The 42,170-nt window shown below is 50.9% G+C and carries 40 protein-coding genes, 1 tRNA gene and 1 riboswitch; of the genes, 2 read left to right on the top strand and 39 right to left on the bottom strand.

What is annotated here, in order from left to right:
* Positions 1 to 94 precede the first annotated feature (94 nt).
* From QMD53_04265 to murJ, 38 genes are all read right to left on the bottom strand, one after another.
* Entirely contained in the window at positions 95 to 991 is an 897-nt protein-coding gene (locus QMD53_04265; GenBank protein ID MDI6799872.1) for an ATP-binding cassette domain-containing protein, read from the bottom strand.
* Entirely contained in the window at positions 988 to 1,773 is a 786-nt protein-coding gene (gene cbiQ, locus QMD53_04270) for a cobalt ECF transporter T component CbiQ (GenBank protein ID MDI6799873.1), read from the bottom strand. Before cbiQ ends, QMD53_04265 begins: the two co-directional genes overlap by 4 nt.
* Positions 1,770 to 2,051, bottom strand: a complete 282-nt coding sequence (locus QMD53_04275; protein MDI6799874.1) for a cobalt transporter — start codon at positions 2,049 to 2,051, stop codon at positions 1,770 to 1,772. The genes cbiQ and QMD53_04275 overlap by 4 nt, the downstream gene beginning before the upstream one ends.
* Complete coding sequence (locus QMD53_04280) at positions 2,048 to 2,821, bottom strand: energy-coupling factor ABC transporter permease (GenBank protein MDI6799875.1); 774 nt, start codon at positions 2,819 to 2,821, stop codon at positions 2,048 to 2,050. Before QMD53_04280 ends, QMD53_04275 begins: the two co-directional genes overlap by 4 nt.
* The gene (locus QMD53_04285) at positions 2,796 to 3,374 is read right to left on the bottom strand and encodes a CbiX/SirB N-terminal domain-containing protein (protein MDI6799876.1); all 579 of its coding nucleotides are present in this window, start codon (positions 3,372 to 3,374) and stop codon (positions 2,796 to 2,798) included. The genes QMD53_04280 and QMD53_04285 overlap by 26 nt, the downstream gene beginning before the upstream one ends.
* Positions 3,367 to 4,107, bottom strand: coding sequence for a precorrin-8X methylmutase (locus QMD53_04290; protein ID MDI6799877.1), 741 nt, complete (start codon positions 4,105 to 4,107; stop codon positions 3,367 to 3,369). Before QMD53_04290 ends, QMD53_04285 begins: the two co-directional genes overlap by 8 nt.
* A gap of 25 nt (positions 4,108 to 4,132) precedes the next feature.
* Positions 4,133 to 5,578 (bottom strand): cobyrinate a,c-diamide synthase, encoded by a 1,446-nt coding sequence (locus QMD53_04295; protein ID MDI6799878.1) that lies wholly within the window; start codon positions 5,576 to 5,578, stop codon positions 4,133 to 4,135.
* A gap of 119 nt (positions 5,579 to 5,697) precedes the next feature.
* Positions 5,698 to 5,881, bottom strand: a riboswitch (cobalamin riboswitch).
* Positions 5,882 to 5,941: 60 nt separating this feature from the next.
* A tRNA-Asn gene (locus tag QMD53_04300) sits at positions 5,942 to 6,017 on the bottom strand.
* A gap of 178 nt (positions 6,018 to 6,195) precedes the next feature.
* A complete protein-coding gene (gene rpoD / locus QMD53_04305; protein ID MDI6799879.1) occupies positions 6,196 to 7,401 on the bottom strand; it encodes an RNA polymerase sigma factor RpoD in 1,206 nt (401 codons plus the stop codon).
* A gap of 22 nt (positions 7,402 to 7,423) precedes the next feature.
* Positions 7,424 to 9,199, bottom strand: a complete 1,776-nt coding sequence (gene dnaG / locus QMD53_04310; GenBank protein ID MDI6799880.1) for a DNA primase — start codon at positions 9,197 to 9,199, stop codon at positions 7,424 to 7,426.
* Between the two features lie 170 nt (positions 9,200 to 9,369).
* Positions 9,370 to 11,388 (bottom strand): sodium-translocating pyrophosphatase, encoded by a 2,019-nt coding sequence (locus QMD53_04315; protein MDI6799881.1) that lies wholly within the window; start codon positions 11,386 to 11,388, stop codon positions 9,370 to 9,372.
* A 76-nt stretch (positions 11,389 to 11,464) separates the two neighbouring features.
* Positions 11,465 to 12,493, bottom strand: a complete 1,029-nt coding sequence (locus QMD53_04320; protein MDI6799882.1) for a deoxyguanosinetriphosphate triphosphohydrolase — start codon at positions 12,491 to 12,493, stop codon at positions 11,465 to 11,467.
* Between the two features lie 22 nt (positions 12,494 to 12,515).
* Positions 12,516 to 13,103 (bottom strand): flavodoxin family protein, encoded by a 588-nt coding sequence (locus QMD53_04325; GenBank protein ID MDI6799883.1) that lies wholly within the window; start codon positions 13,101 to 13,103, stop codon positions 12,516 to 12,518.
* A 16-nt stretch (positions 13,104 to 13,119) separates the two neighbouring features.
* Positions 13,120 to 15,777, bottom strand: coding sequence for a pyruvate, phosphate dikinase (gene ppdK, locus QMD53_04330; GenBank protein ID MDI6799884.1), 2,658 nt, complete (start codon positions 15,775 to 15,777; stop codon positions 13,120 to 13,122).
* The gene (locus tag QMD53_04335) at positions 15,770 to 16,594 is read right to left on the bottom strand and encodes a pyruvate, water dikinase regulatory protein (protein ID MDI6799885.1); all 825 of its coding nucleotides are present in this window, start codon (positions 16,592 to 16,594) and stop codon (positions 15,770 to 15,772) included. Before QMD53_04335 ends, ppdK begins: the two co-directional genes overlap by 8 nt.
* A gap of 52 nt (positions 16,595 to 16,646) precedes the next feature.
* Positions 16,647 to 18,737 carry a glycine--tRNA ligase subunit beta gene (glyS, locus tag QMD53_04340; protein MDI6799886.1) on the bottom strand — a complete coding sequence of 697 codons (2,091 nt, stop codon included), beginning with the start codon at positions 18,735 to 18,737 and terminating at the stop codon, positions 16,647 to 16,649.
* Positions 18,738 to 18,781: 44 nt separating this feature from the next.
* Positions 18,782 to 19,648: a glycine--tRNA ligase subunit alpha gene (gene glyQ / locus QMD53_04345; protein ID MDI6799887.1), complete on the bottom strand. Its 867-nt coding sequence runs from the start codon at positions 19,646 to 19,648 to the stop codon at positions 18,782 to 18,784.
* 240 nt (positions 19,649 to 19,888) lie between these two features.
* Positions 19,889 to 20,692, bottom strand: coding sequence for a DNA repair protein RecO (gene recO, locus QMD53_04350; GenBank protein MDI6799888.1), 804 nt, complete (start codon positions 20,690 to 20,692; stop codon positions 19,889 to 19,891).
* 27 nt (positions 20,693 to 20,719) lie between these two features.
* A complete protein-coding gene (gene deoC, locus QMD53_04355; protein ID MDI6799889.1) occupies positions 20,720 to 21,427 on the bottom strand; it encodes a deoxyribose-phosphate aldolase in 708 nt (235 codons plus the stop codon).
* A gap of 28 nt (positions 21,428 to 21,455) precedes the next feature.
* Positions 21,456 to 22,817, bottom strand: a complete 1,362-nt coding sequence (mgtE, locus tag QMD53_04360) for a magnesium transporter (GenBank protein MDI6799890.1) — start codon at positions 22,815 to 22,817, stop codon at positions 21,456 to 21,458.
* Positions 22,818 to 22,833: 16 nt separating this feature from the next.
* The gene (era, locus tag QMD53_04365) at positions 22,834 to 23,724 is read right to left on the bottom strand and encodes a GTPase Era (protein MDI6799891.1); all 891 of its coding nucleotides are present in this window, start codon (positions 23,722 to 23,724) and stop codon (positions 22,834 to 22,836) included.
* A 1-nt stretch (position 23,725) separates the two neighbouring features.
* Positions 23,726 to 24,181: a GNAT family N-acetyltransferase gene (locus QMD53_04370; protein MDI6799892.1), complete on the bottom strand. Its 456-nt coding sequence runs from the start codon at positions 24,179 to 24,181 to the stop codon at positions 23,726 to 23,728.
* A gap of 19 nt (positions 24,182 to 24,200) precedes the next feature.
* On the bottom strand, positions 24,201 to 24,572 hold the full coding sequence (gene cdd, locus QMD53_04375; protein ID MDI6799893.1) for a cytidine deaminase: 372 nt from the start codon (positions 24,570 to 24,572) through the stop codon (positions 24,201 to 24,203).
* Positions 24,573 to 24,583: 11 nt separating this feature from the next.
* On the bottom strand, positions 24,584 to 25,876 hold the full coding sequence (locus QMD53_04380) for a hemolysin family protein (GenBank protein ID MDI6799894.1): 1,293 nt from the start codon (positions 25,874 to 25,876) through the stop codon (positions 24,584 to 24,586).
* A 15-nt stretch (positions 25,877 to 25,891) separates the two neighbouring features.
* Positions 25,892 to 26,593 (bottom strand): diacylglycerol kinase, encoded by a 702-nt coding sequence (locus tag QMD53_04385; GenBank protein ID MDI6799895.1) that lies wholly within the window; start codon positions 26,591 to 26,593, stop codon positions 25,892 to 25,894.
* Positions 26,593 to 27,051 (bottom strand): rRNA maturation RNase YbeY, encoded by a 459-nt coding sequence (gene ybeY / locus QMD53_04390; GenBank protein MDI6799896.1) that lies wholly within the window; start codon positions 27,049 to 27,051, stop codon positions 26,593 to 26,595. The genes QMD53_04385 and ybeY overlap by 1 nt, the downstream gene beginning before the upstream one ends.
* On the bottom strand, positions 27,029 to 29,146 hold the full coding sequence (locus QMD53_04395) for an HDIG domain-containing protein (protein ID MDI6799897.1): 2,118 nt from the start codon (positions 29,144 to 29,146) through the stop codon (positions 27,029 to 27,031). Before QMD53_04395 ends, ybeY begins: the two co-directional genes overlap by 23 nt.
* A gap of 5 nt (positions 29,147 to 29,151) precedes the next feature.
* Positions 29,152 to 30,159 (bottom strand): PhoH family protein, encoded by a 1,008-nt coding sequence (locus QMD53_04400; protein MDI6799898.1) that lies wholly within the window; start codon positions 30,157 to 30,159, stop codon positions 29,152 to 29,154.
* A 68-nt stretch (positions 30,160 to 30,227) separates the two neighbouring features.
* Positions 30,228 to 30,695 carry a GatB/YqeY domain-containing protein gene (locus tag QMD53_04405; GenBank protein ID MDI6799899.1) on the bottom strand — a complete coding sequence of 156 codons (468 nt, stop codon included), beginning with the start codon at positions 30,693 to 30,695 and terminating at the stop codon, positions 30,228 to 30,230.
* Between the two features lie 15 nt (positions 30,696 to 30,710).
* A complete protein-coding gene (locus QMD53_04410; GenBank protein MDI6799900.1) occupies positions 30,711 to 31,052 on the bottom strand; it encodes a histidine triad nucleotide-binding protein in 342 nt (113 codons plus the stop codon).
* 30 nt (positions 31,053 to 31,082) lie between these two features.
* Positions 31,083 to 32,363, bottom strand: coding sequence for a tRNA (N(6)-L-threonylcarbamoyladenosine(37)-C(2))-methylthiotransferase MtaB (gene mtaB / locus QMD53_04415; GenBank protein MDI6799901.1), 1,281 nt, complete (start codon positions 32,361 to 32,363; stop codon positions 31,083 to 31,085).
* Positions 32,360 to 33,106, bottom strand: coding sequence for an RsmE family RNA methyltransferase (locus QMD53_04420; protein MDI6799902.1), 747 nt, complete (start codon positions 33,104 to 33,106; stop codon positions 32,360 to 32,362). The genes mtaB and QMD53_04420 overlap by 4 nt, the downstream gene beginning before the upstream one ends.
* Positions 33,093 to 33,284, bottom strand: a complete 192-nt coding sequence (locus QMD53_04425) for a hypothetical protein (GenBank protein ID MDI6799903.1) — start codon at positions 33,282 to 33,284, stop codon at positions 33,093 to 33,095. The genes QMD53_04420 and QMD53_04425 overlap by 14 nt, the downstream gene beginning before the upstream one ends.
* A gap of 138 nt (positions 33,285 to 33,422) precedes the next feature.
* On the bottom strand, positions 33,423 to 34,493 hold the full coding sequence (locus QMD53_04430) for a J domain-containing protein (protein MDI6799904.1): 1,071 nt from the start codon (positions 34,491 to 34,493) through the stop codon (positions 33,423 to 33,425).
* The gene (gene hrcA, locus QMD53_04435; GenBank protein MDI6799905.1) at positions 34,493 to 35,539 is read right to left on the bottom strand and encodes a heat-inducible transcriptional repressor HrcA; all 1,047 of its coding nucleotides are present in this window, start codon (positions 35,537 to 35,539) and stop codon (positions 34,493 to 34,495) included. Before hrcA ends, QMD53_04430 begins: the two co-directional genes overlap by 1 nt.
* Before the next feature lie 63 nt (positions 35,540 to 35,602).
* Entirely contained in the window at positions 35,603 to 36,748 is a 1,146-nt protein-coding gene (gene hemW / locus QMD53_04440; GenBank protein ID MDI6799906.1) for a radical SAM family heme chaperone HemW, read from the bottom strand.
* A gap of 17 nt (positions 36,749 to 36,765) precedes the next feature.
* Positions 36,766 to 38,574 carry a translation elongation factor 4 gene (lepA, locus tag QMD53_04445; GenBank protein ID MDI6799907.1) on the bottom strand — a complete coding sequence of 603 codons (1,809 nt, stop codon included), beginning with the start codon at positions 38,572 to 38,574 and terminating at the stop codon, positions 36,766 to 36,768.
* 12 nt (positions 38,575 to 38,586) lie between these two features.
* Complete coding sequence (murJ, locus tag QMD53_04450) at positions 38,587 to 40,209, bottom strand: murein biosynthesis integral membrane protein MurJ (protein MDI6799908.1); 1,623 nt, start codon at positions 40,207 to 40,209, stop codon at positions 38,587 to 38,589.
* A 118-nt stretch (positions 40,210 to 40,327) separates the two neighbouring features.
* Between murJ and QMD53_04455 the strand changes: the two genes are divergently transcribed.
* Both QMD53_04455 and QMD53_04460 read left to right on the top strand, forming a co-directional pair.
* Positions 40,328 to 41,074 (top strand): hypothetical protein, encoded by a 747-nt coding sequence (locus QMD53_04455; GenBank protein ID MDI6799909.1) that lies wholly within the window; start codon positions 40,328 to 40,330, stop codon positions 41,072 to 41,074.
* 132 nt (positions 41,075 to 41,206) lie between these two features.
* Positions 41,207 to 41,605, top strand: coding sequence for a diguanylate cyclase (locus QMD53_04460; GenBank protein MDI6799910.1), 399 nt, complete (start codon positions 41,207 to 41,209; stop codon positions 41,603 to 41,605).
* 306 nt (positions 41,606 to 41,911) lie between these two features.
* Here the strand turns inward: QMD53_04460 and QMD53_04465 are convergent.
* Positions 41,912 to 42,170: integrase core domain-containing protein (locus QMD53_04465; protein MDI6799911.1), on the bottom strand; the 259-nt coding region annotated here is incomplete at its 5' end.

Genomic DNA, 42,170 nt, shown 5'->3' on the forward strand with positions numbered 1-42,170 from the left:
GGCGGCCGCAGCCGATGCCCCGGTGGTAAATCCGAGGCGTCCGAATTCGTGGGCCTCCCCCAAGCCTTTGCTGATATCACCCTCACCAAACCTTCTAAACTTTTGCGACATCGCCCTCTTTCCCCCCCAATTCGAATGCTTCCTTGGGTATCATCTCCAGCAGACTCTCTCTCGCCGCTTTGACCGTCATCGGAAGTCCGTCGATGGCGAGTCCATCTAGGGTCTTAAGTTGGTGAAATAGTATAGATATGTAAGGCAAGCGAAGGCCAGCTTGCATAAGGACCCTTGGCTCGCTAAATGCCTCCTTGCAAGAATCAGAGCTCAATATCTTTCCATTCTTTAAGATGAAGACCCTGTCGGAAAAGAGAGGTAATGGGTCGATAGAGTGAGTGGCAAATATGATCGTCGTTCCATAATTACGGTTTAGCCCCTTCAAGAGAGCAATCATTTCCGCCTCGCCGCTTGGATCTAGCCCGGCCGTAACCTCATCTAAGAGTAAGATGTCTGGCTCCATGGCGAGTACTCCGGCCAGAGAGATCCGTTTCTGCTCACCAAAGCTTAGGTGATGAATCGCCCGCTCTTTTAGGTGGAGGCCGCCGACAGCGCTCAGAGCCTCATTCACCCTGACCTGCGCCTCTTTTTCGCTAAGCCCCTGATTGCGCGGACCGAATGAGACGTCTTCCTTGACGGTTGTGCAGAATAACTGGTCCTTTGGGTTTTGCATAACCAGGCCGACCCGCGAATATATCTCGCTCCTCTTCATGCTGGCCATATCTCTTCCGCCAAGAAAGACTGAACCGCTCTTCGGTTCAAGAAGACCCGCAATAACCTTAAGCAAGGTCGTCTTGCCAGAGCCATTGGCGGCCAAAAGGGCTATAAATTCTCCCCCCTTAGCAGAGAAATCGATATCGAGCAGAGCATGGAGACCATTATCATAAAAATAGTTTAGACGGCTGCAATTTATTATGGGTCCTTTGCTTGTCGGACTCACTGGAGATTGCCCTCCAAGAATTTAAAAATGGATAAGATCAGGATTGAAGAGCCAACAAGAAGGGCAAAGCTCTTTGGGGAGAGCTTGCCAAGGGGCTCAAAGTGATATTCGCCCGAGTATCCGCGGGCCATCATGGCCTCGTGCGTCCTTAGGCTCTGCTCAAAAGAATTGACAAAGACGATGCCAATCAGCCGACTCGTCGAAGAGAGAGCATTTTTATAGCCCACATAACCGAGGCGAAGGCTTTGGGCGGCTCGTGTATCCTTGGCCTCCTCAAAGAGGACAAATACGTATCGATATAGGAGCATAGCGATCTCGGTAAAGATCTTGGGCAAGCGGCACCAGTCGAGAAGGGAGAATAGTTCGTAGGCCGGAGTCATCAGGCTAAATGCGATAAGTACTGCCGTTGCGCCAAGGGTTCGGCTCCCGATCAAAAGCCCGATAAGCAGCCCCTCCCTCTTGAAAACCACGCCAAGACCGCCTATCTTAAAAGCAAGGATCGGAGTCTTTCCGATCAAAAGCGCTTGTAAAATGATAATCATCATAACGAGGACAAGCGATGCGGAAAGCCGCTCAAAAATGAGTCTTCTTCGATGGCCTAAGGCGCTTATCACGGTAACGCTTAAAGCCCAAAGTAACACGGGCAGGACTGGCCTGTTCGAATTTAAGATGGTCAAGAATAGAACGAAGGCAACCCCTGCCTTTAAGCGGACGTCCAAACCGCCAAGCCTGCTTCCCGCTGCAACGGAATCATCGGAAATCTGCTCGAAGGAGCCCTTCATGATCGGGTCGATCCCAAGCTTTTAACTAAGAGGACCCGATATGAGTAGCCCGCCACAAATCCGCCAAGGGTTCCGGCAAGAAGAAAGACTAAAAGAAGGAGATCACCCTGATCCGTATTTATATAGGGGTCTCTGGGCGGACGGCCAGCAATTTCTGCATAGTGCTCCACAACCGTCTCGTCGACTCCGCTCCACTCTCCCTTGGTCTTCATGAGTCCAAACCAGAACGCGGCAAGGAGAAGGGTTGTGGTCACAAGAATTAAGATGGTCCTTTTCATGATATACCTCCTTGGGCGGGGCTTCTGGTCAAAAGAAGAGGCATCCGCTCGCCAATGAAGCGGTAGGCCCCGGCTGTAAAAAAACCTTCCAAGATACCTAGTGGAAGCTGGGTGGGAACGAAGGCCACAAGTATGGTAAGAAACATCGTTAAAAGAGAGCCGTCAACTTTCAGGGCTGAAGCAAGGATGAATGAGGTAGCCGTGTAGGTAGCCCAGTCTGAAAAGAGCCCCGCCAAGAAAGCCGCTCCAATAGGCGAAAGACCCAGACGTCCTGAGAGCCTAAATGCTCCATAGCCGGTGAAGGCTCCAATAACGCCCATGGCTACGATATTGGCTCCAAGAGTCGTCAGACCGCCGTGGGCCAGAAAGAGCGCCTGCAGGCCAAGGGCGATGGCCGCCAAGACGACGGTCGGGGCCGGGCCGATCAAGATGGCGGCAAGTCCGGTTCCGCAAGGATGAGAGCAAGTTCCAGCAATGGGAACAGGGATTGGCATGCAGGAGATGATAAAAACGGCGGCTCCTGTCAGGGCTACAAATGATTTGTATTCCGCCTTGGCCTCACTTTTAACCTTTATCTCCCTGATACCAAGGTAGATGAAGGGTATGGCTATAACGTACCAGAGTCCTGCCCAGCGGGCCGGCAGAATCCCTTCGGAGATATGCATGGCAAAAGCCTGGCTGGCTGAAGCGTTCATGAGTATACTCAAGGCTGCAAATATCATCCCCCCTTTAAGTAATCTTCTCTTAAAACTTTGTATCCGCTTGATCATTCTTCTCCTCCTTTTTTGTATTAGACCCTAAATCGTGCGAAGTATTGCGCCCTTTCCATTTGGCCGCCTCCTCGGGGAGCATGGGCACAAACTCCAGCTCTCCCTGCCCCAAGGGATACTCTTCCTCGCCGGCAAGTTCTAACTCCCTAACATCACCCAAAAATTCAGCCTCACGTATCCTCTTCTTCACCAACTCAAAGAGGAGCTCGTCATAACCCAAGTTCTTGCCGAAGTAGAGCCTGATGTTTGGATGCTCCTTTGCGGCTTTGCGCATCATCGATGGAATATCCAGCTTCATGTGAAGCCCCTCGTTTAAGAAGTAGGGCATAAGAAGGATCTCTTTGGCGCCGCTTCTTACGCAAAGGCTTAAGGTCTCCTTAAAAGTCGGGCCAAGGCGCGACATATTGCAGGTCTCAACCTGTGGATAGAGTCCGGTTCTTCTCAAATCATCGGCCAATAGCAACATCGAACGATCTGCCCCGGGAACCCGGCTTCCATGGCCAAGAAGGATGACGGCATCAAAGCGGCTTTTCGGCAACTCGCTTCTAGCCACCCTTGTGACTTTTGCCACTTGCCAATATGGATAGAGCATGGATCACGCTTACGGCCAAGGGGCTGCCCCCCCGGCGGCCGCATAGCGTGATATGGGCAACTCCAAGTTTAGATAGCTCCTCCTTGCTCTCCTCGACGTGAACGAACCCGACCGGCATAGCGATAACAAGGGCTGGGCTTATGCCTTCTTCGATCACCAGTCGATTCAGTTCTAGAAGAGCTGTCGGGGAGTTGCCGATGGCAACCAGTGCGCCATCAATGATTCCTTTGGCCTTTTGGACCGCAAGGAGAGAGCGGGGTATGCCCAGAGACTTGGACTCAATTATTACATCTTCATTTGCAACATAAGAATGGATGAAGCCCGAACTATAGCCAGGATTGACCATTTGAAGGCGCTCTAACGATATTCCGGCCTGAATCATCCTTGAGTCGACATAGATGGAGCTGAGACTTTTAAGAGCGGCTATCCCGGCGTCGATTGCGCCGTTGGAGATAGAAACAAAATTGGCGATGGAGAGATCTCCTGAGGTATGTATCAGCCGCCTGACCACCTCCCACTCATCTTTATTGAAAGGATGGCTCCCCACTTCGCGTTCGATTATCGCAAAGGATCGATCCTCGATTTCTTGGCCGGATATAGGGCGGGCCATTAGAGTATTTATCTTGGCTTTCGCGCAAGTAGTTTGAGCTTTAGCGGTGAGCGGGCCCTTCTTTTTGAGCGTCCTTTTTCCCAAACCAAAATCCCCCCTTAGGTATAGCTTAAACCTGACAAAGCCCATCATTTTTGACCAAGAGTGCAGATTGGATGAGGTCACAAAGCGACATTGGATTACTTGCTAGATGAAGATGGACGAAACTTGTAAGGATTCGCCTCTCTTTGTGATAGTAGCCCTTAGGCGAAAGCTCTCCCGTCTCTGGCCGCAAGTCTCTGCCCCCAGCATCATCATATATCTGAATCCAGCCCTCTTTGGCCGGCGGCTCGCTTGCGAGCTCTCCGTAATGAAATTCGTGACCCAAAAGATGGTTGCCGGGTGAGCCAAGGATGCACTCCTCCTTCAAGACCGCCTTGACGTAACCCAGCCGCCTTAGCCGCTTCGATATCCTGGTCTCTGCGGCCAAGAGTCCAAGGAGCGGGTAGCGCTCACCCTCTGCGGTCGTGACATGAGAGGAGAGATATATCAACCCGCCACACTCGGCGTAAATGGGACGCTTTTTTGCCGAGAAGTCCCTTATGCTCTCAAGCATCTTTAAGTTTTCTGAGAGAGTTTTTGCATGGGCTTCGGGATAGCCGCCGCCGATGTAGAGAGCATCGGCGGCGGCCGGCATGCAATCATCTTGCAGGGGGGAGAAGAATTGAATATCAACCCCCCTCTCCCTCATCTCATCGAAGAGGTCTTGGTAGTAGAAATGGAAGGCCTCATCTTTTGCAACGGCGATCATCGGTGAACTGATCGATCTATGCCAAGTTTCCGCCGCCTCTCCTTCAAAAGAGGAGCTTAAGCGCGGAGCGGATTTTGCGATCTCGATGATCTTGTCCAGATTGAGTAAGCCCTCTACCCTGACAGCAAACTCTAGCAATCGCTCTTTCGAAAAACCCTTTGATGAGAGAGGGGCGACCAGACCAAGATGACGGCTGCCCAAGGAAGGGAGACCATCTTTTGAAATCGCCCCAATAAGAGGAGGAGCGCCCACTGCATCGAGGGCTTCTTCTAAAATGGAGACGTGTCGATCTGAGCCCACCATATTTGCGATGACCCCTCTGACTTCAACCCCATCTAAAAATTTTGAAAAGCCGAGCACGAGTGGCGCCAGGCTGGGCCCCATTCCGGAAGCATTGACCACCAAAAGGATGGGCGCTTTCAAAATTTTGGCAATCTCGGCTGTGCTTGCAGAGAGTCCTGATGTGTTCGCCCCGTCAAAGAGCCCCATGACTCCCTCTATCACGGCAATATCTGCGCCCTGTATCGTCCTGTCGAACAATCTTTTTACGTAATCTTGGCCGGCCATCCAAGTGTCAAGGTTGTAACAGGGGCGACCGCTGGCAAGCGAAAGCCAAGTCGGATCGAGATAATCTGGGCCAACCTTAAACGTCTGAACTCTAAGGCCGAGGCGATAGAGGGCGACAGTGAGTCCGACTGAAATCGATGTCTTTCCGCATCCACTCTTAGTTCCCGCTATGACTAGCCTAGGGATTTCTCTTTTCACTCTCTTAGTAGTCCCGCCCTTTTAAATAGAATGATCCCCAAGTCATATGAGCTTGACTTGGGGATCTCCGTTTTTAGTCCCAAAGCTATCGGCCACCGCCTCCTTATCCACGGGAAGCAGGGCAATATGTCTTTCAAAGCAGGTCTTCCGACTTTACGGATCGATCTACTCACCGCGCCTTCCCCTCCCTAAGGAGAGTGGCCTACTTGCGGTTTTCGTCCCCGATTACGGCGGCGGGTCCGCGACGGATTCTCACCGTCTTCCCTATTAAGGCACAAGGCCGCTTTCAAAAAATTTATAACATACGCTGCGATTTGAAGTCAAGCAATAATTTGGTGGCCATGGGGATTTAAGAGAAATAATTGGCTCCCCGGGTAGGATTCGAACCTACGACCTAGTGGTTAACAGCCACCCGCTCTACCTGTTGAGCTACCGGGGAACAATCGGCAAGCTAAAGAAAATACCAGTGAATTATATGCAAGACGCCCTATAATTTCAAGTCCGATATCAACTCTAACGAGCCTCCTTCCTTAGAAAGATCTGGTGGCATAAAAATGCTATAAAAATAAAATCCCTGCACGTTAATTTGCAGGGATTTTACGCTTTATCTCCTCACCTTACTCCAAATAATCCTTCAGCTTCTCGCTGCGGCAAGGGTGACGTAGCTTGCTTAAGGTCTTGGACTCTATCTGACGAATCCTTTCTCTGGTTACCCCAAAGACCCTGCCGACCTCTTCTAGGGTTCTTGGATAACCGTCGGCCAAACCGAACCTAAGCTCGATCACCCTCCGTTCGCGCTCATTCAGCTCGGATAGGACATCCCTTAGTTGCTCTTGAAGTAGGCGAAAAGAGGCCTCATCGACGGGAACTGGGGCCTCCTTGTCCTCAATGAAGTCGCCGAGTTGACTGTCCTCCTCCTCGCCTATTGGCGTCTCGAGGGAAACGGGCTCCTGGGAGATCTTTAATATCTCTCTGACCTTCTCGGTAGTAAAGCCCATCTTTTCTGCTATCTCTTCGGGCGTCGGTTCCCTTCCCAGATCCTGTAAAAGCTGCCTCTGTATCCTGATAAGTTTGTTTATGGTCTCGACCATATGGACCGGGATGCGTATCGTCCTTGCCTGATCGGCGATGGCCCTTGTTATTGCCTGTCTTATCCACCAGGTGGCATAGGTCGAAAACTTGTAACCCTTGCGATAGTCGAATTTCTCGACCGCTCTTATGAGGCCGAGATTTCCCTCTTGTATGAGATCGAGAAAGAGCATGCCTCGGCCGACGTATCTTTTGGCTATCGAGACTACCAGCCTTAAATTGGCTTCAACGAGTTTTCTCTTGGCGGCCAGACCTTCCCTCTCGACCTTCTTAAGTTTCTTTAGATCAGCCGGGGTAAGGCTAGCCTCTTCTGTGTCAATCTTTTCGACCGCCTTTTCACCAGCCTCTATCTTCTTGGCCAGAGAGACCTCCTCTTTGGCGGTAAGAAGCGGCACCTTGCCGATCTCTTTTAGATACATCCTGACTGGATCACTGGTCGATATCTTTATGGGGGCCTCATAGACGCGCTTCTTCTCTGGGGCCTCTTCCTCCTCTTCCTCTTCCTCCTCCGGGCTCTCTTTGATGTTCGCGGTATCGGGAAATTCGCTGGAGTCGACCATCTCGATCTTGGACTTGGCAAATTCAGCGTATATGTTCTCGATCTGTTCCGGGATGAGATCCACCTCTTGCAGGGCGTCGGCTATCTCATCTATGGTGAGCATTCCCTTATCAGCCCCCTTGGCAATAAGTTCTTTTACCTCTTTGATCTCTAACTCTTTCAGTTGCTGCTTCAAAATATTCGTGACCTCCAAAAGCTCATATTATACTCTTTTTTAACTCTCTTCTCTCTTTTTCAAGCTTAATGAGTTCCTTGAAGAAGGCGTCGGCCTTATCTTTTTCCTGAGTCGTATCGACTTTTTTCAATTCGTGCTTAAATCTATTTATTTGACGCTCGAGATGAAAATCCTTGAGCCAAACCAAAATATCTCTAAAATGATTGGGTAGATCTTCAGCCTCCGCCATAATCTCTTCAACGGCCAGAGCAGTTAGAAGCCTTTTCAAAGACTCATCGGAGACTGAATCGATCAAACTTGTGGGCAAAAGGTTTTTTACGCCAGCTTTACTTATGGCCGAATATGCCCTTCGATTTGCCTCGACCGCAAAGAGATCCTCGCTCAGGGCCAATACCGCTTCCATCGCCAGGTCATGATGCTGGATTATCACCTTTAAGGCCTCTCTTTCGCATCTATCCTGCGCCCCCAGAACCACTTCTAGATCGACCGACTTGCTGATGTCGTACTTTTTTTTAATCTTCTTTAACTCACCAAGTAGCGCTTCGTAGCTTAAACCAAACATATCGGCCAGCCTGCCAAGATACTCCTCCCTTGCCAGACTGCTATCGATGCCAGAAATAATGGAGAGGGCCGCCTTGATGGCCCGGTTGCGACCGCTCGCATCTTTGAGGTCATGTTTCTGAAGTATCCTCTTGATGCAGTATTCGGCCAGCGGAATGGCCGCCTCAATCGAACGATTGAACTCGTCAGCGCCAAGCTGAGTTATGAATTCGGCCGGATCCATGTTTTTAGTAAGGTTGGCCACAAAGAGATCGACCTTGCTCTGTCCCAAGAGCTCAAGCCCTCTCTCGGCTGCGGCCATGCCGGCCTTATCGGAATCAAAGACCAGAACCACCCTCTCGGTAAAACGGGACAGAAGGCTTAAGTGTTCTGCCGTAAGCGCCGTTCCGAGGGTAGCAACGACGTTCTTCGCCCCAGCTTGATGCAGGATGATGACATCGGTGTATCCCTCCACCACAAGAGCTTTGCCGGACCTTGCTATCTCGTTCTTGGCATAGCCCAGGTTGTATAGGGTCGAACCCTTATGAAATAATTCGGTCTCGGGCGTATTTATGTATTTGGGAAACGCGTCTCCGAGAATTCTGCCACCAAAGGCTATTACATCACCTTTCAAGTTGAAAATGGGGAACATTACTCTATTTCTGAAGAGGTCCAGCGTGCCGCGCTCGCTCTCAGTCAAGAGGCCTCCCGAAAGAAGATCCTTATGGTTGAAGCCCTTTTTTATCAAGAATTCCATCAAGGCCCGCCCATTGGCCGGCGCATAGCCTATCCCAAAGCTTGCGATGGAATCCGCTTCAATGCCCCTTTGTGCTAAATAGTCCCTTGCCTTCTTCCCGCTCTCAGTCTCTGAGAGGATGTGAGCAAAGTACCTCCTTGCCAAGCTGTTGGCCTTGATCATCTTCTCTTTTTTGGATGCAGCCGCCTTATTTTTGGGCAAGTCATAGGTAATCTTGTGCCCCATCTTGGCAGCCAGCACCTCTACGGCCTCGATGAAGTCTAAATTTTCGCTCTTCATAAGAAAAGTATAGACGTCTCCACCCTCACCGCATCCAAAACAGTGAAAGAGCTGTTTTTGAGGATCGACCACAAAGGATGGTGTCTTCTCTTTATGGAAGGGGCAGAGACCCTTAAATATCCGCCCGGTCTTCTTCAGGTTGACATAGGCCGAAATGACCTCGACGAGATCGCTCGACTCTCTTATCTGGATGATATCATCGTCTCTAATTTTTCCTGGCATCTAGCACATCTCGATTTATGTTGGGTGGGCAATAAATGGGTGAAGTCTTCCAAGTCCTCCGGTCGATCCCTTAAGTGACTTATTCGACGAGCGCCCTTAAAACTCCTTGACGAATAAAGGAGGGCGAAGTAATCGCCCTCCTTTATCGCTTTTAAGCTCTACTGATTTAATTAATGAAGAAAGCTGTTTATAAATAAGGGCGCAAAGACAAGAGCGGTTATGCTCATTATCTTTATCAAAATATTCATTGATGGCCCTGCGGTATCCTTGAAGGGATCTCCAACCGTGTCTCCAACGACCGCCGCCTTGTGAGCGGGCGAACCTTTACCTCCAAGATTTCCCGCTTCGATATATTTCTTAGCGTTGTCCCAGGCGCCTCCAGCGTTAGCCATCATGACGGCCATCAGAAATCCTGAGACCAGAACACCTGCAAGTAGACCGCCCAAAGCTTCGGGGCCAAAGACTTTACCCACGATCAAGGGGACAGCCACAGCGATGAGGCTCGGGATGACCATCTCTCTTAATGCAGCAGTCGTGCTTATGTCGACGCAGCGGGCATAGTCAGCCTGCGCCTCGCCCTCCATCAGTCCTTCAATCTCCTTAAATTGCCTTCTTACCTCTTCAATCATGGAGAAGGCGGCTTTGCCGACCGCCTCGATAGTGAGGGCCGAGAAGAGGTAGGGGGTAGCGACTCCAATTAGAAGACCGATTATTACCTTGTAATTCATGACATCGATATATCTTAAATTTACCGCTTGAGTATAGGCGCTAAAGAGCGCGAGCGAAGTGAGCGCGGCCGAACCGATGGCAAAACCCTTTGCGATGGCCGCGGTGGTATTGCCGAGAGAATCGAGACTGTCGGTTATCTTTCTTACTTCAGGGCCAAGGCCGGCCATCTCAGATATGCCGCCAGCATTGTCTGCAATCGGTCCATAAGCATCAACGCCAACGACTATTCCGGTCGTGGCCAGCATTCCGAGAGCAGCAAGAGCTATACCATAGATGCCACCGCCCATCATGGCCGCCTCACCGGCCACATGTGAGACGAAGATGCCGCCGCAGACCAGGGCCACCGGCCAGACGGTGCTCTTGAGCCCAACCGAGTACCCGGAAAGGACGGCTGTAGCCGGACCCGTCGTGGCCGCATCGGCGATGCCTTTGACCGAAGCGTACGAATCTGAAGTGTAGATTTCGGTAACGAAACCTATCGCCACGCCGGCCACAAGACCGGCGACTATTGAGTAGAAGAAGGCTATCTTTGCCGGCCCTAAAACGATCTTGACCAAGAAGTAAGAGGCGATGATGGTGAGTATGGCCGCAGAATAGGTCCCCTTGGTTAAGACCCTATGGAGATGACCATCATCCTTGGTCACACGGACGAAGAAGGTGCCGATGATGGAGCAGATGATGCCCGCAGCTGCGATCATGAATGGCAAAAACATCCCTTGTGCGCCGAGCACGATGGCTCCCAAGGTCATGGCGGCAACGATAGCGCCCACATAAGATTCGAACAGATCGGCCCCCATGCCTGCGACGTCGCCGACATTATCTCCCACGTTGTCGGCTATAACGGCCGGGTTCCTGGGATCGTCTTCGGGAATTCCGGCTTCAACCTTGCCGACCAGGTCGGCTCCGACATCAGCGGCCTTGGTATAGATTCCGCCTCCCACGCGGGCAAAGAGAGCTATCGAGCTTGCGCCGAGAGCAAAGCCGTTGATTATCTCGTATCCTTTGATCGCATCTCGGAAGATGATGTAGAAGATGCCGAGACCGAGAAGGGCGAGTCCGACCACAGACATGCCCATAACGGCACCGCCCCGAAAGGCTATGCCCAGAGCCTGGCCGACACCTTCTTTCGCAGCATTCGTGGTTCTGGCATTTGCTCTGGTTGCAATGTTTAAGCCGATGAATCCGGCCCCGGCCGAAAGGATGGCTCCGCAAATGAAGGCAACCGCTGTAAAGGGATTGATGAAGACGTAGAGCATCGCCGCCATGAAGAGAACGAAAAATACCAGAGCTTTGTACTCGCGAGTCAAGAAAGCCATGGCTCCCTCTTGGATCGCCTTGGAGATCTGTTGCATCTTCTCGTCTCCCGGTGAGGCCTTCATCACACCGCTCGCCAGATAGGCGGCGTAGATCAGGGCGATCACTCCAGATAGAGGTGCAAGAAAAGCAAAACCTTCAATCATCTAGACTTCTCCTTTCGCTTCAATTTTGAGTCATTTTAGCACAGCCGATATTGGTAATAAATAAGCTTTTTAGGTCTTAAACCATCCAGGCTTTGGGCAAGAAGAGCTCTTCGAAACGCTTGATCGCAAAGCGGTCGGTCATGCCGGCGACATAATCACATATCTTTACGGGCAGGTGCTCCTCTTTTTCAGGAGCAAACTCGCCGGGTAATTGGGCGGGATTGTTTAAGTAGTGAAAGAAGAGCATCTCTACCACCTTCTTGGCCCTTGGCACCTCTTCCTTGGCCAAAGAGCCGACGTAGACCCTCTCAAACAGAAAACTCCTCAGCTCGTTCATGGCAGAAGAGAATTCTTGACTGAGACCCACTTTGCCCGAACCCATGCTGGTCTCAATCATGTTATTTACCATGTTGTTTACCCGAGTGCCGTGGTGGAGACCCAAAGCGGCCGTAAGTTCGCCCGGCAGATCGTCTTTGGTTATGACATTCGCCCTTATGGCATCATCGATGTCGTGATTGATGTAAGCAATCCTATCGGCCAGTCTGACAATCTCTCCCTCGAGGGTGGCCGGCATATCCTTCCCGGTATGTTTCAAGATGCCGTCCCTTACCTCGAAGGTCAGATTGAGACCCTTTCCCTCATACTCCAGAAAATCGACCACCCTAAGACTCTGATGGTTGTGCTTGAACGACTTTGGTGCCTCTGGAAAGTCGCCAGATATCTTGGTTAGACATTCGCTTAAAGCCTCCTCTCCGGTATGACCGAAAGGAGTATGTCCAAGATCGTGGCCCAAAGCTATGGCTTCGACCAGATCTTCGTTTAAATTCATTGCCCGAGCTATCGTCCTGGATATCTGTGATACCTCAAGGGTGTGGGTGAGACGGGTCCGGTAATGATCCTTTTCCGGGGCCAGAAAGACTTGAGTCTTATGGGAGAGGCGACGAAAGGCCTTGGAGTGGATTATCCTGTCGCGATCCCGCTGAAAATCGGTCCTGAGCGGACAGGGTTTAAGCGGCGTCCTTCTGCCTAAGCTCTCTCTGCTCAATTTTGCAAAAGAGGAGAGGGTGGTAGCCTCCCTCTCCTCCAGTCTCTTTCGGATATCCACCCTTATGTCCTATCCCTTGAAATCATCGATAGATCCCGCTTAACTCCTCAAACATTCTAAGGCCCAGGACTTGAGCCCGCTTGTTGGCGTAGGAGTCTTCTTGTGCTGGCTTGACCCCGCAGACGCCTTGATGCCCGGCGTCAAACTTCTTTGAGCCGGCCCCAACTATCTTCATGCCGTGTATCAGCATCATATCGTGCATGGTCTTTACCGTAGTCTCCTGACCGCCAAATTTTGAACCTCCGACGGAGATGGCTCCCCCAAGCTTACCAATGAGAGCTTTCTCTCCCCGCAGATGACGAGATTTATCCCAATACGCTTTAAGCTGGGCTGAAACGGTGCCAAAATAGACTGGGCTTGCCATCACCATAGCATCGGCCGACATCAACCTGTTGAACGAATCCTCCAGCAGAGTCCCGGCAAAACAGCTCTTGTTGCACGGACTTGAACAGGCTCTGCAGAAGGGATCCTTGTCCTTCGCCATGATGCTCGCAACCTCTTCTATAAGAACGTCTGCCCCCTCCTTGGCAAGTTCATCCAGAGCCACCCTCAAGAGGTGGTACGTGTTCCCTTCCAAGTTTGGGCTTCCATTGAGCCCAACTACGAGCATCTCTTACCCCCGATCATCATTTTGTCGTATCTCCATCGGCTCCGAGAGCGGCTTGAGCGGCGGCGAGCCTTGCCAGCGGCACCCGGTAAGGCGAACAGCTGACATAGGTCAGACCGATCTTATGACAAAAGTTTATAGATGAAGGCTCGCCGCCATGCTCGCCGCATATTCCCAGCTTTATATCTGGCTTTTTGGTGCGTGCCAAGTTGCAAGCGGTCTCTACCAGGAATCCGACGCCATTTACATCGAGGGTCTCGAAAGGATTTACCGGAAGGACCTTGCCTTCAAGATATTTTGCCAGAAACTTGGCCTCGGCATCGTCACGGCTGAAACCGAAGGTGGTCTGAGTAAGATCATTGGTTCCAAACGAGAAGAAGTCGGCAAAGTCAGCAATCTCATCTGCAGTCACAGCCGCCCTTGGGAGCTCAATCATGGTGCCGATCTTGTAGTCGATATCGGCTCCTTTGTCGGCTAGAATTGCCTTTGCCGTCGACTCGGTCATATCGCGCATCAAGGAGAGCTCGTTCACGTGGGAGACCAGCGGTATCATTATCTCAACGACGGGATTTACCCCCTCCTTCTTTACATTGCATGCGGCCTCCATTATCGCTTTTACCTGCATCTTATATATTTCAGGAAATACTATTCCCAGCCTGCAACCCCTAAGGCCCAGCATCGGGTTCATCTCGGTCTCGGCGCGGACTTTGGAAAGGAGCTTCTCTTTTTCGGCCAGCTCTTTCTTGTCCGCCCCCTTAAGCTTCATTTCGGTCAGCTCCACCTTGAGGTCTATCAGGCTCGGCAAGAACTCATGTAGGGGCGGGTCGAGGAGCCTGATCGTCACGGGCAAGGAATCCATGGCCCTAAATATCCCCTCGAAATCGGCCCGCTGAAAGGGAAGGATCTTCTCCAAAACCTCTCTTCTCTCATCATCATTTTCTGAGAGGATCATCTTCTGGACCAAGGGTAGCCTCTCGTCCCCGAAGAACATGTGCTCCGTCCTGCAAAGACCGATGCCTTCCGCCCCAAACCCCCTGGCTTTTTTGGCATCCTCGGGATTATCGGCGTTGGTCCTGACTTTCAGTTTGCGATGCTTATCGGCCCAGGTTAAAATCTTTTGAAAATCTGTGCTTACGCTGGGAGCTATCAAGGGAGCTTCGCCTAGGATCACTCGGCCCGCCGTTCCGTCGATGCTGACTATATCGCCCTCTTTGACCACCACTCCGTTTACCTTAAATACCTTGGCCTCGGAATCAAGATCTATCGATTCGCAGCCGCAGACGCAGGGCTTGCCCATACCGCGTGCGACGACCGCCGCATGACTCGTCATCCCGCCGTGGACGGTTATGACGCCTTGGGCCGCGATGACGCCGTGAATGTCGTCTGGGGTGGTTTCCCAGCGGACCAGAATGACCTTCTTTCCGTCATTGGCCTCAGCCTCAGCGGTGTCAGCATCGAATACTACCTCGCCGCAGGCGGCTCCAGGCGATGCCGGCAGGCCGTTCGCGATCACGTTGACGCTGGCCTTGGGGTCGATGCGAGGATGAAGCAATTGATCGAGCTGAGCCGGATCGATCCTTTTTATAGCGGTCTCCTCATCTATCAGCTTTTCATCCACCATGTCGACGGCTATCTTTAGAGCGGCCGCAGCCGTCCTCTTGCCGGTCCTGGTCTGAAGCATAAAGAGCTTATCCTGCTCGATGGTGAACTCAATATCCTGCATGTCGGTATAGTGCTTTTCCAGATTGGCCATAACGCCGAGGAGTTCTTCGTAGGCTCTGGGCATCTCGCCGTTTAATTCGGTTAAAGTCTTTGGAGTCCGGACCCCGGCTACAACATCCTCTCCTTGGGCATTGGTCAGATACTCACCAAAGATTGCCTTCTCGCCGGTGGAGGGGTTTCTGGTGAAGGCAACGCCGGTCGCCGAGTCGTTGCCCTTGTTTCCGAAGACCATGGCCTGAATGTTGACGGCCGTGCCGAGATCATCGGATATCTTGTACTGCTTGCGATAGGTCTTGGCACGGGGGTTATTCCACGACTCAAAGACCGCCGTCACGGCCTTGAGGAGCTGAACCTTGGGGTCAGTGGGAAAATCTTCTCCGGTCTTATCTTTGACCATCCCTTTGAAGGTAACGACCAATTCCTTGAGATCGGCGGCCGTAAGCTCGGTGTCCTGCTCAACGCCCCTTGCCCTCTTCATATCGCGCAGCTTATGCCCGAAGTTATCCCTGTCCACTTTCAAGACTATATCCGAGAACATCGTGATGAAACGGCGATATGCGTCCATGGCAAAGCGCTCATTCTTGGTTTGGGCGATAAGACCTGCCAACGAGTCGTCATTTAAGCCAAGGTTGAGAACCGTGTCCATCATCCCCGGCATCGAAAATGGTGCTCCGCTCCTGACCGAGATCAATAAGGGATCGCCGGGATCGCCCAATTTTTTGCTGAGCTTCCTTTCAAGGGCGGCTTGGTGGTTCCATATCTCTGCTTCTAGTCCTTCTGAAAATTTCCCGGTCTTGGAAAAAACCTTACAAGCATCGGTTGAGATAGTGTAGCCGGGAGGAACGGGAAACCCAAGCCTTGTCATCTCGGCAAGATTTGCCCCCTTCCCGCCAAGCAAGAATTTCATGATCGATTTGCCTTCGGCAAAATCATAGACGTATTTCATCTCAGACATGATTGGCCCCCTCATAATTCATCGTATTATAATATTTCAAGATCTCACTGGCCGTCTCCTCTATGGCCTTATGAGTGACGTTGATTATCCTGCAACCGAGATCCAGCATGACCTCTTTAGCGAACCCCAGCTCCTTTAAGATGTATGATACGTCAGCGTATCCGTTCTTGCCCGATCCTACCGATTCCAACCTCTGCTCCCTTATCTCCCTCAGTAATCCGGCATCAATGATTAGCCCAAATATTTTGTTCGGATTTATCTGAAATAGTTCTTTGGGCAGATCCACACCATAAACCAAGGGGACATTGGCCACCTTCCAGCCCCGATAAGCCAGATAGACCGATAGCGGAGTTTTAGACGTGCGAGAGACCCCGATTATCACTATTTCGGCATCTTTCAAGCTAGCGACATTCCGACCATCGTCATGTTTTACGGCAAAATCCAAGGCCCTGATCTTTTCGAAGTATCCGCCGTTTATCTTTCTTGAGGCACCTGGTTTGAGACTCGGCGATATATTGGAGGCCTCCTCTAGAATGCTTAGGGCCGGTCCCAATATGTTTAGACGTAAAACTCCATACTCATCGGCCTTATCCTCGAGAAAACGGTTGAGCTCCGGGGATACAAGTGTGTAGAAGATTACGCTACCGCCGATCTTAGCCTCCTTTATCACATCCTCAACCTGCTTTTTCTCGTTGACATTGGGCCACTTGATGATCGTAAAATCGTCAGCAAACTGGCTTGCTGCGGCCTTTGCCACCTCTTCTGCGGTGTGGCCCAGAGAGTCGGAAAGCACATATATCCTGGTTTTTGTCGCCATATTATCCAATCAACCTCTCACTTTATCGGACTTGAGCCCCAAAGGAATAGGCTCAATCGCCGGCCATGGTAAGTTTGGAGAAATCGGCAAACTCCTCAAAAAGCTCGGATGCCAGATTCAATATCTTTATCCGGTTCTCCCGGATTTTGTCGTCCTTCTCCATGACCAGAACCGCCTCAAAAAATGAATCTACCGGCCCCTTAAGACCGGCAAATAACTTTAGCATCGCCATAAAATTCTTTTCCAAAGATGCTTTGAGCACCTCTGCCTTTACATCTTTAAGCCTGGCAGACAAAACCATCTCCTCCGGCTGCTTAAGAAGGCTATCCTCAATCGAGGTCCCAAGCTCGCTTCTGCTCAGATTTTTACACCTGTTGTAGACGTAGAAGACATCGGCGACCAGGTCGCCTTCCTTCTCTTTCGAGAGCAATTCTATCTTATCTTCGATGATGCTCAAGCCCCTAAGACCAGGGGCAAGAACGGCCTCTATCACATCTTGGGCGTGGCCAAGGAGAATGAAGTGCTGTTTGATCCTACCCGCAAAGAAGTCTTCCACTTCTCTCTTCGCCTCGCTCTTTTGCCTGGTAAATCTCACATTCTCCTGCTCATATAGGTTAATGGCCGCTTCGATGAAGTCGCCCAATGAGATCTCAAGGTCCATGGCTAGGACTATGGCGACTATTCCCTGAGTCTGCCTTCTTAAAGCGTAAGGATCTTGAGAGCCGGAGGGGATGAGACCGACCGCAAAGGCGCCCACTATCGTATCTATCTTATCAGCCATGCTCAAAATGGCCCCAATGGGACTCTTGGGAAGTTCGTCATCGAAACTCTTGGGAAGGTAATGTTCAAAGATGGCCTCGGCCACATCGATATCTTCGCCCGAAGTCATGGCGTACTCTTTGCCCATCACACCTTGAAGATCGGGGAATTCTACGACCATTTCGCTGACAAGGTCGGCCTTGCTCAGAAGGGCCGCTCTCTTAGCTTTTTCGACCAAATGATCCTTCTCTAGGGCTTTGGCCAAAAATTCAGACAGCTTCTGAAGCCGTAAAGCTTTGCCGTAGACCGTCCCGAGCCTCTCTTGAAAGACTACACCCTTAAGCTTTTCTATACTCTCTTCAAGTGGCTTCTTGGTATCCTCATGATAAAAGAATTTGGCATCAGCCAATCGAGCGCTTATCACCCTCTCATGACCTTTTTTTATGGTCACGTTCGCAGCCGGATCCCCGTTGTGAACCAGGATAAATTTCGATTTCAGGTTGCCATCTTCATCCTCGACGGGAAAATAACGCTGATGGGATTCCATGGCCGTGGTTAAGACCTTCTTCGGTATGGCCAGGTAGTCATCGGAAAAATTGGCGCAGACCACGGTCGGAAATTCGACCAAATTTATCACTTCAGACATTGTTTTGGGATTGATGTTGGCTCTCTCGCTTGGTTGCAAAACCTTTAAGATCCCTTCTTCGATGATCTCTTTTCGCCTTGCGGGATCGAGAATGACTTTGGCCTTTTCGATCTTTGCAAAATAATCCCTTGCGCTCTCGATCTCAATTGGACCCCTTGAGAGGATGCGGTGACCATAGGTGTCGCCGCCGGAATTTAGCTCTCCAAAGGAGAGATCGATCCTCTGGTCACCCAGCATGCCCAGAAGCCACCTTATCGGTCGGGCGAAGGTCAGGTTGCTCTCAATCTGCCACCTCATGGGTTTTGAGAATGATATTGACCTGATGAGTTCAAAGAGGAGCGTGGGCAGAAGATCTGCGGCGCTCACCTCGGCCTCTGTGCGGACGGCGTAGATATATGAGGCGCCGTCCGCTTCGACCACTTCAAGGTCGGATACTTCTGCTCCCTGAGAGGCTGAGAAGCCCATTGCAGCGGCCGTCGGCTTGCCCTCGGCGTCGAAGGCTGCTTTGAGTGAAGGGCCTTTTATTCTGCTAGTCTGTGGGGACTGCTTATCGCTAAGCCCCTTCACGTTAAGAACCAGACGCCTCGGGGTTGCAAACGTCTCAATGCTGGAAAAGCTTAAGCGATTCTCTTCAAAGAGCTTGGCCGCTTTCTCTTCCAACTGTTCAAGACCCTTATAGACGGACTCAGAGGGCAACTCTTCTGTGCCGATCTCAAAAAGAAGTTCTTTTGAACCCATAAGATCTCCAAAATAGAAAGATTATTGCTATAAACTTAAATTGACTAACGCATAAGCGGAAAGCCCATGCTCTCCCTGTGAGCCAAGTAGGCGCCTGCCGAATCTCTGGCCAGATCCCTGACTCTCGCTATAAACCGGGTCCTCTCGGTGACGCTTATGGCACCGCGCGCATCCAAAAGATTGAAGACGTGGGAACACTTCAAAACATAATCGTAAGCTGGAAGAACGAGCCCGCTACCCAAGGTCGCTTTCGATTCGGCCTCGAACCTATCGAAAAGATCGGAGAGCATCTTGGTGTCGGCCACTTCGAAATTGTATTTGGACCACTCGACCTCTCCTTGGCGGTGGACCTCCCCGTAGGTTATCTCATCGTTCCAGGCCAGGTCGTAAACGCTATCTTTGCCCTGGATATACATGGCTATCCTCTCCAACCCGTATGTCAGCTCGACCGAAATCGGTTTGAGGTCTATCCCCCCCACCTGCTGAAAGTAGGTAAACTGGGTTATCTCCATGCCATCGAGCCAGACCTCCCAGCCGAGCCCCCAAGCTCCGAGCGTCGGGGACTCCCAATCGTCCTCGACGAAACGGACATCGTGCTCTTTGGTCTCTATCCCAAGTCTCTTTAGGCTATCGAGATATATTTCCTGAATATCATCGGGCGATGGCTTCAAGATGACCTGAAATTGATAGTAGTGTTGAAGTCGATTTGGGTTCTCTCCGTAACGACCGTCGGTCGGCCTTCTGGACGGCTCGACGTAGGCCACTTTCCAGGGTTCGGGACCCAAGGAGCGAAGAAAGGTGTGGGGGCTAAATGTTCCCGCCCCCACTTCGAGATCGTAGGGCTGAGCTATCACGCAGCCATAGGATGACCAATAGGAGTGCAGGTTCATTATTATGTCTTGAAAATTCATTCAAGTGCTCCAAATATCGGCAATAAAAAACCTCCCTCTTACATTGCTGAACGAGAGATGAGAGCCCATTTTGTGAAAGCCAAATATTGTCAATGCACTAACCTTTTAAGGCTTACGTTTAAGCCGTATTTTAGCTTTCTAGATGATAATGGAATCAAGGCGTCGAGTCAAAAGGAAGGCACTTAAATTTTTGAATTTTTTTACCAAGGCCGGCTCCAGCCCTGGGCCCCTTTGGATCGGTTAGGAGCTTTGGAAGGAGCCCTTTAGCTTCCTTATGCAATCTCTGCTCTTTAAGCGGATGGCTACGTGATGGTCGACGTAGCCCGAGATGACAGATATAGCCTCAGCGGTGAGATCTCGTGGGATGTCAATCTGTTCAAAATCCTTGCCGCTCGACTTGAGAAGGGTAAGGAGTAGCTCGGCGGTCTTATTCTTTAATGATATCAAGTGATCCCGCTCACCAGATAGGATGGCCTCATGTGCGCAAGTTTTGCAGATTATACCGCCCTTTGCAGGCGAAATAAAAATCTCCGGAGCCAAAGAGACCAAAAGCCCGCAGGATAAACAGCGGCCAAGGATAGGCATGAAGCCAGAGAGCGAGAGAAGCTTTAGATCGAAGGCTGCCAAAAATAGGTCGAGATTAATATCGAGCGCTGATAGAGCCTCAAAGCCGGTTATTAAAAAATCGAATACCCTTTTATCGGCCACATCCAAGCTGACCTTGTCGATCAGATCGAGCATGGCCAGGGCATAAGTAGCCTTATTGAAATCATTCCTAATCGAAGAGAAGGGATTTATTATCTCGACCGAGGTTATCGTATCCAGATTGCTGCCCTTATATAAAAGCAGCTCAACGAGGTTGAATGGTTCAAGCCTAGCCCCAAATTTGCTCTTGGTCTTCCTGACACCCTTGGCAACTGCACCTATTTTGCCCTTGGATTCTGTAAGGACTGTTACGATCCGGTCGGCCTCTCTCAGCCTTATCGACCTTAGGATGATCCCTTTGGTTTTATAAAGCGAACCCCTGGGCTCGTGTGATGACAATTTTGATCACCTGCCGACGGGAGTTGGTCAACCCTTGCCGCTCTCGTTCTGATTTAAGAATTCTTCCATTATTTGAACTCCCGAACTGGTTCCGATGCGGTCGGCTCCGGCCTCTATCATCGCCATGGCCTGCTCATAGCCTCGAATTCCCCCGGAAGCCTTGATCTTTAAGCCTGGTCCGACCGCACTCTTAAGCAGAGAGATGTCCCTGACATCGGCCCCCTTGGGGCCGAAACTCGTCGAAGTCTTGACGAAGTCGGCCTTGGCTTTCTCGATCAATTTGGCCGCGATCAGCTTCTCCTCATCGGTCAGATAGCAGGTCTCAATTATCACTTTGACCAGGGAATTATCCCTGCCCGCTTCGGCCGCGGCCGACCGGACCGTCTCGACAACGGTTAAGATATCGGTAAAGAATCCGACCTCGTTTCTCTCCTTGATGAGGCCGATATTCATCACCATATCTATCTCGTTTGCCCCAGACATCACCCCCATGGCAGCCTCGAATGACTTGATGGCGGTCGCCGAGGCACCTAGAGGAAAGCCGGCCACTGTGCCGACACTTATCCCACTCGATTTGAGCTCGGTGCTGACTAGGGGAACGAAGTGTGAGTTGACGAAGACCGAAGCGAAACCGTACTTTATGGCCTCGGCGCAGAGACGACGCACATCATCCTTTGTCGCCTCCGGTTTGAGCAAGGTATGGTCGATAAATTTTGCCAATTCTGCCGCTATCATTGGTCTCCCCTTTCAAAGATCTGTCCTTTCAAAAAAACTTGAGTATTATGGTCGCGGTATAGAAATATATGAAGAGGCTCAAGGCATCCATGACCAGGGCCAAAAAGGGATTGGAGGAGACGGCGGGATCGATGCCAAGGGTATTGAATAGAACCGGTATTACGGCTCCGGTCAAAGCCCCTGAGACGACGATGAAGACGTTCGCGAGGGCCACGATCACGGCCAGGATTAGAACCTCCTGCCAGACCATGGCTATTAAGAATAGTATCGCGGCCGTAATGATAGAAATACCTAGTGAGAGCCTGAGCTCCTTTAGAATACGGATCAGAACGGTCTTCTGGTCCAGGTCGCCTATGGCCAGAGCCCTAACCGCCACCGTCGAGGCCTGAAAAGAGGTATTTCCGCCGACCGAGGTCATACAGGCCCAGTAGATGGCCAGGGCCGGCAGGGTGACGAGCAGCCCTTTATAATGGGCCGCTATGGCCCCGACGATCAAGACCTCCCCAACCAGGGCTATGGCTATCCAGGGAAAGCGGGCCTTGATGACCTTATAAAACGGGCTCTTCATGACATCGCTCTCTTCGATATCGGTCGCACCGGATAGCTTGTACATATCCTCGGTGGCCTCGTCCTCGAAGACGTCTAAGACATCGTCGACGGTAACCACGCCGAGCAGCCTGTTTTCGGCATCTACGACCGGCAGGGCCAAGAGGTCATATTTGGAGATGAGTTTGGCCGTCTCCTCTTGGTCGGCTGTTGCCTCGACGTAGATGACATCGGGGTTCATTATCTCTTTGATCAAAGAATCTGCCGGGGCGATGATGAGGTCGCGAAGTGAGACCACCCCAACCAGTTGGTTTTCATCGTTGATGACGAATATGTAGTAGATGCTCTCAACTTTGGGAGCCATCTTTCTAAGCTCGTCTATGGCCACTGAGGCTGTCATGTTCTTCTTTAAGGTTATGGCCTCGGGTATCATGAGGCCGCCGGCCGTATCTTCGCCGTGCTTTAAAAGCGCCCTTATCTCCTGTTCGACCTCGGCTTTGACCGAGCGAAGAATCTTTTCGGCCAGCTCCTCTGAGAGGTCGGCAATGAGGTCGGCGGCATCATCTGCAGGCATCTCATTCAAGATCTCAGAGATGGCTGAGAGGGTGAGATTTTCGGCGATATCGACCTGATCTTCCTCTTCCAGCTCGAGGAAGGCACTGGCCGATTGGTCGGGAGCCCACCCCTCGAATATAGCCTTCTGGTGATCTTCATCGAGGCTTCCGACTATCTCGGCAGCATCGGCCGGATGCAGACGGCTCAAGACGGCCGTGACCCTCTCTGTCTTCTCCTCTTGAAGAAGCCTGTTTATCGTCTTTAAGATGACTTGGTTTCGCTCTTTCAAAGAGCCCCCTTCAACATCAATAATCTAAATCAGATACAACCCTTTCGTCTTTTCGCCACTTCTTTTTGACCTTGACTCTTAAGTTTAGATGGACTTGGCTTCCCAAAAGTCGTTCGATATCTAGCCTGGCCCTCTTGCCGATCTCTTTGATCATGCTCCCATCTTTGCCGATAACTATCCCCTTCTGAGAATCCCTTTCGACAAAGATGTCGGCGTGAATGTCTATGATATCATCTCCATCCCTCTTGGATACCTCTTCAACGACGACCATGACACCGTAGGGGACCTCTTCTTTGGTCAGATCGAAGACCTTTTCACGGATAAATTCTGCGATTACCATGCTTTCTGGCTGATCGGTCACTAAGTCGTCCGGGTAGTATTTGGGCCCTTCGGGGAGGAGCTCGATTACCTCATATAAAAGCTCGTCCAGGTTCTCTTTGGTCGAGGCCGAGATTGGAATGATCCTTTTGAACTCTCCAAGATCTTTGCCTATCTCCTCTTGGAGACCCAACTGAACCTCGTCGACTTGATCCATCTTATTTAAGACCAAAATCACCGGGGTATCAAGGCCGGCCAGCTGATTGGCTATAAAGGCGTCTCCTCGGCCTATGACTTTTGAGGCGTCTATCATAAACAGGATCACATCCACCTCGAAGAGGGCGCTGCGAGTCCACTCATTCATCTCCTCGCCCAGAAGATCATGTGGCTTGTGGAGACCTGGCGTATCCAAAAAGACCACTTGAGCTCCACCCTGATTCAAGATACATCTTATCTTGTTTCTGGTGGTCTGAGGCTTATCGGAAACGATGACGACCTTCCTCTGCAAAAGAGAGTTTATGAGGGTCGATTTACCCACGTTGGGCCGGCCAATTATGGCCACAAAACCGCTTTTGAAACCCTTCTCCAAATCACTGCTCCTTCAGATCGAGGCGCATCGAGACCCTGTCGCGACCGGCGCCATATTCGTCTTTTAGCATCCCGTCTTGAAGAAAGCCGAAGCTCTCGTAGAGACGGCGGGCAGCAAGATTATCATTCGAGACGGTAAGTCTTACCGTCTCAATGCCGCCCGATTTTAGAGCTTTGAGAATGCCGCTTAGGAGGGTTGAGCCGAGACCTTCACCCCTCAGGCCGGCTATGATAGAAAATCCGACCAGAAAGGCGACGGTCCGATCATCCCAGTCCCTTATGAGCTCGGCGAGACCCAAGATATCGCCGCCATCCTCTAGAACGAAGACCCCGCCGTATCTGATGAAAACGGGCAGGGTCCATTCGTTTAAGCCGCCGCGGTCGAAACTCTCCGTCTCGATTTCGACCATTTCTTCTATATTTTTGGAATCGAAGGTTTCAACTCTCTTTACTTGCAAAAGATGCTCCCCTCTTGGGTCAAGAGAGCAGAAATGCCCTTGGCAGAAGCTCGCTCAATTTGAATTTCTCTATCTCATTCGGCTCCCCTTTTGAGACCATAACCACTATGTCAGACCCAAATTCAGAAAGCGTCTGAAGACAGGAGCCGCAAGGCATTATGAAACTTAAGGCCCCAGGCGAGAGGGCGATTAGCTCAAGCTCCTTGCAACCCTCCATTATCGCCCGATATAGCGCAACCCTTTCGGCGCAGATGGATAAGGAATAGGAGGCGTTCTCGATGTTTGCTCCGGTAAATACGCGTCCATCTTTGCCGAGCAAAACCACTCCGACCTCAAATTTTGAGTAAGGGGCGTAAGCTTTGGTTTTGGCCTCTTTAGTGAGATTAACCAGGCTTTGATCGTCTATGCTCCCTCCGCCCCCCTTTCGCTCTTCTCTTTAGTGATGAGTATCTTGGAGATGCGCCGCTTTATGACCTTCTCCACCACGAATGTGAGCCTCCAGCCATCCGGCAGATCGAAATCTACCGTCTCTCCGGTCGTCGGTATCTTGCCTATCAGGTTATAGACGAATCCGCCGATAGTCTCGTAATCTACATCCGAAAGATCTATGCCGAGAACCTCGTTGATCTCGTCGATACTGAGTCTGGCATCGACCCTGATGTTATTGTCATCCAGCCTCTCCAACATGACCGTCTCCAGGTCGTATTCATCGAATATCTCGCCGACTATCTCCTCTAGCACATCCTCGATGGTAACAAGGCCGGCCGTACCTCCATACTCATCAACCACGATGGCCATATGGGTCTTGCGATTTCGAAACTCTCGCAAGAGGTCATCTAGCTTCATGGTCTCGGGAACATAGTAAGCGGGATGGATGAGGCCCTTTATCAGGCTATTTAGCCTGTTCTCTCTGGGATTGGCCAAGAGATCCTTGGCGTAGACGATGCCGACCATATTGTCAACTGTGCTCTCATAGACGGGTATTCTGGAATGCCCCTTTTCGACTATTACGTCCAAAAGATCCTTTATGGAGGAGTTGTCTTCGACGGCGACAATATCGATCCTTGGGATCATGACCTCTTTGACCATGGTATCGCCAAACTCGAAGATACTGTGGATCATGTCCTTCTCTTCCTCTTCGATGACGCCGGCTTCCTCTCCCACGATCACCAGGGTCTTCAAATCCTCTTCGGTAACAAAGGGGCCCTTATTCAATGGATTGCCGCCAAAGAGGCGGATGAAGAGGTTGGCTATCCCGATCAGAAGGTGGGCCACCGGATATAAGATGAAAGAGAGGAAGAGGACCGGTTTGACAAGGCGCAAGGATAGATTTTCGGCGTTTTGAGCCGCAAACGTCTTTGGAGTTATCTCTCCGTACACTAAAACGAAGAATGTGACGACGCCAGTGGAGACGGCGGCCGCATAGTTGGAAACGTACTCGGCTATGACGACCGTGGCCAGCGAGGCCGCCGCGATGTTGACCACGTTGTTTAGGAAGAGCGTTGTCGCCAAGAATCTGCTGGGATCGTCTAGAAGCTTTTCTAAGAATATGGCCTTCTCGTCCTTCTCCATGGCCAGTTGTTTTATCCGTAACTTATTGACCGAAGTTATGGCCGTCTCCGACATCGAGGAGAAGGCCGAAAGAACCAGTAGAAAGAGAAAGCCGATTATCTTTATTAGAGTTCCTGAAGCCAAGGTCCCTACCCCCGATTAAAAATAGAATGCCTGAAACATTAAGACCGTAACCAGAAATCCGCCGATGGCCCCCGAAAAGACCTGAAACCAGGAGTGTATGCCAGCCTGAACCCGGCTGTGAGAGACCAGAGCTGCCAGGATGAAGGCCAGAGTCGTAAGGGTCATGTTGTCTCCCAAGATGGCGATGGCCGTAAGGGCGCTGAAGGCAAGGGCGGTATGGCCACTCGGCCAGCCACCCCTGATATAATTTTTGTAGCCGGTCAAGGCTTTTGCCGCCACAATTAAGATGGATATGATTAGAAAGGCGGTTATGGTCAAGTGTATCGGTGAGCGCCTAATCCGGGCCGGAAACGAGCTGCTGGCCCGCTCAAGTAGCGGGAAGAAGACGAAATATGCGGTTATGATGGCGTTAACGCTGGTTATCAAGACTGCGCCCGCAGCCACGTCCTTGGCTATTTTGGCCTTATCATTGTGAGTGTCGATCGTAAGATCTATCGTCTCCTCAATGGCCGTATTGATAAGCTCGGCGCTAAGAACCAAAGCTATCGAGACGAGGAGAAGCATAAATTCCAATCGGCTCACCCCAAGATATAAGCTTAAAGCCAAGACGGTGAAGGCCGCGATGAAGTGCACCCTGATGTTGCGCTGATACTCCAGAACGTGGATTACCCCCTCGATCGCATTGTTTAAGCTGCCTACAAAGCTGCTATTCTTCATCAAGTTGTAAGATCGCCTCCATAATATGTCTTTAAAATCTCGGCCTCTTTACTCTCCATGATATCAGCCTCCTCTTCTGTTTCGTGATCATAACCCAAGAGATGGAGGATGCCGTGAACGACCAAGAGATCGATCTCTTTTAGAAAATCGATTCCACTTTCTAAGGCATTCCTCTTGGCAACGCTCGGGCATATGATGACGTCACCTAAGATTAAAGGTCTATTGCTATTTGAATTTGAGAAGTCATCGTATAAAGGGAATGAGAGGACGTCGGTCGGCTTTTCGATGTCGCGATATTCCAAATTTAGGTCCTCCATCTCCTCTTCGTCCACTAAGACCAAAGAGAGCTCGACAGACTCCCCTTGACCCAAAGACTTGAGGACAAATTTGGCCAGCCTCTTTATGAGCCATCCATTCAGTTTGAGATCGCTCTGCTTATCTATTAGTTGAATTTCCAAATTTTGAAAGCCCCTTAGATTGCGATATCAGCTCCAGATTGGGATACTCGATTCTTGAATGATAGATGCTGGCCAGGGTATTGGCAAAAGACTTTGATATTCCCTCAAGGTCGCTTAAGGTAAGGTTGCTCTCATCCATCTGACCGTCGTCAAGTTTGCCATGAATTACCTTCCGAACTAACTGCTCTAACCTGGCAGGAGATAACTTGGTGATGGTCCGGGCGGCCGCCTCGACCGAGTCGGCCAGCATGATGATGGCCGCCTCTTTGGTGGTCGGCTTCTCGCCGGTGTAGCGGAATTGAACCTCTTTCACCTCGTGTTTTTCGTTTATCTCCTTGGCCCGATGATAGAAGTATGTGATCAGGCCGGTTCCGTGATGTTGCTCTATTATCTTGACTATCTCATAGCCAAGCCTATTTTTTTTGGCCAGCTCTACCCCATCTTTTACATGGGCATTTATGATCAAGTAGCTCAAGTTCGGGTTGGTCTTATCGTGCGGATTATCGCAGCTTGCCTGGTTCTCAACGAAGAAGAATGGTCTTTTCAGTTTGCCTATGTCGTGATAGTAGCTTCCGACCCGAGCGAGAAGAGGATTTGCCCCTATCTCTTCGGCCGCAGCTTCGGCCAGGTTGCCGACCATAACGCTGTGGTTGTAGGTGCCCGGGGCCTTTGTCATCAGCTCTTTTAGGAGTGGCTGGGTAGTATTGGCAAGATCTAAGAGTTTGACGTCGGTCGTCAGCCCAAAACCAGACTCTAAAAAGGGCAATGCCCCGATGGTGATGACCGCAGAAGAGACTCCGCTTGCAAAACCCCAAGCGGCATTCTTGAGCGCGTCCATAATGGGAGCGCCCAACGTAAGATCGGACGTAAAGCAGATGAAGAACATGGACGGGCTCAAGATAAGGCCGGCCTTGGTAAGATCGTGGCGATGGGATATATCTGAGACCAGATAGACGGCGAATACCCCGCCGAGGATGGCCACTGTGAAATATTGAAGATTGCCCCCGACTATGTGTGTTGTTACAAGCGTCGAGATCATTACCATCAAGATGCCCATATTGGAGCCGAGAATGATGGTTGCGACCATCGAGGCGGCTGCAATCGGGACCAGATAGCTTGAGAAGTAAGGGGCTATCGTCTTAGCTATGAAGGATACGATGAGTAGAAGTAGCCCGAAGAGAAGAAGTAAGGGATTATTATCGTAAAGATCCCTCTCAAATTTATGGGCGTAGACGGCAAAGATCAAGATCAGACTCAAGATGAAGAGGGTTTCTCCAACCAGTCTTCGCACATCTAGCTTCTCTTTCAAGAGCCCAAGCTCTGAGAGTACCTTCAAATGATCGTTTGAGACCAGCTCCCCTTCGCGCACTATCACCTCTCCCTGCATCTTCTTGACCAGATAGGGCTCCACTTCGGCAACCACCTCCGCCTTCAGGATCTCGGTCGCGTCTTTGTCGTAGTAATAGTTGGGCTCGATGAAGGCCGCCCCTATTTCGGCCGCCGCCTCAATCTGGACCCGTGGAAGTGAAAGCATGGTCGAGAGGCCCCTTAACTCCTCCTTCTTGTCCGAGATATCTTCTTCCAAGATATTTCCAGCCATGATGCTAGTGAGGAGGCTTTTTGTCTTTTCTGTGAAGGTTGCAAACTCTGAGTTGTTCAATTCAAGGAGGATGAGGAGGGATTGATCCGAGATGGCCGCCCCGTATTCCTCTTTGAGGATTATGAGACAGTTGCTCCTATCGTTGCCTTTTTTGACAGCGCTAACCGCTTTGAAGAAGTCGTCGAGCTTGGTGACTGCCCTATCTTTGGCCGTGACATCCCTCTTGAAGACCTCTTCTACGGCACTGGCAACCGATTCCTTCTTTGCCTCGGTCTTTTCATCGTCTATGAATTCGATGGCCCTGGAAGCCTTTATCGTCCTTGGGCTAGGGCTTCCTTCCCTTATGTCCTTAATTTGGGGGGTAATATCCAGCGACAGGATGAGGATCAGGAGAAAGGAGATAAATGAGGCCAGGATAATCTTTTGAAATCGATCATCGCCGATGGCCCTATTCTCTTTAAGCCGCTTGGCGACCCTGCTTAAGACGGGAGACATCGGCCTCAAGTCCCCTTTTTCGCGGGATCTGAGACTATCATATCATCCCTTTCAGCAAAGAGACGGTATGCCTCGACTATCCTTTGAACCAGCTTATGCCGGACCACATCACCCGAGGTCAGATGTATGAATTCGACCTCGTCTAGTTGGCACAGAATATCCTCAATGACCACGAGCCCAGAGCTCATCTCCTTTGGCAGGTCTACCTGGGTGGTATCTCCTGTCACGACCATCTTGGAGCCAAAGCCGAGCCTGGTTAGAAACATCTTCATCTGCTCAGCCGAGGTATTCTGGGCTTCATCTAAGATTATGAAGGCATCATTGAGTGTCCGGCCCCGCATGTAGGCCAAGGGGGCTATTTCAATTATCCCTTGCTCCATGTATCTCTGGAATTCGGCCGCATCCATCATGTCATAGAGGGCATCGAAGAGAGGACGCAGATAAGGATCGACCTTTTCCACCATGGTTCCTGGTAGATGGCCAAGTTTTTCTCCGGCCTCAACGGCCGGCCTGGTTAAGATGACTCTTGAGATAGACTGCTCTTTGAGGGCTTTTACCGCCATGGCCATGGCTAGGTAGGTCTTTCCGGTTCCAGCTGGACCTATGGCAAAGGTTAAGGTGTTTTTCTTTATGGCGTCTATGTATCTTTTTTGTCCGGCCGTCTTGGGCCGTATTATCTTTCCCCGGTGGACCATTATCTTCTCGGTAAAGACCTCTTTGGGGGATATAACATCCGCGCTCTTTACCAAGTCTATTGTCCGGCCCACGTCGCTCCGTTCAAGCTGATTGCCAGCTTCCAAAATGGACAACAACTCCTTGATCAGACCCATTACCAGGTCGACCTCTTCTACATCTCCCGATATGTCTATCTCGTTTCCTCTGACCAGAATATCGACATCGAAGCCGGCCTCTATTAATTTTAGAAATTCATCCCCTTGACCCAGAAGCTCGACCATCGATTGGTCGCTGGGCACCAGGATCTTGGCTCGTTTATCCTTCTTTATCACCTTCAAGTCATCACATCTGGCACTTTAAAAAAGATTATATCAATCTTATCCTAACTGGTCGATAAGGCATCCGGTCAATTTTCCTTCTCCAAGGCCGAACTGACCAGTTCGCTGACGAGCCGCCCATCGGCTTGCCCTTTGAGTTTAGCCATTACATCCTTCATGACCAGGCCCATATTGACGTCTCCCTTGGCCGATAGCTCTTCGATGCTGGCCGATATGACCCTCTCTATCTCCTCGGCTGAGAGCTGGGCCGGCATATAGGCGGTAAGGATCTCCATCTCCTCGGCCTCCTTTGCGGCCATCTCGGCCCGACCACCCCTCTTGTAGCCCTCGATGGACTCTTTGCGCCTCTTTATTTGCTTGGCTACAACCTCAATTATCTCATCGTCTTTGAGGCTCGTCTTCTTATCTATCTCAACATTTTTTATCTCGGCCAATAGGAGGCGCAGCGTGCTTAGCCTCATCTTCTCCTTTGGGTTTGACGCAGATCCCTTCATGGAGACCTTTGTGTCCCTCGCGATATCATCCTTTAAGCTCACTTCTACCTCCTATAATTAGACCAATTTCCCCATCTTTTGACCGCCTAAAAGATGGATGTGCAGATGTGGAACCTCTTGGCCCCCATCGCTGCCCGCATTCATTATCAACCTAAAACCACTTTGAGCAATCTTCTGCCTAGAGGCTATCTCTTTGGCAGCCATAAAAATATCGGACATCACTTCGGCTTGCTTTGCGCTTATCTCTCCCATTGGCTCCATATGTTTCTTGGGCAGTATTAAGATGTGAACTTTGGCCTGGGGATTTATGTCTCGAAAGGCGATGACCGTCTCGCTTTCGAAAACTATCTCGCTTGGTATCTGTCCATTTATTATTTTGCAAAAAATACAATCGGCCACAAAAACCACCCTTTCGATCGGTTGATGAACTTACAATACCTCGGCAGATAATTTGTCGCAAGATCGGGCCAGTATCCTCATTTCAATGATGTTGCCAACCATCTTTTGATTGCCGGTCGCCGCCACCTTAAGATAGTTATCGGTCGAGCCGATAACCGAGCCGTCTTCACCATTAAAGGTTTCAACCAAAACCTTCATTCTCCTTTCGATGAATCTGGCTAAAAAGGAGCCCATCATCTTACCAGCCAGCTCGATCAGCCGTCTGGAGCGCTCGTTCTTTGTGGGTGAATCGACTCTGGCAGTGATGGCGGCCGCTTCTGTCCCCTCCCTCGATGAGAATTTGAAGACATGTACTTTGGCAAAGGATACCGCCTCAGCCAGGGCGAGAGTCCGCTCGAAATCGGCTTCGGTTTCGCCCGGAAACCCGACCATGATATCGGTAGTGATGGCGATATCTTCTATCCGAGCCTTGAGGGTCAATATCCGCTCGAGAAACTGATCGGCTGTGTAGTTTCTATTCATCGCCCTTAAAACGTTGTCTGAGCCGCTCTGAAGAGGTATGTGAAGGTGTCTGCAAAGCTTGGAGCCCTCCCCCATCAAGGATATGAGACGATCGCTTATATCGCTTAACTCTATTGAACTCAGCCTAATCCTTTCGATCTTGTCTATTTTGCAGACGTTCTCGATGAGACTCTCAAGACAATCTTCTTCCGGACGGTTGCGACCAAATGAACCCAGATTTACCCCCGTCAAGACGATCTCTCTTGCGCCGCTTTGGGCCAACTCTTGAGCCTCTAGGATTATACTCTTTTGGTCACGGCTCTTTGGCGCGCCCCTTGTAAAGGGTATAACGCAGTAGGAACAGTGTTGGTCGCAACCGTCCTGAACCTTAAGAAGAGCCCTAGTTCTTGGCTTGGTCCCTTTAACACCCTTTTCGCTGTCCGATAATAATCCTCGGATCTTAGGATGGGCCAAGGCTACCTCGGCAAGGGAGTCCTTGTTGCTGTTTTCTATGAAGAGATCGGCACCCACTTCAGCCAGCAAGCAACCTTCGTCGGCCGGCGAATAGCAGCCGGTCACAACGACCAGGGCTTTGGGGTTAATTCTAGAGGCCCGCCGGATTATCTTTCTCGACTTGGCCTCGGTCTCCCCCGTGACCTTGCAGGTATTTATGATGTATAGGTCAGCTAGAGATGAGAAGCTGACCTCGGATATCCCCGCATTCAAGAGCTTCTTTGCTATTCTATCGGTCTCGTACTGATTCACCTTGCAACCGAGCGTCGCCGCGGCAAATCTTAAGCTCTCTCTCAAGGGTCGCCCCCAAACTCGTGGGCGATGACGGCAAGGGCGACGATGGCGGCCGTCTCGGCTTTCAAGATGTTCTTGCCAAGAGTTGCAACCTTGGCGCCGAGGCCCTTTATGAGATCGACCTCACCCTCTGGAAAACCGCCCTCGGGGCCGATGATAACCCCGATAGATGAAGGTTTTCCACTCTCATCTCTTATTTGCTTTACGGTCTTGAGCCTCTCTTCCTCCCAAAACAATATCGTAAAATCCAAAGATGAGATGACCGATTTAAGATAGTTTACTCCCATGATGGGGAATACCTTTGGAATATGAAGGCGCTTAGACTGCTTGGAGGCCTCGATGGCTATCCTTTGCCAGCGATTTACCTTATCCTCGCCCTTTTTGATTGAGATCTCGACTACTGACCGCTCGGTCATGACCGGGTAGATGCCGTTTACTCCAAGTTCGGTCGCTTTCTGGATGACCAAATCCATGGCCGGCCCTTTTAGGATGGACTGGCAAAGCGTTAGCGTTGGAGCGGGTTTCTCTTCATGGGTCGAAGCTAAAACTTGGCGGCCCAGCGCCCTATCCTTGCCGACCTCTGTTAGCTCGACGAGATAGAGATTGCCCAAACCATCGAAGACCTCGGCCCGGTCGCCGGCCTTTGGGCGGATCGCATTCTTTAGGTGACGCAGCTCCTCTCCCTCGATGGTAACCAATTGGGAGGCGATCTTCTCTTTGGGTACGAAAAACCTAGGCGTGGTCATCTTCACCAACCCGGGCAGACTTAAAATACCTCTCCCAACCGCTCGGCCAGTCTTGATCAGAGGCCGCCGTAATCCATCTATTGATGGCCGCCTCCTTAATGCCCTGGCCGACAATGAGGCCGAAAAAATCGGTTTCAAGGTCGTGAAGAGAACCCCACTCTTCGAAATAAGCCGTCAATTGAGAGGCCGAACCTCCCTCCTTAAGTGCGAAACCATCGGGTAATAGTATGCTGGAAGCGAAGGGGAAATCTCAAGGTTTTCGTTTGGTATGTCCGATTTGAGCTCGATATGCTGCAATCTACCGCCTGTTTTCACGTCAATTTGTTTCGATCATGCCGCCACCTGGCGGCTCGATCTTGGAAAGTTCGTCAAGCAAGCCTCTCTCTTCTGCCGACAGTCCACTTGGGGTTACGACCCTGATCTCAACCAGTTGATCTCCCCTCTTCTTGGCCCCCATTTGGAAGAGACCACAGCCGGCTAGTTTAAGGATGGTGCCGGTTTGAACGCCCGGAGAAATATCCAAGGTCTCCTTGCCATCCAGCGTTAAGATTTCGAGCCGTGCTCCAAGAGCGGCCTGACTGAAGTTAACGGCATACTTGCAAAGAAGGTCGCTTCCTCTGACTTGAAAATACTTGTGTGGTCTTACTGAGACATCGATGTAGAGATCGCCCGGCGCTCCACCCCGCAAGCCGGCTCCACCTTCGCCCTTTAAAACCAGGCGGGACCCGTCCATAATCCCTGACGGTATGTCGAAAGGGACGCTTGAAGCACTAGGAACGCGGCCCTCTCCATTACAAGCATCGCAGGCCACGCCGATCACCTTGCCCCGGCCGCCGCAAGACTGACAAGTATGAGCCTTGCTAAACGTGCCAAAAGCCGTCCTTTTGGTGGTCTGGACAATGCCTCTCCCGCCACAATTAGAGCAGGTTATCGGTTCTCTGCCATCCTTTGAGCCGCTTCCGAAGCACTTTAAGCACTCCGTCTCCCTTTCGATTTTGATGCTCTTTTTAGCGACCTTAAGGGTCTCTTTGAGATCCATCTCCACCTCAAAAAGGAGGTCTGCTCCCCTCTCCTTCATCGGTCTGGCAGTCTGGCCGAAACCAAAACCGCTAAAGAGACCGCCAAAGAGATCATCCATGATGTCGAACCCGCCCAGAGTGTGGGCGGAAGCGCCGTGACCGAAGCGGTCGTAATGAGCTCTCTTATCCGAGTCCGAGAGAACTTCGTAGGCCTCCACAATCTCTTTAAATTTTTCTTCGGCAACTGAGTTAGACCCATTTTTGTCGGGATGATGCCTATGGGCAAGCCTTCTGTAAGCCTTCTTTATCTCGCCCTCTGGAGCCCCTCGACCGACCTCCAAGACCTCGTAATAGTCCCTCTTCGACATCAAATCTCCCTCTTGTGATTGAATAGACTGCAAAAGGAGTTGAGCCTCTTGATTACGGCATTCACGGCCGAGATCCCCTGGACATAATCGAGCCGCACCGGACCAACGATGCCGATTACCCCCAGACGGACTTCGCCAAAACCATATGAGCCAAAGACTATGCTACACCCCTTCATCTCTTCCTTATAATTCTCCGCACCTATTCGAACAACCGTCTGGCCGAGCGCCGAGCCGTCTGTTAAGAGATCCGAGATGAGCTCGCCGTCCTTCAAGCCATCAAGAATCTCTACCGCAAGACCCGTATTTTTAAATTCTGGTTGAAGCAGGATGTTGGAGGCTCCCTCAATCAGAAAGTCGCGCTCACCGACCAGAAGAAGGTTTAGAATGTGGGTCATGACGATATCTGCGATTTTGCGTTGGCCCAAGGGGAGTTCTATCAAATTCTGGCCGAAAATCGCAATCTCTTTAAGGTTTGAGTTATTCAGCTTTTCGTTCAAAGTCTTCTCGGCCGCTTCCAGCGCCTCTTCGGTTAAATGAAAATCGATATTTACGGCCTTTTTGAAGACTCTGCCGGTGTTGGTTATGATGACCATAAGCAGGCTGTTATTGTCTATCATGATAAGGTCGATATGCTTTAGACGACTCTCTTTGAAGGAGGGAGCGTTGACGAAAGAGACCATGTTGGTCAGCCTGCAGAGGATGTTTGAGGCTTCCCTTATCAGACCGTCCATCTCATTTCCGGTCTCAATAAGGGTTTTTAAAAGGGCGCTCTCCTCGAAGGAGGCTCTCTCTTTATACATTTGGGTCAGGACGTTGACATAATAACGATAACCCTTATCGGTAGGTATCCTGCCGGCTGAGGTGTGCGGTTGAAAGAGATGGCCGCTCTTGTCGAGTGAAGATAGCTCGCTTCTGACCGTGGCCGAACTGACCCTAATGTTATGATTCTCGACGATACGTTGGGAGCTGATGGGTTCTGCGCTCTTGATATAGTCCTCGACGACTGCTATGAGTATCTTCTCTTTTCGACCATCTAAAGCTGGCACTTTAGCACTCCTGTTAAATGACTGCCAAGATTATAGCAGATTATCATCCCCCTTGGCAGAGTCTTAATCCGGTATGAGGCGGGCCAAAATGTCGTTGGAGACGAGCATGCCACTGGGGGTCAGCCTGAGGCGCTCACCTCGAGTCATGAGCCCCATATCGACGAATATTTGGGCTCGCAAAATAATCTGATCGATCTCCTCCGTTGAAAATTCTTCCTCTAGCTTGATGAGGTCCAGTCCTTCCGTAAGACGAAGTCCCAACATGATCCGCTCACAGAGCCCATCTCTTCTTGAAAGCTCTTCGAAGGAGTCCGCCGCCGCCCCGCTCACAAGGGCGACCTCTACGTAGGAGCGGGGATCTTCGATATTCTTTATGCGCCTCCCCCCCAAAAAAGAGTGGGCTCCGGCCCCAAATCCGTAGTAATTGCCGCCCCGCCAATAGATCATATTGTGGATCGATTCAAGGCCCTCTTTGGCAAAGTTAGAGAGTTCATATTGGTTGAATCCTGCAGCGATCAGAGTCTCTATAGATGAGAGATACGTCTCGGCTTGAATCTCTTCCTCTAATGGTTTAAACGAACTTGAGCTCACCATATCAAAAAGCGGAGTCCCCTTGTGAATCTCAAGCATATAGGCCGATATATGACTTGGCTTAAGAGAAATCGCCCTCTTTAGCGTCATTTCATTATTTTTCCCACCGCCAAGAGGCGACGACAAGATGAGATCGAGGTTGATGTTTCCAAAGCCTGCCCTTGTAGCCATACCGACCGCCCGTTCAACCTCTTCTGCGCTATGGCGTCGCCAAAGGAGATGAAGAAAGTCGTCATCGAAGGATTGGGCTCCAAGGCTCAGGCGATTGAAACCGAGCCGAATCAGATCATTTAAATAGGAGAGGCTGAGGCCTTCCGGGTTAGCCTCTATGGTTATCTCCAAATCTTGGCCCAAGGCAAAATTTTCGAATATAGCCGCAAGAATGGTTTCGAGCTCTGCGCCGGAAAGGATGGTTGGGGTGCCGCCCCCGAAATATAGGGATCTCGCCTCTCTTGGTCCAGCCTGATGCGCCCTGCTCTTAATCTCTTTTGTGAGAGCATCAACATAGGTTGGGATGAGGTCTTCGAGGCCGCTTGCTGAGTTGAAATTGCAATAGGCGCACTTGGACCGACAGAAGGGGATGTGAATATATATTCCGGTCTCTTTGGATTGGCTCATATTATTCAGCCAAGTTGCTATTTGTCCACCTTCAGAACGGCCAAGAAGGCGTCCTTGGGGACCTCGACTCTGCCTATGCTCTTCATCTTCTTCTTGCCAGCCTTCTGCTTCTCAAGAAGCTTCCTCTTTCTGGTGATGTCACCACCGTAGCATTTGGCCAGCACGTCCTTCCTCTTGGCTTTGATCGTCTCTCTGGCTACTATCCGGCTCCCGATGGCGGCCTGAATGGGAACATCAAAGAGCTGGTGGGGGATTATCTCTTGAAGGCTCTCGACCAGACCTCGGCCGAGGCTCTGGGCAAAATCCTTATGGACGATTATGGAGAGGGCGTCCACCGGCTCGCTGGCCAGAAGGACGTCCAGTTTGACGAGGTCTGACTCCTTATATCCGATATACTCATAATCCATCGAACCATATCCCTTGGTCCTGGACTTGAGGATATCGTAGAAATTGAGCATCATCTCGCTCAAGGGGAGATGGTAGTGGAGCCTTACCCGGTCATCGCTCAAATACTGCATATCCTTAAACTCCCCCCGCCTGCCTTGACAGAGGTCCATGATCCCTCCGACATATTCCGACGGCAAGAGGATGGTGAGAGAGACGAATGGCTCTTCTATCTTCTCGACCTCGCCAATTTGTGGAAAATCGGCCGGATTGCTTAGAGTCGCAACCTCATCTCCCCTCATAGTCACCCTATATTCAACGTTGGGAGAGGTGGCAAGGAGATCCAACTGATACTCGCGCTCAAGTCTCTCCTTGACGATATCCATGTGAAGGAGACCGAGAAAGCCGCACCTAAAGCCGAAACCCAAGGCCTTGGATGTCTCCGGCTCAAAGATGAAGGATGGGTCGTTAAGTTTCAATTTACCGAGAGCTTCGCGCAGCGATTCATACTCGCCGCCATCGACCGGATATAGTCCGCAGAAGACGACTGGTTTTACCTCGCGGTAGCCGGCCAGCGGCTCCTTGGCAGGCCTCGCCTCTTCAGTGATGGTATCACCCACCTTGACGTCTTTGAGAACCTTGATCCCGGAGATGATGTAACCCACCTCGCCGGCGGACAGGCCGCCTTTCGAAGTCATGTTTGGCCTAAAAATCCCGACCTCTTCAACCTGAGCTACCTTGCCCATGGCCATCATCTTTATCTTTGTCCTTAAGGCCAAACGCCCGTCGAATATCCGAACAAAGATTATGACGCCACGATAAGGATCGTAGACCGAATCGAATATGAGCGCCCTTAAGGGTTCGCCTGAATCGCCGCTTGGAGCGGGAATCTCAGAGACTATCATCTCTAGAACCGCATCGACCCCTTGACCGGTCTTGCCGCTGACCAGAAGGGCATCGGTCGCATCGATGGCCAGGCTCTCCTCGATCTCACGCTTGACCCGTTCAGGATCGGAGTTTGCAAGATCAATCTTGTTTATCACCGGAATGATGGTCAGATTGTTATCCAAAGCCAAGATGGTATTTGCGATGGTCTGTGCCTCGACTCCCTGGGTGGCATCGACCACTAAGAGGGCCCCCTCACAGGCGGCCAGACTCCTTGAAACCTCGTAAGTGAAATCTACATGACCCGGAGTATCAATGAGATTTAAGACATAAGCTTTACCGTCATTAGCCTGGTAGGTGATCCTTACCGCTTGGGCCTTGATGGTTATCCCCCGCTCCCGCTCCAGGTCCATCCGGTCCAAAACCTGCTCTTTCATGTCCCGCTTCGAAATCGTCCCGGTTGCCTCGAGCAGGCGGTCGGCTAAGGTGGACTTGCCATGATCTATGTGGGCGATTATCGAAAAGTTTCTGATATTTCCGGGGTCTACTTTGGCCATAATTTTACCAACCTATCTTTTGAGTCTCTTCTTCAAAAGATCAGAAAAGATGGATAACTCCTCCATCTTGAGGAGTCTGGCCAGAAAGATGAATGAGAGACCGGCGATGGAAAGGGCAGCGATGAAAGCCGCGAGTTGACCCTTGGTTGAACTTCCAAGCAAGGTGCTAGAGTAGCGCCAAATATATAGAGCGGCGATGGCCATAATCGATGAGGCCAAGGCGGCCTTGATTAGGGTCTCGGCCATCCTTCTGCCTCCGATTTGACCGAGCCGTCTCTTCATTATCAGAAGCAGACAGACAAAATTGAAGGTCATAACGACTGAGGTCGACAGGGCGATCCCACCGTGTTTGAGGGGTCCCACAAGGGCCCAATCGCCGAAGTAATTTATCGTTATAGCGATGATGGCGACTATCGTCGGGGTCAAGGTATCCTTTAGTGAGTAGAAAGCCCTGTTGATGAGGTGGAGCGCTCCCGACGACGTGAGTCCAATGGTATAGAAGACCAGGGCATAGGCGGTTGATGCGGTCGCATCCGGACCGAAGGCCCCCCTCTCGAAAGTTAGGGCCACAATCGGCTTGGCCAGCACCAGGATGAAGGCGGTAGTCGGGATCAGGACCAGAAATACGAGGCGGAGGCCAAGCGAGAAGGAGCCCTTTAGGCCCAAGATATCATTCTTGGCCGCCTGACGGGAGAAGACCGGGAAGAGGACTGTTGAGATGGCCACGGCAAAAAGACCCATCGGAAGATACCAGAGACGCAAGGCATAGTGAAGGGCCGCAACGCTGCCGGTTTTAAGTATCGAGGTGAATCTGGTGTCGATGAAGACATTTATCTCTATGCTGGCCAGACTGAATACTATCGGTAAGATGAGCCGCCCTATCTCTTTGACGCCCGGATGATCCAAGACCATGGTGAAAGAGTATTTCCAGCTAACCCTCCTGAGCGATGGAAGTTGAGAGACTAGTTGGGCTAAGGCTCCCCCCGTTGCGCCTATGGCCAGGCTAAAAGGACCAAGGCTTGGGGTCAAAAGAACAATTGAGCTTATGACGGCGATGTTGAAGAAGACCGGAGCAAAGGCCGGGGCCGCAAAGCGATTGAAGGAGTGGAGCATGCCCATGACGAAACCTGCCATACCCAGAAATAAGATGGTTGGAAGCATGATACGGGTCATGGTAACCGTGAGTTCGAATTTTGCCGGATCGATAAGGAAGCCTGGAGCCATTAGTTTGGTTATCTGGGGAGCCAAGAAGAAGCCGCCCACCATGAAGACGGTGAATATTACAAAGAGGATGTTGGTCGCGCTGCTTGCCACCAAATTCAAATTTTTGTCATCGGAATCTGTCAAGTATTTGGTGATTACCGGTATAAAAGCCGAGCCTATCGCCGCGCTTCCAAAGAGCTGAAGCAGCATGTTGGGGATAGCGTAAGCCACTCTGTAAGCATCGGCCGCAAGACCGCTCCCAAAGTAGGCTGCCATGAAGACTTCACGAATGAAGCCGAATATCCTGCTTCCCAAGGTACCTGCCATAACGATCAGGGTCGCTTTGGCCAAAAAGGAATTACCCTCCCTTGGTTTGGGAAGGCTTAAGTCGGTAGCTATATCTTCAGCACCAAATTCGTCCAGAGAATCCAAGATTATTCCCCTTCTATGAGGTCAAGGTATTATAACACCGAACCATTAACTTGTTACAGCAAAATGATAATGTCCGCTTTCAGCAATGTTAAAATGTCCTCTTTCAAAGGAGGATGTGTTGCTGAAAAAGGAGATTATCGTGATAAGAACCAGAGAGCTAAGAAAGCTCCCGCCGGCAAAGAAGTTCCTTGAAAAAGAGATTACCCAGAAGAAGGCGGCAAAGCTTGTGGGAATCTCAGAAAGACAGATGCCCACGGTGGTCAAGGCAGTAAGGGACGAAGGAGTGAAGGGTGTTATCCATAAATCTCGAGGCCGACCGTCAAACAGAAAAAAGCCAGAAGAGCTCAGAGAACACATCTTAAGCCTCTATGAGAGAAATATAAAGGCTTTGGACCCACACTTTCTTTGCGAGAAGCTACTCACGCTTGATGGTATCAAGATAAGCAAGGAGACCCTGAGACGCTGGCTGATCGAAGAGGGGAACTTTAAGACGAGAAGAAAGAGGAAGGCTCACCGAAGCTGGCGAGAAAGAAAGAAACACTTCGGAGAGATGATCCAGATGGACGGCTCCGATCATGATTGGCTAAAAGACCGAGGTCCCAGGCTTACCCTGATGGGCTTCGTCGATGACGCAACCGGCTCTGTCTCTGGTCGCTTCTACGAGCATGAAGGCACGCTTTCAGCCATGGGGGCCTTGAGAAGATATATCGAGATTTATGGCATTCCCCAAAGCATTTACCTCGACAAGCACAGCACTTACGCGGTCAACCGGCCGCTCACGCTGAAAGAAGAACTCATGGGGGGAAGCCCAAGCCCGCGGCCCAGTTTGAGAGAGCAGCAGAAGAGTTGGGGATCGAGCTCATAAGCGCCCCAGCCCACAGGCTAAGGGCAGGATAGAGAGGAGTTTTAAGACCCACCAAGACAGGCTGGTAAAAGAGATGCGCTTGAGAGGAACCAGCGAATATCAATGATGCCAACGCCCTCGTTGAAGGGTACTGTGCAAGCCACAACGCTAGGCAAGCGGCCAGTCGCGCTTCACCCTGGCGACCTTCATGTCAAAGGAGCCAAGAAGTGTGACCTCGACTCCATCCTTTGCATTCGGCATAAAAGAACGGTAAAGAATGACGTCGCGGCCCGCTGGGGCGGGGAGGAATTCGTTCTACTTCTTCAGGAGGTGAAGGGGGAGGACAGCATTGCCATAGCAGAAAAGATCAGGGGGGATATCGAAAGACTGGAGATTTCCTTTGGGGACAAGAAGATCAGATTAACCGCCAGCTTCGGCATTGCCGGCCTGCGTGACGGGGATGCCGAAATAGAGGAACTTATCAGACGGGCAGACAGGGCCTTGTATGCGGCCAAACATTCAGGAAGAAATTGCGTTAAAACCAATTTTTAGCAACCATGTTTTAATCAGGGATAGGCCCGTTACCGGTTGCAATCTCCTCAATACGCTTTATTTGGCAGTTGGTTAAAAGGTTACAACCTTATCCGCCCACTCGACCAGCTCGACGCAATCGACCATTGTGGACATCGGACAGGCCCCTGTGTCTCATCTTTTTGTCTTGATTTCAAACAAGTTCCACAGGCTAATACTTCGCCTCCTACAGAGATGAATTTTTTCAATTGTTCATCTGTAAAAGTCAATAGCTTACCTAACAGTCCTCCCCCTTGGGACGCTTGTCCGCCTTAGGCGGGCTTGGTGCTAGGCCGCTTCGCTTCTTGGCCCCACCCCCCTTGTGCTTGTCTCTTTAAGGGTCAGTTTCTTTCCCTCCACGAACGTCTCATATGGCCGCCGGCCCAGATTGCGATAGCCTCTATGCGGCCGCTCATGGTTATAGAACTTTAGCCAAACGTCCAGATCTTTCTGTAGCTCTTCAATACTGCCATAGAACTTCTTTCTGAAGGCTGTGCGGAAGAACTCATCCAAGATGGTTCGGTTGAACCTTTCCACAAAACCATTG

Source organism: Actinomycetota bacterium, assembly GCA_030017835.1.
Lineage (GTDB): Bacteria > Actinomycetota > Aquicultoria > UBA3085 > Oleimmundimicrobiaceae > Yes70-04.

Bases quoted from the DNA above. Each gene is read 5' to 3' on its own strand.
- QMD53_04395 (MDI6799897.1), bottom strand. From the start codon at position 29,146: ATGTCTCCCGTCTTAAGCAGGGTCGCCAAGCGGCTTAAAGAGAATAGG.
- glyQ (MDI6799887.1), bottom strand. From the start codon at position 19,648: ATGAATTTTCAAGACATAATAATGAACCTGCACTCCTATTGGTCATCC.
- lepA (MDI6799907.1), bottom strand. From the start codon at position 38,574: ATGGCCAAAGTAGACCCCGGAAATATCAGAAACTTTTCGATAATCGCC.
- QMD53_04315 (MDI6799881.1), bottom strand. From the start codon at position 11,388: ATGATTGAAGGTTTTGCTTTTCTTGCACCTCTATCTGGAGTGATCGCC.
- QMD53_04275 (MDI6799874.1), bottom strand. From the start codon at position 2,051: ATGAAAAGGACCATCTTAATTCTTGTGACCACAACCCTTCTCCTTGCC.
- glyS (MDI6799886.1), bottom strand. From the start codon at position 18,737: ATGGGTTCAAAAGAACTTCTTTTTGAGATCGGCACAGAAGAGTTGCCC.
- dnaG (MDI6799880.1), bottom strand. From the start codon at position 9,199: ATGCCAGGAAAAATTAGAGACGATGATATCATCCAGATAAGAGAGTCG.
- hemW (MDI6799906.1), bottom strand. From the start codon at position 36,748: ATGAGCCAATCCAAAGAGACCGGAATATATATTCACATCCCCTTCTGT.
- QMD53_04385 (MDI6799895.1), bottom strand. From the start codon at position 26,593: ATGAAGAATAGCAGCTTTGTAGGCAGCTTAAACAATGCGATCGAGGGG.
- cbiQ (MDI6799873.1), bottom strand. From the start codon at position 1,773: ATGAAGGGCTCCTTCGAGCAGATTTCCGATGATTCCGTTGCAGCGGGA.
- QMD53_04335 (MDI6799885.1), bottom strand. From the start codon at position 16,594: ATGGCGACAAAAACCAGGATATATGTGCTTTCCGACTCTCTGGGCCAC.
- QMD53_04325 (MDI6799883.1), bottom strand. From the start codon at position 13,103: ATGCTCGTAGTTGGGCTCAATGGAAGCCCAAACTTGGAAGGGAACACG.
- QMD53_04280 (MDI6799875.1), bottom strand. From the start codon at position 2,821: ATGATCAAGCGGATACAAAGTTTTAAGAGAAGATTACTTAAAGGGGGG.
- ppdK (MDI6799884.1), bottom strand. From the start codon at position 15,777: ATGTCTGAGATGAAATACGTCTATGATTTTGCCGAAGGCAAATCGATC.
- deoC (MDI6799889.1), bottom strand. From the start codon at position 21,427: ATGATAGCGGCAGAATTGGCAAAATTTATCGACCATACCTTGCTCAAA.
- QMD53_04430 (MDI6799904.1), bottom strand. From the start codon at position 34,493: ATGTCGAAGAGGGACTATTACGAGGTCTTGGAGGTCGGTCGAGGGGCT.
- QMD53_04420 (MDI6799902.1), bottom strand. From the start codon at position 33,106: ATGACCACGCCTAGGTTTTTCGTACCCAAAGAGAAGATCGCCTCCCAA.